We start from the raw sequence: 57,671 nt of genomic DNA on the forward strand, positions 1-57,671 counted from the left end.
TGATAATCTAGCGACCATCAGACCAACTCACAAGCACCCACACGAATTGCTTGATTCAGTTGTTAAAGAGCGGTTGGTTGATTCTTTCGTTTCAACCGAGGCGCGCATTCTACGCTGTCCTCATTTCCTGTCAAGCGTTTATTTTCAGAAGCTTTCGTTAAACTCTTGAAACATCAACCACTTGACTCGCTTCGCTGCCTCTTGAAGCGGGAGGCGAATTCTACAGCGTTACAACCTGCTGTCAACCACCTTTTTCACCGCGTTCAATCCGGAGACTGAAGCACTTCCAGCATCTTCAAAATCGCTAACTCGTTGAATCTCAAGGAGTTTCGCGTTCCGTTGTCGCTGGAAGTGGGGCGCATTATAAGGGGCTCAGAACAGGCGTCAACCTTTATTTTAAACAATCGCAATATTGCGGCCATAAGGCGGTAAGCCCATGATGTCGCCCCCGCGCAACAAGATCCGTCGTTTTCTAATATAGAAGCCCCCCCGTATGCTCAAGCCCTCCGCGTTCCATACCACGTTAGCTAGCGTCGGCCTGCTGGTGACTGCCATGGTTTCCATTCAGTCCGGAGCCTCGCTGGCCAAGTCTCTATTCCCGTTGATTGGCCCTCAGGGCACTACCACCCTAAGGCTTGTACTGGCCTCCATCCTGATGCTGGCCATCCTCCGCCCGTGGCGAATGAGGCTGGATCGCCAGGCGCTGCGTAATGTAGTCATCTACGGCATTGCGTTGGGAGGAATGAACCTTCTCTTCTATATGGCGGTGCGCAGCATCCCCCTAGGCATCGCAGTCGCGCTCGAATTTACCGGGCCATTGGCCGTAGCTTTAGTCTCGTCGAGGCGGCGCGTAGACTTTCTCTGGATCGCCCTCGCCTCTTTAGGCCTGTACATGCTTGTCCCCCTGCAGGCAGGGGGGTCGTCGCTGGACATGACCGGCGCTGCCTGCGCACTGGGAGCCGGCGCGTGCTGGGCGTTATACATCCTGTTTGGGCAACGAGCTGGCCAGTCTCATGGCGTGCAAATGGCCGGCCTGGGGGTGGTGGTAGCAGCTCTGTTCATCGCCCCGATCGGTGTTGCCCACGCAGGAACGGCATTGCTTGACTGGGCCTTGATACCTACCGCCCTGGCGGTCGCCGTATTATCCACTGCCCTGCCCTATAGTCTCGAAATGATCGCCTTGGCTCGGCTTCCAGCACGCACCTTTGGCACATTGATGAGCCTGGAGCCGGCTATTGCGGCCTTGAGTGGATTGGTATTTCTCCACGAATACCTCAGCGGCCTGCAATGGTTGGCAATTGTTGCAATCATCGGCGCAAGCCTGGGAGCAACTCTGACCGCATCCGCCGTGGCCGCTGCGCCTGCGGCGGACTGAACGCCGCTTGCCGAGGTGCAATACGCACTGGTAATTCTTTGATTTTTAAGCGAAGGTAAACGCTCACCCGAGGGCAGGATAAGCCCTCGGCATTGCTCAGCAACCGGGCGTAGACCCGGCCCCCGATGCAAGGAACGACATGAAAACGCTTTGGTGTTTCGTTGCGCTGGCGCTGCTTTCAGGTTGCGCCGCCCACTCTCGCAGCGAAATAAAGCATGGCCGTAAGGGCCTGCACATCAGTTGCTCAGGGCTAAGTTCTTCTTGGGAGCAATGTTATAAAACAGCCAACGACGCCTGCCCCAATGGCTATAAAACAATCGCCAAATCAGGGCAGGACAGCGAAGGCGAGGATAGCCAGTTTCTCTTCGGGATCAACCCGGCCGGCTATACCAGCCGAAGCATGATCGTCATCTGCCGCTAGACAGCGGCCAATGGCTTGGTGCGCCGCTCCAACCATTGCGCCGCCGGCCCTTGGAGCAAGGGAGCCAGGCGCTCACGTACCAACGCATGGTAGCGGTCCAGCCACTGCCGCTCTTCGAGGCTCAGCAATTCGGGCAAAAGGCAGCGCGTATCAATCGGGCAAAGCGTGAGCGTTTCAAACTCCAGAAAAGCTCCGAACGTTTCAGGGCATTCGCTGGGCACTGCCACCACAAGATTTTCGATCCGTACGCCCCATTTTCCCGGGCGATAGGTACCAGGCTCGATCGAGGTGACCATACCAGCGCGCATGGCCGTAGTCGGCGCTGGATTGGCCTGGTAGGCGATCACTTGCGGGCCCTCATGCACATTCATGAAATAGCCCACACCATGCCCCGTACCATGGCCATAGTTGACGCCATCGGCCCACAACGGTGCGCGGGCGATGGCGTCGAGCATGGGTGACGGAATGCCTTCGGGAAAACGGGCCCGTGACAGCGCAATAGTGCCCTTGAGTACCCGGGTGCAATCCTGCATTTGCTCCATGGACAGCTGCCCGACCGGCACCATGCGCGTGATATCTGTGGTACCTCCGAAATACTGCGCACCCGAGTCGATCAATAACAGCCCGTCGCCAGTGATGCGGGCGTGAGCACTGGTGGTGGCTCGATAATGAGGCAACGCCCCATTGGCACTGAAGGCGGCGATGGTCGCGAAACTAGGGCTCACATAATGGGGCCGACGTGACCGAGCAGCAGTCAGTTGCTCGTCCACGGAAAGCTCCGTGACTTCATCGCCCCGCTCCAACGCCTCTTCCAGCCAAGCGAAAAACTCGCACAAAGCAGCGCCGTCCTGGACCATGGCATTGCGCACATGGGCAATATCGGCTGCCTGCTTGCAAGCTTTGAAAAGCGTAGAAGGATTAATTGCCTCGATTCGCACCACAGAGGCTGGCACGTTTTGCATGACGCCTAACGTGACTCGTGCAGGATCAATCAGCAACCTGCCCGCAGGCTCAATGGATGCAAGTGCATGGTCGATCTGAGAATAATCCCTTACCTGCACGCCCACAGCAGCCAGACGCTCGACCAGTGCCGGCGCAAGCTTGCCGCCGCCTACGAACAGTGTCGCGCAGGCAGGCTCGATCAGCGCGTAGGCCAGAAAGACCGGGTTGTAGGGTACGTCGCTGCCACGCAAATTGAACAACCAGCCAATGTCGTCGAGGCTGGCGAGAAAATGGTGATCTGCACGATGGGTGGCCATCGCCTCGCGTACACGTGCCAGCTTCTGGCTGACCGGCTCACTGACGAAGTCGGCAGGGTGCTCTACTACGGGCTCACTCGGCAGTGCCGGGCGCCCTTCCCATAGCTGATCGAAGATATCTATGTCCGTACGTAACACGCGCCCCTGCAGTTGCTCGTCCAACTGCCTGGAAGCCGCCAACCCCAGCACTGCGCCATCCACAACGACAGTTGCGGTTGGGTGCAGTTGCGTGCCCAGCCACTCATAGGGCCCCGGGGTGCCGGGGCCCGCTTTCACGGTCTCGATACCGGTGCCTGCGAGCTCACGTTCGGCATGTTCCCAATAGCGGCTATCGATCCAAAGGCCCGCGAAAGCCTCGGTAACCACCAGCGTGCCGACCGAACCTGTGAAACCGCTCAGCCACTGCCTCGCCTGCCAATGCGCTGGCAGGTATTCGGACAGATGAGGATCGGCCGACGGTACCAATAGCGCGTCACCGCCCAAGGCTCGAAGGGTCTGGCGCGCACGATCAAGTCGCTGGGCTACTGCAGTGGCACTCATCCTGGTAGATCCTGATCATTGATAACGCAGCGACTATGGCTGAGGGCTTCCCGCCTGGCAACTGCCAGGAACCCCAGAGCCATGCAAGGCTCGGATGCATACAAAACCACCGCAACAGGATCAAACACATGGCCCGGGGCAGCAAGGCGAGCTACACCGCCGCTCAAAAACGCAAAGCTGAGCAAATTGAACAGAGCTATCGTGAGAAAGGCGTGGCGGAAGACACCGCGCAGGCCCGAGCGTGGGCAACGGTGAATAAGCAATCTGGCGGAGGCGAAAAAAGTGGCGGCGGCGCCAACAAACCGGCTGCGGCCAAAGCACAGGCCAGGCGCAGTTCAGCTAAGCGCGCCGCCAGCTCACGTCAAGGGTTGGCACGTAACAGCCGCCAGGCGCTGTCGCAGCAAACCAAAGCTTCGCTGCTCCTGGAGGCTCGCCAACGAAACATAGCTGGCCGCTCTACCATGAACAAACAAGCTTTGGTGGAGGCCTTGCATGAAGACTGACCTAGCCCTCGCGGGCTCTGGCTGGGGGCGGCAGCTGAACCCACCGCCCTGCCTGCTCACTCTGAGCACGCAGCAGCTGGGCTTTTTCTCGCATGTAATCATCATAGGGCAGGCCCTGACGATTAAGCGACTCCATTGACAGCTGGTAGCGCTCTTGCTCGGTGAAAGCGCGCGTCTCCGGATGGCTCGCGCACCCCTGCAGCCATAATGCAGCGGCTGCGGCGATGAACAGTGGAAGGTGTCTCATAAGTAATGTCCGATGAGCCGATTGCCTATTGCTCAGGCTAGACACATTGGAACCTGCGGAAAAATCGACCCTCCTGATAGTGACTATCGGAGTTCCGAAAGCACTCACCGGCTGCCGAAGCTATTTCGCTAGGGTTTGAAACAGCCTGTCGATACCGAAAAATCCTGTCATACATTGCGTGGTCGCCATAGCTACCCTAGGGCCGAGCCACCCGTATGATGCCCAACTGATCCATTGGGTGAGCTGTTATGTCCTTGATTGCACTCTTGTTGCTCCCATTCACAGGCGCAGTCCTGGCCGCACTGCTCCCGCACAATGCTCGCAACACCCAGGCCCTGCTGGCTGGCTCGATCGCCCTGGCAGGCACGCTTCAGCTCGTCTGGTGGTTCCCCACCATTGCACGCGGAGAGATCATTCAGCAAACATGGGCCTGGTTGCCTTCGCTGGGCCTGAACATCACACTCCGGCTCGACGGTTTCGCCTGGCTGTTCGCCACCCTGGTCATGGGCATGGGTTCGCTGGTGTCGCTTTATGCCCGCTACTACATGTCACCCCAAGACCCGGTGCCTCGTTTCTTCTCGTTCTTCCTAGCGTTCATGGGCAGCATGCTGGGGGTAGTCATCTCCGGCAATCTATTGCAGATAGTGTTCTTCTGGGAACTGACCAGCCTGTTTTCATTCCTGCTGATCGGTTATTGGCACCACCGCAGCGATGCTCGACGGGGCGCCTACATGGCATTGGTGACCACAGGGGTAGGTGGTCTCTGCCTGCTTGTCGGCATACTGGTGCTGGGGCAGATGGCGGGTAGCTACGAGTTGAGTGAACTACTCGCCCGTGGGCAGGCGGTGCGCGAGCACCCGTGGTACCCACTGGCGCTGGTGCTGATATTGCTGGGTGCCCTGACCAAGAGCGCGCAATTTCCCTTTCACTTCTGGCTGCCCCGCGCGATGGCTGCACCCACGCCTGTGTCTGCCTATCTGCATTCAGCCACTATGGTAAAGGCAGGTGTATTTCTGCTGGCACGGCTTTGGCCGGTGCTGTCTGGCAGCGATGCGTGGTTCTGGATTGTCGGTGGGGCCGGCGCCTGCACGCTGCTGCTCGGTGCCTGGTGCGCCATTTTCCAGCACGACCTGAAGAGCCTGCTTGCCTACTCGACCCTGAGTCACCTGGGCCTGATCACCTTGTTGCTCGGGCTCAACAGCGACCTGGCCGCAGTGGCTGCGGTCTTCCATATTCTCAACCACGCCACATTCAAGGCCTCGCTGTTCATGGCAGCCGGGATCATAGACCACGAAAGCGGCACCCGTGACCTGCGTCGGCTCAGCGGATTGCGCCGGGCCTTGCCCTATACCTGTACTCTGGCAATGGTCGCCAGCGCGGCCATGGCCGGCGTGCCATTGCTCAACGGCTTCCTTTCCAAAGAAATGTTCTTCGCCGAAACCGTGTTCATCCAGTCCAGCCCCTGGGTCGAATACGCCCTGCCCGTCATCGCAACGCTTGCCGGCACCTTCAGCGTTGCCTATTCGTTGCGCCTGGTATGCCAGGTATTCTTTGGGGAGCAGGCAGCAAATCTGCCTCGCACCCCTCACGAACCGCCGCGCTGGATGCGCGTACCTGTGGAGCTGTTGGTTCTTGGTTGCCTTGTGGTCGGCATCTTCCCGGCATGGTCGGTCGGCCCGGTATTGGCCGTGGCCGCAACCCCGGTGGTGGGTGGGTCGCTGCCAGCCTACAGCCTCGCAATATGGCACGGCGTGAATGCGCCCCTGGTGATGAGCCTCATCGCAATGGTGGCAGGGGTGGGCATCTATTTGCTGATGCAGCGCAGGATCACGGCAGGCCAAACTACCGTGCCGCCACTGCTAGGGGCGCTAGACGGGCAACGGGCGTTCGACAAATGCTCGGCGTGGGTCACGCTGTACGCCCGGCGGGTCTCCAGCCGGTTGACTACCCGCCGCCTGCAGCCTCAACTTTTCACCTTGTTGGGCGTGGTTTTGATAGCCGCTGCCTTGCCGTTCGGCGAGCAAGGGCTGAGTTGGGGAGACCGCCCCAAGATCGCCGGTTCCGGAATTTTCGTAGTGCTGTGGCTGATCGCTATCGCCTGTGCACTGGGCGCGGCATGGCAGGCAAAATACCACCGCCTGGCTGCCCTGATCATGGTCGGCGTCTGTGGGCTGATGACCTGCATCACGTTCATCTGGTTCTCAGCCCCTGACCTGGCGCTGACTCAGCTGGTGGTCGAGGTCGTGACAACCTTGCTGATCCTGCTGGGGTTGCGCTGGCTGCCGCGCCGCTTGCCTGAAGCCGTAGCCGCCCCTGAACGAGGTGCTCGCAACCGGCGCTTGCGGGATGCATGCCTGGCAGTTTTGGTCGGTAGTGGTATGGCTGCGCTTTCGTATGCCATGTTAACTCGCCCGACCCCTAACGAGATATCCGGTTATTACCTCACTCACGCGGTGCCACAGGGTGGTGGCTCGAATGTGGTCAATGTGATGCTGGTTGATTTTCGAGGCTTCGATACTTTAGGTGAAATCACGGTGCTGGCCGTGGTCTCCTTGACGATCTTCGCGCTGCTACGCCGCTTTCGCCCTGCACGCGAGTCCATCACCCTACCCCGCCAGCAACAATCAGCTGGCGACGACCTGAGCCTGGATCTCCAGAACTCACGCGGCGCCAAGGATGCCGCGAAGGGGGTGATGCTGGTACCGGCGGTGCTGGTGCGCCTGCTGCTGCCCATCGCGATTGTCGTGGCGTGTTCTTTGTTCATGCGTGGGCATAACGAGCCCGGCGGCGGTTTCGTGGCCGGGCTCGTAGTCGCAGTTGCGTTCATCCTGCAATACATGGTGGCCGGTACCCAATGGGTAGAAGCGCGCCTGAGCTTGCGCCCGCTACGCTGGCTCGGCGCTGGCATCGCCTGTGCGACCCTGACGGGCGCCGGTGCCCTGCTGTGGGGTTTCCCTTTCCTGACCACCCATACAGCACACCTTGAACTGCCTTTGCTTGGCGAAATGCACATTGCCAGCGCGCTGTTCTTTGACATAGGGGTATTCACAGTGGTCGTCGGCTCGACATTGCTCATCCTGACTGCGTTGGCGCACCAGTCCGTACGTGCTCACCGCCAGGCCCCTCTTCCACGCGCCGTCGCGCCCGAAGGAGTCGCTTGATGGAAGAAGTCATCGCAATCGCTATCGGCGCCCTCTGCGCCTCGGGCGTCTGGCTGGTGCTCCGGCCGCGCACCTACCAAGTCATCATGGGGTTGTGCCTGTTGTCATATGCGGTCAATTTATTCATCTTCAGCATGGGTAGCCTGTTCATAGGCAAAGAGCCGATCATCCGCCCAGGTGTTCCTCCAGACCTCCTCCACTATACCGACCCGCTGCCTCAGGCACTGGTCTTGACCGCTATCGTCATCGGCTTCGCGATGACGGCACTGTTTCTGGTGGTGATGCTCGCCTCGCGCGGGCTGACGGGCACCGACCACGTCGATGGCCAGGAGCACCCCTCATGAACCTGGCACAACATGGGCTGATCGCCGCTATCGTGCTGCCGCTGCTCACTGCGGCGCTGCTGTTGCTGATCAGCGAAAAACGCCGCCGCCTCAAGGGCTGGCTCAACCTTGCCGCGACCTTTGCCGGAGCGGTACTCGCCTTTGGCCTTGTCCAGCAGGCCGATACCGCCAATGGCGTATACCTTGCTGGGAACTGGCCAGCGCCATTCGGCATCGTGCTAGTGCTCGATCGTTTGAGTGCGATGATGGTGTTGCTTACCGCCGTACTGGGCTGTGCGACGCTGTTGTTCGCACTGGCGCGCTGGGACCGCGCCGGCGCCCATTTCCACGCCCTGTTTCAGGTGCAACTGCTGGGTCTGAACGGCGCATTCCTCACGGGCGACCTCTTCAACCTATTCGTGTTCTTCGAAGTGATGCTGGCCGCATCGTACGGGCTGTTGCTACATGGCTCTGGCCGTGCGCGCGTACTGGCAGGCATGCACTACCTGGCGATCAACCTGGTCGCGTCGTCCTTGTTCCTGGTAGGCGCGGCCCTCGTCTATGGCGTAACCGGCACGCTCAATATGGCGGACATCGCGGTGAAGGTGTCCCAGGTCACGCCCCACGACATCGGGCTACTGCATGCTGGCGTGGCCATCCTGGCGATTGCCTTTCTGACCAAAGCTGGCATGTGGCCGCTGAATGCATGGCTGGTACCTGCCTACGGCGCCGCAAGTGCCCCGGTAGCAGCGCTGTTCAGCTTGATGACCAAGGTCGGTGTATACGCGGTCCTGCGGCTCTGGGCGCTGGCATTTCCAGACGGTTTCGGCCAGGCCTGGCTGGTAGGTGGTGGCCTCGCAACCTTGACGTGTGCCGTCCTGGGGCTGCTTGCCGCGCGCCGGCTTGAGCGCTTGGCCGCGCTCAATATCCTTGTGTCGGCCGGCACCTTGCTGGCAGCTATCGGCCTGGGCGGCGAACGACTGCTCGGCGCTGCGCTGTTTTACCTGGTAGGTTCCACACTGGCGGTTGCCGCTCTGTTCCTGATCGCCGAACTGATCGAGAGGGCACGCGCTGCCAACGACGTACCGCTCGACGATGAGGACTGCCCGCTGCCCGCACCTCTCGAAACGTTGCACCCTCCCCAAGATGTGAACCTGGACGATGAACAACGGGCCTTGGTCGGGCGCGTCATCCCCTGGAACACCGCTTTCCTCGGCCTGGCGTTCATCCTGTGCGCCCTGATGGTCATAGGCATGCCGCCGCTTGCAGGCTTTATAGGCAAGATCAACCTGATCGCGGCAATCCTGGAGGCGCAACCGCCTGGGGCAACGGGTTGGGCGTTGGTACTACTGCTTGTTCTGGCAGGTATAGCCGCACTGATGGCATTGAGCCGAGTAGGCATGTTGCGCCTCTGGAGCCCGGCGCAACCCCATCGGCCGGCACTGCGCCCCCTAGAATGCTGTGCCGTGGTGGCGTTGCTCAGCCTGTGCGTGGTGCTGACCTTACGTGCCGAGCCGTTATTGCAATACACCCGGGCGAGCGCACAGGCGCTGCTCGACCCGGGCCAGTACATCCACCCGGTATTGGCCGCAGCAGCAACCGAAAGGGAGGCTCCATGAAGCGCGTGCTTCCTCATCCAGGCCTGTCCCTGAGCCTTTCAGCCTTGTGGTTGTTGCTCAACGGGTCACTGAGTGCCGGTCATCTATTGCTGGCAGCGTTATTAGGGTTGGCAGTGCCCTTGCTGGTTGCCGACCTGCGCCCTGGTAGTGGCCGGGCAGCCAGGCCCGCTGTAACCGTACGGCTCGTCGCCCGGGTGATGACCGACCTGCTGCATTCCAATCTGCAGGTCGCAGTGCAGGTATTGCGCCGCCGGCCACCGGCCAGCGCATGGGTCGAGGTTCCCTTGCAATTGCGCAGCCCCCAAGGGCTGGCGGTACTGGCCGTCATCAGCTGCGCCGTGCCCGGAACCGTGTGGTGCAAGCTGTCGAGAGAGCGCGACCATCTACTGATACACGTGCTGTCGCTCGACGACGAAAAGCGCTTCATCACTGATTTCAAGGCTCACTATGAGCAACCTCTGCTGGAGATCTTCCCATGACCGGCCTGCTGGCCAATGCCATCCTTGCCAGCCTTGGTATTCTCGGGCTGGCAATGATCATCACAGTGATCCGCCTGTTTGTGGGGCCATCGGCTCAAGACCGCGTGCTTGCACTGGATTACCTGTACCTGTTAGGTATGCTCAGCATGTTGGTACTCGGTATTCGCTATGCCAGTGACACTTACTTCGAAGCCGCACTGTTGATTGCGCTGCTGGGCTTTACCAGCAGCTTTGCACTGGCGCGTTTCCTATTACGGGGTGAGGTGATCGAATGAGTGTGTTCGCCGAGGTGGCGATGGCGCTGCTTGTGCTGGCAGGCGCAACATTGGCATTGCTGGGCGCAGTGGGGTTGCTGCGTTTCAAAGACTTTTTCCAGAGGTTGCATGCGCCGGCACTTGGCTACACGTTGGCAGCGTGGTGCATCAGCACTGCCTGCGTACTGGCCTTCAGCATGGCATCTGGGCACCCGCGGCCCCAAGGCTGGCTGATTCCCCTGCTGCTGGCTATCACCACGCCGATCAGCACCCTGTTACTGGCACGCACGGCGCTATTTCGCCAAGCAAAACAGCACAATGCCGAAACCCGCTAGCTCAGGCGGTATTAGCTTTGAAGGTGATAGTACCGGCGCGCCATTTCGCGACCTTAGCCACCGCCGCCTTCAGCGGCCGGCCGAGGCCGCCCTGCAACTGCTCATGAGCTGCGAACACCATCAGCACGCTCTGCCCATCCCTTAGCACAACGCCGTGACCTGCGGACGTGGCGACCGTAGCGAAGTCCCGCTCATCGAGCACCACGGCCTTGTGCTCGCGAAACCGCACCTCAAACTTGCCGCCCTCACGGCTGGGCAATACGGCAGCACGAAAATGATCCCCCACTTTCAACTCCAGCCCAGGCTTGTCATCGACCACCAAGGCCTGCTGGGTGTCGATTTCCGCCATGTAAAGGCCGTCAGCAGACTGCTCGACGATGTAAACGAACCGAGATTGAAACAGCTTGACCAATTGAACCCGCAAATCACCCAGAACGAACAGGGCATGCATCTCAAGACTACCGACGGCCAATGATGGATCCTCTAACATGAAAAACCGATAGCGCGTGCCATAAAGACAAGTGCCAAACCTTATAACTCGAACACTAACCGGCCCGTGGAAGGATAATCAAAGAAACTTCCCTGCCACTGGCCCTTCAAACCTTCAGTGTCTGGAAACCCTGATTGCCCTGGAGGCTCGATATGGAACTGGAAAACCACACCCTTAGCACGCTCTTTCAACAGCTGGGGCTGGACAACTCAGCCAGTAACATTGATGCGTTCATCGAAAAGCACCAATTGCCCAACGACCAGAAGGTGTCCGATGCCGACTTCTGGAACGAAGCGCAGGCCGCTTTACTCAAGGAGGCCATCCTGGCGGACGGGCCGGAAGCGTTGTGGGTGGATGAATTGAACGTACGTCTGCACTCGGACGCCAATGCCGCTTAGGCATTGACTGCCGACCCACTGGCCGCTCAGGCGGGCTCACGGCCCTTGAGCGCGACCCGGAGCCGGCAAAGGAGAGCGATCGAGCGGTCGCTTTTCTTCGCCCCACCTACAGCAAATCGGCTGGCCGTGCATTGTCGAGCGCAGGCGAGCGCGCCTTTATACCATCGCCAACATGCCCCCAAAAGTGGGCCGATTTTGCCACCATTGGCTGGCCAATACACCATTATTTGCTTGTCGCGGGCTTGTAACCCAGCCTCAGGCCACCCCAATGTCGGCCTCCCACCATGATGGGGACTGACAAGTCGTGCATGAGCTCGCCCGTATCGCGCGTGTAGGTCTGAAGCAACATGGGTTTTTGGTGGCTGCCGCAACGTATACCAGTGGCATCATCAAAGCGCCGCTTGCTGCGCGACCAGGCACGGTCATGAGCCAAATCCCCCGTAGGCGCGCGATTGAACGCCTGATTGTGGGTGGGCACATAGCCCTGGGGTGTACAAGCAATGGCGAAGACCAATCCTTCATGGCGCTTCAGAAGCGGTTCTTGTATCGCAGGCAGCACCTGATCGGTATAGCGGTCAAAGCGAGTGCTGTACTTGGCGGGGTCAGTACCGGCCTGGAGCACGTAATGGCGGTCAAACAGATCGTCCAATCCGATCCGCCCCGCTGCCAAGTCGGCTTCGAATCGCATCGCTATGGCCTGCGCGCCTTCCCTTGCGAGGTCGAATACCCGCTGGTGATAGTCATCCAGGCCTACCTCAGCCAGCCGCTCGCTAAGGCCTTCGGCCTGCGCTTGTAGCTCGACAGCAGCACGGTCAAGCTGGTGAGTGCGCTCGTCACTGACGGCAAGGTCCCCGCGCATGCGCTCGATCGCTTCGAACAAAGTGGCGAGCTGTTCACGATTGGCGCGGGCCCCCTGATCAATACTTCCCATCCGGCTTTCGACCCCCGCGGCAAGGCTCGCTATTTGCGCAAGCTGCTCGCCTGTGCCGTGCACCTGCTCCACGCCCGCTTGCAGCTCATCGGTCAATTGATGGATCTGCCCGACCACCTCCCCGGTACGCTGCTGGATTTCACCGACCATCTGGCCGACTTCCTCAGTGGCCGAAGCAGTACGGGCGGCAAGGCCACGAACTTCGTCCGCGACTACCGCGAAACCGCGACCATGCTCACCCGCCCGAGCGGCTTCGATCGCCGCATTGAGCGCAAGCAGGTTGGTTTGGCTGGCGATCGACTGAATGGTTGCAGCCACACGCTGAATGCTTTCGCCGAGTTGGGCCAGTACCTCTATGGTCTGCCGGCTGTGACTGGCCCGTTGGCTGAGCTGATGCATCCGTTGAATGGATTCATTCAGCGCCGCTTGGCCGGCGCCGGCGCACGCATGAACGCTGCTGGCCGCTTCCAGCGCCTGGCCACCCTGCGCCGCAGTGCTGTCGACCGTCTGGATCATCGCCTGGGCGCTCTCGACGATTTGGGCGGCAGAGGCCAGCTGTGACTCCAGGCGCTGCGCCAACTGCTTTACGGCCCAGGCCACACCTGCGGCCGATAGAGCGTTCTGGCTGGTGTGCTGAGCCAGGTCAGCAGCCAGTTCACCAACACCGCCGGCGGCCCGCCCTGCCATGGGTAATTCTGGTCGCATGCGGCCAGGGATCCAGTGAGCCACGAGCGCCAGCACCACACACGCCCAGATCGGCAAGCCCATCACCTGTGCCGCCCAGAACAGCCCGCCCAGTATCAGCGCTTGGAGAGCGAACCAGCATAACAAGGCCACGCGCGACCGGGGCCGAAGGGTGGGCGCGGGCCCCTGCAGGGCGGTTGGCTGGCCGATGCTCATGATCGCGACTCCTGCGGGCATTCTATTTTTATGCCCGCAGCATGCGCTATCAGTTAGCCAGTGGCCATGCTGCCTTGGTAGGGGCCGACGACTGGCAGGTCTTCAGGCCTGACGCTGGTGCTTGTCGATCTGCTCGTGGCGTTCTTGAGCTTCGATGCAGTATTTGGTGATCGGGCTGATCAGCAGGCGCTTCAGGCCGATAGGCTCACCGCTGTCGTCGCACCAGCCAAAGGTATCTTCGGCAATACGGCCGAGTGCCATTTCCAGTTGGGGCAGGAGCCGCTGATCACGCTCGATCGCATTGACCAGCCAGTGCCGCTCCTCTTCGACCGACGCCACGTCGGCCGGGTCGGCAGGCGATTCCAGGCTCTCGATGGCCTGGCGGCTCAGCTCGATACGCTCCTGGGTTTCGATTTTCAGGGCCTGGATCATTCCCTGGAAATAGGCCAGTTGCGCGGCGTTCATGTAGTCGTCGGCCGGCATCGCCAGCAGCTCATCCTTCGTCATGGATCTCTCGATTAAAACCTGCGTGCGAACACGATAAGGGCACAGTGGGCGCCCGGCATTGCGTATGAGGGGCGGCAGTCTAAGGGCGCAGGCCGCGCGCAGCAATAGCCAAGCGAAGGGATTTGACGCAAGGCATCAGCAGGGGCCGGCTTGCAAAGGTGCGGCGATACGAAGCTTGACCCAGCGCACGAAAAAGCTAGCAGGGTATTCAGTAATGGTTCTCATTATGTTACAACTGCGCACTTTCATTAGCAGGCGGTTTGCAGTAAATGCTCGTTCCTTTTTTGATCATGCTGCGCGAAGGGATTGAAGCCGCGCTCATTGTTGGCATCATTGCCAGCTACCTCAAGCAAACCGGCCGCGGCCAGTGGATGCCGGCTGTTTGGATCGGCGTGTTGCTGGCCGGCGCATTGGCGCTGCTGGTGGGTGGCGGCCTTGAGCTGGTGGCTGCCGAGTTTCCGCAAAAACAGCAGGAGCTATTCGAGTCGCTCATCGGCTTCATGGCCGTGATCATCCTTAGCTCCATGGTGGTATGGATGCGCAAGGTGGCCCGTTCGCTCAAAACCGAGTTGCACGGTTCGCTGGAACAGGCCCTGGCAGGGTCGCGCAACCAGACGCTTGCGTTGATCGCCATGGTGTTTTTCGCCGTCGCCCGGGAGGGCCTGGAGACAGTCTTCTTCTTGCTGGCGATCTTTCAGCAAAGCGAAGGCCTGGGCGCACCGCTCGGCGCGTTGCTTGGCCTGCTAGGTGCCGTTGCGATCGGGCTAGCACTCTATCGAGGCAGCCTCAAGCTCAACTTGTCCCAGTTCTTCCGCTGGACAGGCCTGTTCATCCTGGTGGTCGCGGCCGGGATTCTGGCCAACTCGGTACGCTCGCTGCATGAAGCCGGTGTCTGGAACAGCCTTCAGGAAGTGGTGTTCGACGTCAGCGCAACGCTGCCAATGGACGGCCCCGTCGGCTCTGTTCTGGCAGGCATGTTCGGCTATCAGGATGCTCCCACCGTGAGTGTTCTCGGCGCATGGGCCCTGTACATGGCCTTCGCCCTGATCCTGTTTTTCCTTCCGGGCAAGCCGGCGCCTGCCCGATCAACCTCTCCCGTTACCCAGCCTTAAGGGGCACCATGTCCAACCCAACTCAACAGCCGCCCCGCCTGCTGCGTGCGGCGGTGGCAGGCTCGGTGGTCGTTCTGATCGCCGCAGGCGGCCTGTTCTACTATGCCTCTAAGGTCGCTGGCGAAAAGCGTAAGGCCAACGCCGGCAGTGAGATCACCGTCACCATCCACCCCAAACAGTGCGAGCCGAATGCATTGACCGTGCCGGCAGGCAAGACGAGCTTTCGTATCGTCAACGCCAGCGACCGCGCAGTCGAATGGGAAATACTCGACGGCGTGTTGGTGGTCGAGGAGCGTGAGAACATCACGCCCGGCCTGAGCCAGGTGATCAATGCCAACCTCGAGCCAGGCGAATACGCCATCACCTGCGGCCTGCTGTCCAACCCGCGCGGCACGCTGAAAGTGACCGCTACGGCTGAATCCGAAGCTCGCGCCAAAGCGCGCCCGGAGATGACCGCCTTTCTCGGCCCGCTGTCGGAGTACCGCGTTTACCTGAGCATCCAGGGCACCGGCTTGATCCAAGGCGTCGACGCACTGGCCCAGGCTATCGATGCCGGCGACCTGGCGGGCGCACGCGCAGCCTACGCCCCTGCCCGAGCTTCCTACCAGCGCATCGCACCGGCCGCGCAACGGTTTGCCGAGCTCAACAATGCCATCGACGCGCGCGCCGACTATTACGAAAAGCGCGAGCAAGACCCGGCCTTTACTGGTTTCCACCGCCTTGAGTACGGCCTGTTCGAGCAAAACAGCATCGAGGGCCTGGCCCCGATAGCCCACCGCTTGCAGGCCGATGTGACCGCCCTTAAGGCCCAGCTGCTGGCGACCCCCATCCCGCCGGACCAGCTGGTCAGCATCGTTTCGCGCAACCTGCGCACCCTGGGCGAGAACCGCTTCAATGGCCAGGAAGAGCGCTATAGCCATCTGGACTTGAACGGTTTCGCGGCCAACCTGGAGGGTGCCGGCAAGGTCATCGACCTGATGCATCCGCTCCTGGAGAAGCGAGCCGCTTCGCTGGTCTCGCAACTCGACAGCAATCGGCAGGCGCTCAAGGCCCAACTCGATGCCCTGCGTGAAGGCCAAGGTTATCGCCCGTACGACAAAGTAGGCGACGACCAGCGCAAGGCGCTGGCGAGCGCTGCCAAAGCCCTGGCCGACAGCCTTGACGGTATCGACCAGGCCCTGGGCCTGTCGGCCCTGTAACACCGTGGAACAGAACCGATGAGCGATAAAGACTGTAACGCCCACTCCCCCGACCGCCGCCGCGTACTGCTGGGTCTTGGTGCCGCCGGGGCCGCGCTGGCCGGCGGTGCCCTGACCTGCCCGATGGGGGCTCACGCTGCCAGCGCGCACGCCGAGCACCAGGTCACAGACGCGCCCAAGAGTGACAAGACCCAGGATCATCAGCCCTATGAAGGCGTGCACCAGGCCGGCATCGTTACGCCCCGCCCGGCTGCAGGCATGCTGGTGGCCTTCGATGTACTCGCCAACGACCGTGACGATCTGGAGCGGATGTTCCGGACGCTGGACGAGCGCATCCGCTTCCTGACCAAAGGCGGCCCGGTCGCCGACGTCGACCCTAAGCTGCCGCCGCTGGATTCGGGCATTCTTGGCCCCAACGTCACCCCGGACAATCTGACCATCACGGTGGCGGTGGGGGCCTCGTTGTTCGATGATCGCTATGGCCTGGCGCACGCCAAGCCCAAGCGGTTGATCCGGATGGTGGGCTTTCCCAATGACGCGCTGGAAGAAGAAAACTGCCATGGTGACCTGACCCTGCAGTTCTGCTCCAACACGCCCGACACAAACATTCACGCCCTGCGCGACATCGTCAAGAACCTACCGGACCTGCTTTACGTACGCTGGAAACAGGAAGGCACCGTGCCACCGCAAGCGCCCACCAAGCCTGGCGAGCCCGAGCAGAGCGCGCGCAACTTTCTGGGCTTTCGCGATGGGTCGGCCAACCCTGATTCGGCCGATGCCAAGGCAATGGACCAGATCGTGTGGGTGCAGCCGGGCAGCGATGAGCCGGCCTGGGCCGCCCACGGTAGCTACCAAGCCGTGCGCATCATCCGTAACTTCGTCGAACGCTGGGACCGCACCCCGTTGCAGGAGCAGGAAGCCATATTCGGCCGCAAGAAGGCGACCGGTGCGCCCATGGATGGCAAACACGAAACCGACGTGCCCGACTACAGCAAGGACCCGGCTGGCAAAGTCACCGCGCTGAACTCGCACATCCGCATGGCCAACCCGCGCACAGCCGCCTCGCAGGCCAACCTGATCCTGCGTCGCCCCTTCAACTATTCCAATGGCGTGATGAAAAACGGCCAGCTTGACATGGGCTTGCTGTTCATCTGCTACCAGGCCGACCTGCTCAAAGGCTTCATCACCGTGCAGACGCGCTTGAACGGCGAGCCGTTGGAGGAATACCTCAAGCCCACCGGGGGCGGCTACTTCTTCGCCTTGCCCGGCGTGATCGGCAAAGACGATTTCATGGGCCGCTCGCTGCTGCAGGCAGCCGACAACAGCAAGACCGCTTGATCACCAAAGACGCATGACAACTGGGGAGCCCCGCATGAAAAAAACGCCTCTGGCTTTGCTGTTCACCCTCGGTGTGCTGAGCGCACCGAGCTACGCTGCCAGTGCCTCGTCGCTGGACCTGGTGCAACCGATCTCCGACTACAAGATCTACGTCACTGAAGAAGTCGGCAAGCTGGTCACCGAAACTCAGGCTTTCACTGATGCCGTGAAAAAAGGCGACATCGCCACCGCGAAGAAGCTCTACCCCACTACCCGCGTGCACTATGAAGCCATCGAGCCGATCGCCGAACTGTTCGACGACTTGGACAAGTCGATCGACTCGCGCGAGGACGACCATGAGCAGGGTGTGAAAGCAGACGACTTCACCGGCTTCCATCGGCTGGAATATGGCCTGTACGCCAAAAACACTACCCAAGGCTACGAAGGCTTCGCCGACGGCCTGATCAAGGACGTCAAGGACCTGCAACAACGCATCGCCGAGCTGACCTTCCCGCCCGAGAAAGTGGTCGGCGGCGCAGCTGCGCTGATGGAAGAAGTGGCTGCAACCAAGGTCTCCGGCGAAGAGGATCGATACAGCCACACTGACCTGTACGACTTCGACGGCAACGTGACCGGCGCCAAGAAGATCTTCGAGCTGTTCAAGCCACAGATCCTCAAGCAGGACAAGGCGTTCGCCGACAAGGTCGAGAAGAACTTCGCCACCGTCGACAAGATTCTGGCCAAGTACAAGACCAAGGACGGTGGGTTCGAAACCTATGACAAGGTCTCAGAGCGGGACCGCAAGGCGCTTGTGGGCCCGGTCAACACCCTGGCTGAAGACCTCTCGACCCTGCGCGGCAAGTTGGGTCTGAACTAAGTTGCACGAAGCAATCTGCAAGCGCAATCAGGCCTCGGCATAGCCCGTAGCTCGTCGCTGGATGCTAGGCTCCTTGAAACCCAAAAGGAGCCCAGCATGCCCTCTTCACCCTTCGACCTTTCCGCAAAGATCGCCTTGGTCACCGGCGCCAGCCGTGGCATCGGCGAAGCTATCGCCCGCCTGCTGGCACAACACGGCGCTCATGTCATCGTCGCCAGCCGTAAAGCCCCAGCTTGCGAAGCAGTCGCCCAGCGTATCCGCGACGATGGCGGCAAAGCCACCGCACTGGCCTGCCACATGGGTGATTTGGCTCAAATAGAGACAGCCTTTACACGCATTCGCGAGGAATTCGGCCGGCTCGATATTCTCGTCAACAATGCGGCCACCAACCCGCAGTTCGGCCATGTGCTGGACACCACCGCTGAAGCTTTTCAGAAAACGGTGGACGTCAACCTGCGCGGCTATTTCTTCGCCTGCGTGGCGGCAGGCAAGCTGATGCGCGAGCATGGCGGCGGCAGCATCATCAATGTGGCGTCGGTCAATGGCGTGCAGCCGGCACCGATGCAAGGGGTGTATTCGATCACAAAGGCGGCAGTGATCAACATGACCCAGGTTTTCGCCAAAGAGTGTGCGGCGCTGGGGATTCGTTGCAACGCCCTGCTCCCCGGCCTGACCGATACACAGTTCGCGTCGGCACTCACTCAAAACCCGCAGGTCCTCAAGCAATGGCTGCCGCGTATTCCGCTCGGCCGGATGGCAAGGCCCGAGGAAATGGCCGGTGCCGTGCTGTACCTGGCGAGCGATGCCGCGAGCTATACCACCGGCACTGCACTGGAAGTAGATGGCGGGCTGCTGGCATGAGCGGCGTGCTGGCGTAGAATGGCGGCCTTCGGCGCGCGCGGTTGCGCGCCCCCTGGTTGTGACCTGCCCATGATTCTCGAACTGTCCGTCGCCCCTGCCGTTTTGGCGGTGCTATCTGCCGTCGCCTTCGTGGCCGGGTTTATCGACGCCATTGCAGGGGGCGGCGGGCTGTTGACCACACCCGCACTGCTCACCGCGGGGTTCCCGCCGCACCTGGTGCTAGGCACCAACAAGCTCAGCTCCACATTCGGTTCAGCCATCGCCAGCCTCACCTTCTACCGCCGCAAGCTGTTCCACCCCCGGCGCTGGAAGCGCGCGCTCTGGAGCACGCTGGGCGGTGCCCTGCTCGGTGCGGGTGTAGCGCATTACCTGCCGGCTGAGTGGCTCAACCGCATGTTGCCTCTGATTGTTTTCGCCTGTGCCCTGTACGTCCTGTTCGGCCGCACACCCAATGCGCCGTTGGACAGCGACTTGCCCATTGCCAAGCGCCGGCAGATTCCGCAGGGCCTGGCGCTGGGCTTCTATGATGGGGTCGCCGGGCCGGGCACCGGTGCATTCTGGACGGTCAGTTCGCTGCTGATGTACCCGCTCGACATGGTCCGCGCCAGCGGGGTCGCCCGCACCATGAACTTCGTCAGCAATGGCGCTGCGCTGGCAGTGTTCGCGACTTCAGGCAGCGTGGATTGGCTGGTAGGCCTGTGCATGGGTGGGTGCGTAATGCTGGGCGCCTTTTTCGGGGCCCGCAGTGCGATCGGTGGAGGGGCGAAGTTCATTCGCCCGGTGTTCATTTGCGTGGTGCTGGCGCTGACCGCCCGGTTAGCTTGGCAGCACTGGTTCGGGCAGGCCTAGCCGTCGTGCGACGTAGAGGTCGATCAGGTAGCGGGCAATCGAGCGCGATGCCGGAAGCGGCGGCAGGTCGTCAACGTGAAACCAGCGCGCATCCTCGATTTCGTCAGGCTGAGGCACGATGTCGCCACCGGCATAGTCGGCATGAAAGCCCAGCATCATCGAATGCGGGAACGGCCAGCATTGGCTGCCGACGTACCGGATGTTGCTCACCTCCAGGCTGACCTCCTCACGAACCTCACGCACCAGGCACTCTTCGGCAGACTCCCCCGGCTCGGCAAAACCGGCCAGGGTGCTGTAGACCCCGGATACGAAACGCGGTGAGCGTGCCAGAAGGATTTCATCGCCGCGGGTAACCAACACGATCATGCTGGGCGAAATGCGCGGATACGCCCGCAGCTCGCACTGAGCGCAAGCCATCGCTCGCTCACCCGCAACCTGTGTGGTCGGCTGGCCACAGCGCCCACAGAACTGGTGCTCCAGCGCCCATGTTCCGATCTGCGCGGCGTAGGCCAGTACCCGGTAGTGCTCGAAACCCGGCTCGAGCATGAATTGGCGCAGCCCCTGCCACTGGCAGCCGTCCAGAGCCACTGCATCTGCGAGCTCGATCAGGTAGACAGGCTCCCCGTCGAAGCGACCAATACCATGTTCGAACAGGATCGGCAGGCCTTTTTGCTTGAGCCAGTCGCGGGAGAACAGTACACCCTGGCTGCCTTGGAGGAACCCTTTCGGCGAGCGTGCGACTGCCCAGCCGCCGGTGGAAGTAGTGTCCAGTACCGCAGTGATCCAGCGTTCAGGCATCGGGTGTATCCTTTATGGGTCAATCGTCGAAAATAGCGGGCTGCCGAGCCAGCGCTGCGGCCATGGCCACCTTCAAGTCTGCAGACTGCAGCATGGCGGCATTCCAGGTGGCTACGTAATCAAGGCCGTCATCGATACGATGGTCGCGCATGTAATCGATCATGCGCTTGGTGCCTTGCACGGCCAGCGGGGATTTTGCGGCAATCTCTCGGGCGATGGCAAAAATGCCTTCATGCAACGCGGCTTCATCGGCATAAGCACGGTTCACCAGCCCCGCAGCCTGGGCCTGCGAAGCGCTGATGGAGCAGCCGGTATAAGCCCATTCGCGCAGCGTGGCCTCGCCAACGATCCGCGGCAAACGTTGCAACGTGCCGACATCGGCTGCCATGCCCATGTCGATCTCCTTGAGGCAGAAGCTGGCCTGGTCAGTGCAATAACGCAGATCGCAGGCGGCGATCAGGTCTACCCCGGCCCCCACACAATGCCCCGAAACAGCTGCCAGAACGGGCTTGCGCACCTGAGCGACTGCGTTCAACCCGGCCTGCAACCGCAGAACGGTGTTGCGCAACAGCCGAGCGTTCCGGCCCGCATCTGCGCCCATTTGGCCGGCCAGGCTCGCCAACAGTGCCAAGTCGATACCGGCACAAAAGTGCCCACCTGCGCCGCTGAGCACAATCACTCGCACCGCGTCGTCATCGTCCAGTGCTTGGAACAGCGGCCCGATCTGCTCCCAAAAAGCTTGGCTGAGCGCATTGCGCTTGGCCGGGCGGTTTAATTGCACATGGGCGATGGGGCCATGGTGCTCCAGGCTGAGGAAGCTGTCTTCGGGCATGAGGTTCTCCTGTCTGCAAGCGGGCCCCATCATAGCGTCCTTGCGCAACTGCCCGGCGCGACATTGTGGCCATTCAGGGCGTGGCTTGCGCCGTGGGTTGTTCGGCAGGCGCCGGCTCACCCCCATGAGCTCGAGCTTGGGCCGGGCACTCGGCCCGGTGCAAGTTCAATGCGGTATTGATGATGCCGATATGGCTGAAAGCCTGTGGGAAGTTGCCCAGCATTCGTTGGCCTTCGTGGTCATATTGCTCGGCAAGCAGGCCTACGTCGTTGCACAGGCCGCTCAAGCGCTCGTACATCGCCTCTGCATCAGCCTTGCGCCCCAGCAACGCGTAAACATCAGCCAGCCAGAACGAGCACACCAGGAACGTCCCCTCGCCTGGGGTCAGGCCGTCATCCATGCGGTGGGTCAGGTAGCGCAGCACCAGCCCGTCACGCACCAATTGCGCCTCTATCGCCTCGACCGTGGCGACGAAACGCGGATCGTCGGCTGGCAGGAATCCTGTGAGGCCGATCTGGAGCAGGCTGGCGTCCACTTCCGTGGCACCGTAACTCTGCACAAAGTATCCCAACTCCTTATTGAAGCCCTGCTCGCAGACCTGCGCATGAATCTGGTCGGCCATAGCACGGTAGCGCTTACCCATACCCAACTCTTGCTCATTGGCATCGGCCAGGTGCGCCGCACGATCGAATGCGACCCAAGCCATGACCTTGGAGTGCACGAAATGCTTGGCCTCACCGCGAATTTCCCAGATGCCCTCATCAGGCTGGCGCCAGGCCTTCTCCAGAAACCTCATCACCAAGCGAAAAATCGAAGCGCTGCGGGGGTGCCGGGGCATACCGGCCCGAATGGCCTGGCTCAATGCATCGACGACCTCACCGTAGACATCCAGCTGCCGTTGGGTGGCTGCCGCGTTGCCGATACGCACCGGGCGCGAGCCTTCATAGCCAGGCAGCCAGTCCAATGTGTACTCCGGCAGGCGCCGCTCTCCTCCCAAGCCATACATGATCTGCATCTGCTCGGGGCTACCTGCCACTGAACGCATCAGCCATTCACGCCAGGCATTGGCCTCCTCGACATAGCCCAAGTTGATGAATGCCAACAAGGTCATGGTTGCATCGCGCAGCCAGCAGAAGCGGTAATCCCAATTTCGTTCGCCACCCAGGCGTTCTGGCAGGGAAGTAGTTGCCGCAGCGACGATACCGCCGCTGGGCTCGTAGGTAAGCGCCTTGAGCGTGATCAACGAACGGCGTACCTGTTCGCTGAAACGACCCAGGTCCGGGCAGCGGCCGGCGAATTCGAGCCAATACGCCTCAGTGCATTGAAGGGCAAGCTCGGCATCGAAACGCTCAGCCAGTGGCTGAACGGAGCCCTGGTGGGTGAGCGTAAACACCAGGCGGTCACCGGGGCGCACGGTGAACTGGCTACCGGTATGATGATCACGAGCCTTGAGCGGCTTGTCGCTGAACAGCACCAGCCGCTCGGGGCCCGCGACGGCAGTGAGTACTTGGTCACGGGGTTGTTCAACCCAAGGGATGCTGCTGCCGTAATCGAAGCGAATCGACAAGTCCATGTCGAACGGTACTTCGCCCTCCAGCCCTTCCACGATTCGGATCACGCTATGGTGCTCGGCCATCGGCATGCAGTCGATCAGCCGCGCGGTTCCGGAGCGGGTAGTGAACGTGGTTTCCAGAATGAGGGTGTTCTCACGGTAGCGCCGGCTGACCTGTACCGAATCGTCTGCCGGGCCGATGCGCCAGTGGCCATTCTCCTCGTTGCCCAACAATGCTGCGAAGCACGCAGGGCCGTCGAAGCGGGGGAAGCATAGCCAGTCCAGCGAACCGGTTTTGTCGATCAGTGCAGCGGTACGGCAGTTGCCGATCAGGGCATAGTCTTCGATCAATGCAGGCATGCGGTAGGCAACCTCGTTTGCGGTAGAAGGCCGGCAGCGCCAGGCGCTGCCTTGCTAGTGTGACCACCTTTGATCGAAACGGTTTGCACGGCGGGGGCATGAAATAAATCGGCAGGTCAGCCCAGCGAATGCCAGCGGCGGCCATCGCGTGCCAGCAGTTCATCTGCCTCGGCAGGCCCGTCACTGCCTGCTGCATAGCCGCTGACGTTACCGCCTTGAGCCCAGGCATCGAGGAACGGCTGCACCGCGCGCCATCCGTTCTCGATATTGTCGGCCCGCTGGAAGAGCGTCTGATCGCCGGTCAGGCAGTCGTAGATCAGCGTCTCGTAACCCGTAGAGGGCCCCATCTGGAAGTAGTCCTTGTAGGCAAAACCGAGTTTGACGTTTTCCATCACCAGTGCTTGCCCCGGGCGCTTGGCCTGCAGGTCGAACCACATGCCCTCGTTGGGCTGGATCTGAATGGTCAGGTAGTTGGGCTTGAGCTGGTCGACTTCGGTATCGCGGAACTGGGCGTAGGGTGCTTGCTTGAAGCAGATGGCGATTTCAGTGTCGCGCACGGTGAGGCGCTTGCCTGTGCGCAGGTAGAACGGCACCCCCACCCACCGCCAGTTGTCGACCATGACCTTGAGCGCGACATAGGTTTCGGTACGGCTGGCGGGGTCGACCTTGGGTTCTTCAAGGTAGCCTGCCTGGCCGTTGCCGGCCTGGTATTGCGCCCGTACCGAGTTGGCCAAGGCCTCCTGGGGGCTCCAGGGGCGAATCGAGCCGATCACTTTGGCTTTTTCGCCACGCACAGCATCGGCACCGAATGCCGCCGGCGGCTCCATCGCCACCATCGCCAGCAGTTGGAACAGGTGATTGGGGACCATGTCGCGCAACGCGCCGATGCTGTCGTAGAAGTTGCCACGGCTCTCCACCCCAACGGTTTCTGCGGCGGTGATCTGCACGTGGTCGATATAGTGGTTGTTCCAGAAAGCCTCGAAAATGCCGTTGGAAAACCGGCTGGTCATTATGTTCTGGACAGTTTCCTTGCCCAGGTAATGATCGATGCGGTAGATCTGGGTTTCAGCCATGTCCTGAAGCAGGTCGTGGTTCAGCGCCTGCGCCGACGCCAGGTCATGCCCGAAAGGCTTTTCCACGACCACGCGACGGTAGGCGTCTGGCTGTTCATACAGCAGCCCGGCCCGGCCCAGGCGGCTGGATACCTCACGAAAAAACCGGGGCGAGGTTGCCAGGTAAAACACCGCATTGCCGGTGCCGTTCTCTTGGATGCGCCGGCCGAGAGCCTGGTAAGTGTCGTCGTTGGTGAAGTCGCCAGTGATGTAGCTGATGCGCTGGGCGAGCCGCTCCCACACTGCCGGGTCAATGGCCTTGTCGCCATTGATGGGGTCTTTGGCCTTGGCCTGTTCGAGAATGAACGCCTTAAGACGTTCGGCGAATGTGTGGTCGTCGACTTCGTTATGGTCAACGCCGATGATGTGCAGGTTTTCGTCGAGCAATCCATCGCGTGCCAGGTTGTAAACTGCCGGCATCAGAAGCCGCTTGACCAGATCGCCATGGGCGCCGAACAGGAAAAGATTGCAGGCTGGAGCCGGTTCGACCTTTGATGTGCCTCGCTTCATTGCGTTACCTCGATCAGGGCGCGGACGACGCGCCCCGGGGCGGCAGGGCGCCAGCCCGGGGCGCCCTTGGAGTTACTTCTTGATTTCGATGTGGCCGCCGAAGCCGAAGCGCATGGCCGAGAGCATCTTGTCACCGTAAGTCGCTTGCTGGCGAGAACGGAACCGCGCGAAGAGCGAAGCAGCCAGTACAGGCGCCGGCACTGCCTGCTCTACCGCCGCGTCAATGGTCCAACGCCCTTCACCGCTGTCGGAAACAGACCCCGAATACTGCGCCAACTCAGGGTCGCCCACCAACGCGTCGGCGGTGAGGTCCAGCAGCCAAGACGAGACCACGCTGCCGCGGCGCCAAACTTCAGCGATGTCACCCATATTGAGCGCCAGGCGCTGATCTTCCGGCAGTTGCTCGGAATTCTTGGTTTTAAGAATGTCGAAGCCCTCGGCAAAGGCCTGCATCATTCCGTACTCGATGCCATTGTGAATCATCTTGACGAAGTGCCCCGAGCCAACGGGGCCAGCATGGATATAACCATGCTCGGCACGGGTAGGCTCACCCTCGCGGCCCTTAGTGCGGGGAATATCACCCACACCCGGAGCGAGGGTGGCGAACAAGGGGTCGAGCCGTTCGAATACGGCGTCTTCGGCGCCGATCATCATGCAGAAGCCGCGGTCCAGGCCCCATACGCCGCCCGAGGTGCCCACATCCACGTAGTGAAGCTGCTGCTCGGCCAACGCCTTGGCGCGGCGGATGTCATCTTTGTACATGGTGTTACCACCGTCGATGATCACATCATCCGGCTCCAACAGCCCCGCCAGTTCATTGATCGTGCTCTCGGTCGGGGCGCCTGCCGGCAGCATGACCCATACCGCGCGGGGGCGCTCCAGTTTGGCGACGAGGTCTGCCAAGCCGCTGGCAGGCTGCGCGCCATCCCCGGCCAATGCCTGCACCGCTTGCTCGTTACGGTCATACACAACGGTCGTGTGGCCACCGCGCATCAGGCGCCTTGAAATGTTGCCACCCATGCGACCCAGTCCCACGATTCCCAATTGCATGCCGGTTTACTCCAGAAAATAAGAAAAAGCCCTGCAAGCTTAACGCAGCGGCGGTTTCAGGAGTTAGTCCGGGTGCGCATCTGGAAGGTTTCGTGAAATCGCCAAAAGCCAGGCGACGAACGGTTGACGCCATGAAACCCGCACCGCGCGGCCTCTTGCAGGTAATCACGCTCAGGGCACGGGGACCATGAAAAATAAAAAAGTTCCCAAATCACGCTCAAGAAATCAAAATCCGTCCCGACAACGGTAGCAGCCAGGTTCATGAAAAGTCCCGGCCAAGGCCGTTTAAATCAGTGTTTAGCCATGTGAGGTACGCCATGGGAACCGTAGTAGCTGCGAATATTCCGCAAACCCTTTATGTCACCATCCGCCGGGACGAACTCAACGAACTCAAAGACCAGCGCCTGCAGCTGGAGCACGAAGTGGCTCGCCTGACCGCGCTGTTGGTCCAAGCCCAGCGCGCCATGCTGAGCTACGAGGGCCAAGCGCGCATCGCTTGACCATTCGCGCCTCTGAACGCCCCTGGCACCTTCAGGTGCCAGGGGCGTTTTTCGTGGGCAAGAGCTCAGGACCGAAGCGCTTGCGGGAACATCGCCCTGACCTGCACTTCACTCAGCCGGCCGCGCCAAATAGCGACCACCGATTTTCCGGCCTGCGCTTGCTGAAGCTGTTTTCCCAACCCGTCGAAACGTTGAGCGGCGGTTTTCAGATGGCTAGCAACCAATTCACCGGAATGGGTGTAGTGGAAGTGCGCATACCACAGCGGTGTGCCATCTCGTTTATTGATCAGCGCTTCACGTAGCCGGTCCCCCTCACCCTGGCCGGTCTTGAGCGGCTGCTCAGGGCCCAAGGGGCCAATGCTCGCCTCATTTTGCTGCAATAACCAGCTTAAGTTGTCACCGGTGGGCGGCCGGATCAATATGGTCTCGATACGTACCTGCCTGCCCTCCCCCCGCAGCTCATCGGCGGTGCTGCGCAGCCGCTGAACCAACTGCCGCAATTCAAGGCCGCCCGCAGGGGGGTTCTCAACTGCTTGCCGCGATGCTTGCTCCAGCATATCGGCGAGCTTGTCCAGTTCTCTGGCTGGCTCGGTCAGCAATTCTTCCATCTCTACGGGTATGCGCTGGTCGCTGACCCATCCACGCACCCGCTGCACGAGCTTGGCCGTTCCATCAAGGCGTGTGCGGGCTTGCTTCATGAGGTTCTTGACCCCGGTAGCAGGCGGGCTTATGGCCAGGTGGCGAAGCATCTGCTCCACGGGTTCTTCAGGCAACAAGGGCAAGGGCTCGGCTACCGGTTTGCGGAGAGTAACCACCCTGCTGGGCGCTCGATGCTGGCTTTTATCCAGTTTGCGCTGGGCTTTGCGGCTCGCCTTGCGCTCGTAGCGGCGCAGGCGCAGCTCACGCTCCAACACCTGCTGCAAGCTGGCCTCTACCTGATCACCAAGCGCCACCACGGCATGGAGCAGTGCGGTGAAATCCTGCCCCAGCAGCCCCAGCGGGGCCCCATCACGGGCGAAGGCCAGCCCGTCAGCGGCCGCCCGGAAGCCCTGGAGCACCTGCTCCAGCGTACCAGCGCTGGAATTGGCAGCCGCCAATCGCTCTGCTATCGGTGTGGTTTCTGGCAACTGCTGGCGCACCGCGTCCTCATCCAGCACCTGCTCATAGCGGTGCGCCATTTCAAGCGCCGACTCCAGCCAGTTGCTCGCCGCCTGCGCGACTTCGGGTGCTTGAACCCCCGCCACATGCAACCCCAGCACGCCCATCAATGACAATCTGGTACGGTGCCATAGCAATGGGCTGGGCAGCTTTTCGAGCCGAGGTTGCAACTCCTCACGATACTGTTTGCCGATCCTGGGTATCCGCACAAGATCGTCGAGCAGTTGATCCACAAGCCGGTTTCCCATCAGCATTTCGTCCAACCAGCCGATGCGGCTGCGCAATGACTCTATATAGGCGGGCTGCTGCAACAACGCGCTTGCGGCCTGCTTCTTGGCCTCCCAATCCTTGGTCAGGCCGGCCAATTGATTACGACGGTTGGCGATCCTGCGAAGCTGCAATGAGATACGTATCTTCATTAGCCTGCCTTGACGTTCCCAATAATTCCGTAACGCGTAATGCCGATTGGCTTCCTCCAGCTGGCTGGCCAAGGTGTCGGCTCTGTCGATCAGGGTGCTCAAGCGCACATGAAAATTGTCGTGCAGTTGCTGGGCCTCTTGCTCGCGAGACGGGCGCTCAGAGGCGCGAGTGCTGGCAATCAGGTTGACAGTGAAATCCAAGGCCTTGAGGTCATTGGCGAACGTGCTAATCCAGCTTTCGTAATTGGCCATGGCGCGCAGGCTCTCGACCTGGCGATCCAGTGCCTGGGCGCTGTCGCCACCGCCTAGCAAACGCAGACGGGTATCGAGCCGCCAGCGCCCTGCTTCATCTCGGGCCAGCCAAGGGCCCGGCACTGTAGGTCGCACGGGGTTCACTACCCGCAGCTGGGCGTGTTCATCGAACGCAACTTGGAAGTCACCCTCAGCCAGGCGCACGTAAAGGGCATTATCTGCCACATACAAACCTGCCATCTGCCCATAGGGTGCAGGGCTGCCATGGCCGGCCGGTAGCGCCTGCCGCATTGCCCGAAGGGCCTGGAGCCGCTCGGGCGGCAGCTGGGCACGGGCGCTGGCCCAACTGAACGATAACAGGGGTGCCGATGGCGGTACCGGCTCTTGAATCTCTGCATGCTCTATGAGGACCCTGGCACGCTCTGTCGCCGGCCGGGTCAGATTTCCCTTGGTCGACTTCCTAGCGTTCAGTGCAGCGGGCAAATGAAGCGCCTCGGCAAACAGAAACAGCGACACATTGAATAACAGGCCGGTCAGCGCCTGCGGGCTATTGGGCTGCTGCGCACCGTTGCTCTCTTGTTCAAGCAGCTCGCCGACCTGCTCCAGCAACCCAAACACCCACCCGGCAACGCCGAAAGGGCCCGGCACAAAAGGCAGCACTGCTTCAAAGAGCGCCGACGCCAATGCGCCAAAGGAGATCCAGCGACTTTCAGCGTTGGAAACGGTACGCCGGTCGGCCAGATCGATCATCGCTTCGACCAGCGCAGCGTGCACTGCATCACCGGGCGATATCAAAGCGCTGCCTTCACGGATCGCGGCCGGGGCGGGAACGCTCAAAGGCGCGAACTCATCGCCTTGCCCGAATCGCACAATGTGGGGTTGCGCAAGCCCGCCATTAGCGTAGACATTGCGTACCTCTGGCTTGAGCCAATCGATCACAAACCGTTGCAACTCTCCTTCTTCACGAAGGCCGTCTTCCAGGGCGGCCATGGAAGTGAACGCCTGCAAGGTTGGGTTGCGCAGGGGCGTGTAGAGTACTCGGGGGCCCTCGCCGCAATCACCAGGCCCGATCACAAACACTGCTGTTGGGCAGGCCTTCTGGCTCGCCGACGCCTCAAGCACCAAGGGGCGCATGATCGCATGCAGGCGCATTTCGCCTGTCCCGCCGACGGCGACAGCTACCATCTGCGCCGTCTCCGAGCTAAAGCCGTGCGCATCTCGCAACGAATGCTCCAGAGCCTGCTGGGCCAGTTGAATGGACCACTGCCGCAGAAATACTTGCCGGCGCCTCTCAGGCTCAAGCCCAGGCCCCTGCAACTGCGCTCTGAGAAGGCTGAGGTAATTCCCGCCAATGTCCACTTCGTGCACTAATTGCTCGACGTAGTCACGATCAAAGCCTGGCGGCAGTTTTTGGCCAGGGCGTACGTGCAATGTCAGCTCGCCCCGGGGTCGTCCGGCGCGATTAAGCTGAGCCAGCCGTACAAGGCTGATGCTGTGCTCCTCCAGAAGGCCTTCACCACTGCTGACCACCGAGGCCATGGCGCTTTCGTTGGTCAACAATCTCAGGTCAAGTTCGTCGATATCCGGCAACGGGTCTTCGGGCCAGTCGACACGCATTTGAGCCAGCAAGCGCTTGCGGGTCCATTCGTCCAACGAGGGGACCCCTTCCAGCCAATCAAAATCGCCCACCTGGCGGCTCAGTGCAAGGCGCCCGAGCCCTTCGGCGTATCGCTGTCGGTCCTGGTCGCTGGCCTTGACCAACCAGCCCGGCAAGCCTTTGGCTATCTGCTTGCCCAAGGCCTGTCGGTCCAGCCGGTCGAAAGTCAGCAGTCCTGTCAACTGATCTACCAGCATGGCCACCGTCGGGGCGGTCAAGCGATGGTCGCGCGCAAGCTCCAGCAAGGGCGGCCAGCAAATCATCTGGATCTCCAGCACCCGGCCAGCCATGGCCTCAAACGCATCACCCTCGAAGCGTCGACATTCGAGCGTGACCTGCGGCTGCCCAATATCGAGTGACATCGCTTGGCTGATGTAATGCGCCATGGACGGCCAGTCACGGAATACCACCGCTCCGACCTTGGGCGCCCACAGTATCAACCGCTCCCAACCCGGTTGAACATGGGGTTGGCGAATCAGCAGCGCGGGCTCCAGGTTGCCTGGCAACGGTAAGTAACCCTGATCGCCGACGATGTTCAGCAACCCTGCGTCCGTCCCTGCGCCACGGCGGTCGGCGAGCGCCCGCAATGCTGCAGCATCGGCAGGGTCAAGGCCCGAAGACGCCTCTCGCAGCATCGCACCGCGCAGATGGTCAGCCAGCCAGGCCCAGGGTGTCTGGTGAGATTGGGTGTCAGGCGCGCCCCACCACCCGACCAAGCTTTGCGCGAACCCGCCCTGCATATGACGCGCCCCTTCGTCCAGCCAAAGCGTCAATTCGTCCATATCAATTGGTAACTGACGAGGGTTTTCGTTACCCGCCTGGTCGGTAACGAAATGCCATCCTTGAATCAAATTCAACGGATCACCGCGCAAGTTGCTGTCGATCAATACCCAAGGCAAGGGATTGAGGTCATAACCCTGAAAACCTTCTTGTGTTTCGTCGTCCAAATAAACGGGGGTGGCCAACCATAGCTCTCCAGAGGCAGGCAAGGCGCTGTGAAGCTCTGCGATGTAGTCATCCAGAAACGAAGCGGCCCACCCACACAGTGACGGCCGTGGGCAAAACCGCGTGGCAACTTCGCTGAGCAGGCTGGCCTGATCGAGCACTTGATTGAGTAACGAAAGTGGTGGGCGCATGGCGCATGTCCTCAGGGCAGAAAACTGCCATTGGGCGCGATGCTCGGTAATGAAACGCGGTAGATAGCTCTACGCACTTTTAACGTGCGGCTGGAGGCGCTTTTGCTCCCCGTACCTACACTCACAGTGCGTTAAACGACCGCCTGAGAGTTTCGCTAAATAAAGTCGAAACTTATGAGAGCTCGCGAAGGTCATCTGTCGGGTACGTCGTGGCTGCTCTGCCACGGCCGTTACCCTCCCGTGGCGGTACCGCAACACCTAGCCTTGGCGCTCAACGGCATGAAATCTGTGCCCGGCTTTTGCAAGGTGACACCAGGGAAAGGACCAGAACGATAAACAGAGTGTATTGCCAGATGTAACTTAATGAATTGGGAGAGTGTAATGATCAGTGCCGCAGTCGAAACCCACGCAGAGCGCTTCAACCAGCAGGCAGCCGAGGTCATACCGGTGCCCGCCATTACTTCGACCGGCAAGATGTCCCAGCCCACTACCGCGCCGAACCCTGACCGTAAGCGCGTTTTGTTTGTCACCTCGGAAATGGCAGACCTGGTCAAGAGCGGTGGCCTTGGCGATGTGTCGGCAGCGCTGCCCCGCGCCATGGCTCACCTTCATGACGTGCGGATTTTGATACCCGGTTACCCCCAAGTGGTCAACAGCGGCCACCCAATTCATACCGTTGGGGAGCTGGGTGGGCATGCTGCACTTCCGCCTTGCAAGATCGGCCGGATGGACATGCCCGATGGCCTGGTGATTTATGTACTGCTTTGCCCCGAACTGTATGAGCGCGATGGCACCCCCTACGGTGCCAACAATGGCCGCGACTGGCCAGATAACCACATCCGCTTCGCTCGCCTGGGTATGGCGGCGTGCGAAATAGCCGCCGGCCAAGGGATGGTGCACTGGAAGCCCGACCTGGTTCACGCCCACGACTGGCCCGCAGGCCTGGCACCGGCTTACATGCACTGGCGAGGTGTGAATGTGCCCACACTCTTCACCATCCACAATCTTGCCTACCAGGGTACCGTGAGCCTGGCGTGCTGCCCCGAACTGGCCATTCCGGAACACGCACTGCAGCAGGAAGGCATGGAGTTCTACGGCAAACTGTCGTTTCTCAAGGCCGGCCTCGCCTACTCCAGCCACATCACGACTGTCAGTGCGACCTACGCTCGTGAAATCACCACCCCCGAATTCGGCTGCGGCCTGGACGGCTTCCTGAGCAGCAAAGCCCACCAGGGCCAGCTCAGTGGTATTCCCAATGGCATCGACGAGAGCTGGGAGGCCGCAACTGATTCCCACCTGGTCTGCCCTTTCAGCCTCAATGACTGGGACGGCAAGCGCACCAATGCCCAGCATGTTCGCGAGCTGTTCGAGCTCGACGATAGCGAGGGGCCTCTGTTCGCCGTGGTGTCGCGACTGGTCTATCAAAAAGGCCTGGACCTCACCATTGGTGTTGCCGACGCCATCGTTGAGCGAGGCGGCCAAATGGTCATCATCGGCCGCGGCGAACCGGAAGAAGAACAAGCAATGCGTGAGCTCGCCTTGCGCCACCCCGGTCGCATTGGCGTCCGCATTGGCTTCAATGAGACCGACGCACGCCGGATGTTCGCGGGCAGTGACTTCCTGTTGATGCCATCGCGTTACGAGCCGTGCGGGCTGAGCCAGATGTATGCCCAGCGCTTTGGTTCCCTGCCCATCGCGCGCAACACCGGTGGCTTGGCCGACACGATCGAAGACGGCGTGACCGGTTTTCTGTTCGATGGCGCATCTGTTGACGAATACCTCAATGCAGTCAACCGCGCCTTCTATGCCTTTGGCAAGCCAGAACTGCTCAGCGCCATGCGCTGCCGTGCAATGACCCAACCCTTCAACTGGAGCCAGGCGGTCGCACCCTATGCCGACCTGTACGTAAAACTGGTGCAACGCGCAGTTGCGCGCAATGGACGTTACTGAACCCGGGAGAAGGCTTCGATGGCTGTAGAGCAACATGAACCGTGGAGCCACGGCGCCCAACGCCTGCCCAGCGGCTTGGTCCGTTTCGCTTTGTGGGCCCCTGACGCCGATAATGTCAGTGTCATATTCGATGAGGGGGCGTCAGTTCCCATGCAGCCCCAGGAAGGCGGCTGGTTCAGTGTTGAAACCCCCTGCCCTGAGCGCAGCGCCTATCGCTACCATGTGAAGGCCGCCGATGGCCAGGCAGTGACCGTGCCTGACCCGGCCGCCCGCGCGCAGGCCGGCGATGTTCAGGGCCCCAGCCTCGTGGTGGAGCCTGACAACTACGTCTGGCGCCACAATCATTGGCATGGCCGGCCTTGGCACGAAGCCGTGATTTACGAGCTGCACGTAGGCGCGCTCGGCGGCTTCGACGGTGTGCGCGAGCACCTGCCACGCCTTGCAGCTATGGGCATCACAGCCATCGAGCTGATGCCAATCGCCGAATTCAGTGGTGCGCGCAACTGGGGCTACGATGGCGTGCTCCCTTACGCCGCCGAGGCCTCCTACGGGACGCCCGAACAACTCAAGCAACTGATCGACACGGCGCACGGCCACGGCTTGATGGTGCTGCTGGATGTGGTCTACAACCACTTCGGCCCTGACGGCAACTACCTGCACGCCTATGCATCGTCTTTTTTCCGTGAAGACCAACATACCCCCTGGGGTGCGGCCATCGATTTTCGCAAGCGCCCGGTTCGAGACTTCTTCATCGATAACGCGCTGATGTGGTTATTCGAATACCGCTTCGACGGCCTTCGTTTCGACGCGGTGCATGCCATCGAGGACAATACCTTCTTGCAAGAGCTGGCTCAGCGCATTCGCCAACATACCCCGCACGGCCGGCATATCTGGTTGAATCTGGAAAACGAGCACAATCAGGCCCAGCTCCTGCGCCAGGGCTATGACGCGCAGTGGAACGATGACGGCCACAATGTCCTGCATGTGTTGTTGACCGGCGAAACCGAGCACTATTACGCCGACTACGAAGATCAGACTGTCGAGAAGCTCGCACGCTGCCTGAGCGAGGGCTTTGTGTTCCAAGGGCACCAGAACCGGCACGGCAAGGCACGAGGCGAGCCCAGCGGCCATCTCAGCCCGCAGGCATTCGTGTTGTTCCTGCAGAATCACGACCAGATCGGCAACCGCGCATTCGGTGAACGGCTTGCCCGGTTGTGCCCGGCGCCGGCGTTGCGTGCAGCCACTACCCTCTTGCTCACCAGCCCCATGATACCCCTGATGTTCATGGGTGATGAGTGGGCGGCTGAACAGCCCTTTCAATTCTTCACCGATTTCCACGGTGAGCTGGCCGAAGCAGTGCGCAATGGGCGCCGCTCGGAATTCAAGGACTTCAGCGCATTCCAGGACCCGGAGCAGCGCGCCAAGATTCCTGATCCCAATGCCGAAGCGACTTTCGAAGCGTCGCGCCCTCGCCTGGCCCAGTTCGAGTCGCAACAGAACGGCCCTTGGGTCAGCCTTTATCGTGAGCTGCTTACCCTGCGCAGGCGCGAGCTGTTCCACCGCCTGCCCGGTAGCCGCTCACTGGGGTGCAAGGTAATAGGCTCCAAAGCCGTCAGCGCACGCTGGCGTCTGGGCGACGGCAGCGGCCTTCAGATCGATCTGAACCTTGGCGAGGAAGCCGTCAAGTGCGAATTGCCCTTCCCTACCTGCCGCATGTTCGACAGCCGTGAGGGCGCTACAGACACTGCCGCGCTCGACAAGCTACCGGCGTACTGCGCCCTGGTGAGCCTGTTGCCTCGCGAAGCTGCGGAGGCTTATTGAATGGATGCAGTAGAGAAACTGGCTAAGGCCGCGGGTATCGCCATCGACTGGGTCGATGCCAATGGCCAGCCTCAGCGGGTGGCGCCGGACGTACTGCGCAAGGTGCTCAGTGGGCTCGGGCACCCGGCTGACAACGATGAGCAGGCGCAGGCGAGCTTGCAGGCCTTGAACGATGCCCATGACTCCAGAAGCCTGCCGCCGCTGCTGACAGCTGACTACGCCCAGCCTTTGGCACTGGGCCGCTGGTTCGCCCCGCATGCGCTGTGCAACGTGCAGCAGGAAGACGGTGCGAGCCTTGAATTGAAACTGGATATCGAAGCTCGGCTGCCCGGCCTATTGCCCGTCGGCTACCACGAGCTCACTGTCGAAGGGCGCCATTTCACCGTGGCGGTCGCTCCGCAACATTGCTACAGCGCGCAGGATGTAGCCAGCTCGCCCACCCCCCGGTTATGGGGGCTGGGTGTGCAGTTGTATTCGCTGCGCCGCGAGGGTGATGGTGGTTTCGGTGACATGCTTGCGCTCGAACAATTTGCCAAAGCGGCCGGTGAACGTGGCGCCGACGCCGTGGCAATCAGCCCCATGCACGCGATGTTCTCCAGCGATACCCATCGCTACAGCCCCTACTCACCCTCCAGCCGGCTGTTCTTCAACGGCCTGTATGCATCGCCCGGCTTGATTCTGGGAGACAACGCAGTGGCCAGTGCGCTCTCGCGCAGCGGCCTGGGCCCGGAGTTCCACGCCCTTGAGCAGCTTGACCTGGTGGACTGGCCTGCGGCGTCCCAGGCCAAGCTGAAGTTGCTTCGCGTATTGTACGAAGACTTCCAGCACGGCGCTCATCCACTGCGGGAAGACTTTGCCAGCTTCCGCCATCGCGGCGGTGAGGCCCTTGAGAGCCACTGCCGTTTCGAGGCGTTGCAAGCCGAGTGTGTGCGTACCGGCCAGTCACAGGATTGGCGCCAGTGGCCCGACCACTGGCGTAATCCCGCGCACGCAGAGGTGGCCCGTTTTGCCCACGAGCATGCTGACGAGGTCGGTTTCCACGCTTTCTGCCAATGGCTGATCGCACGGGGGCTGGCGCGGGCTCAAGAAGCGGCTCGAACCAGCGGGATGGGCGTAGGCCTGATCGCGGACCTGGCCGTCGGCGCAGATGGCGGTGGGAGCCAGGCGTGGAGCCGGCAAGATGAGCTGCTTGCCTCCCTCACTGTCGGTGCACCGCCTGACATCCTTAACCGCTCGGGCCAAAGCTGGGGGATTTCTGCTTTCTCGCCTGAGGGTCTGCAACGCCACGGCTACCGCGCCTTCATCGAGATGTTGCGCGCTAACCTCGCGCACGCGGGCGGCCTGCGCATCGACCACGTTCTGGGGCTGAATCGCCTTTGGGTGATCCCTCAGGGTGAATCACCCAAAAACGGTGCCTATCTGCACTTCCCGCTGGACGACTTGCTTCGCCTGCTGACGCTGGAATCCCATCGTCATCAGGCGATTGTCCTCGGGGAAGATTTGGGCACGGTCCCGGATGGCCTTCAAGAGAAGCTCGCCGCTCGCCGTATTCTCGGCATGCGGGTACTGCTGTTCGAGCAGCACCATACCGGTCACTTCAAGCGCCTCAGCCAATGGCCGGACAACGCCTTGGCTACCACCAGCACCCATGACTTGGCCCCCCTCAAGGGGTGGTGGCAGAGCAACGATATCCAGTGGTCGCATAGGCTGGAACTGATCGATGAACAGGTCGAACGCAACTGGCGTGAAGACCGCCGCAAGGAGCGCGACGGCCTGCGCCAAGTGCTCGACCAGGATGCCCCGGCGTTTCGCGAGGAACATGCCGGCGTCGATGAAGCTGACCAGCTCATCGATGCCAGCGTCCGGTTCCTGGGCCATACGCGCGCCCCGCTGGTGTTATTGCCAGTAGAGGACGCCCTAGGCCTTGTCGAAGCCCCAAACCTGCCCGGTACTGTCGACAGCCACCCCAACTGGCGTCGGCGCTTACCGGGCGCAAGCACCACCCTGCTGGATACCCCAGACACTGCGCGGCGCCTTGAACTTTTGGCCGCCGCTCGGCAACAAGCCTGTGAGCGCGATAGATGAAAGCACTGACCAGCAGCCTCCGGCTGCAGTTTCACAAAGGCTTTACCTTGGAAGATGCGGTACCGCTGGTTCCGTACTTTGCCAAACTGGGCATCAGCCACCTCTATGCCTCACCCATCCTCAAGGCTCGCCCTGGCTCGATGCACGGCTACGATGTAGTCGACCCTACTCGCATAAACCCCGAACTGGGCGGCGAACCTGCGCTGCGTAAACTAGTTGTCGCGCTGCGCGAGCATGGCATGGGGATGATCCTGGACATCGTGTCCAACCACATGGCCGTCGGGGGGCCTCACAACCCCTGGTGGCTGGACCTGCTGGAGTGGGGGCAGCGCAGCCGATATGCCAACTTCTTCGACATCCAGTGGCAATCGCCTGACCCCATGATGGAGGGCCAGCTGCTGTTGCCCTTCTTGGGCAGTGATTACGGCCAGGCGTTGCAAAACGGAGAGCTGCCGCTGCGCTATGAGCCCGCCACTGGCAGCCTCCATGTGGAACACTACGAGCACCGCTTTCCCATTTGCCCGCCCGATTACGCCGAGCTGCTGTCGGCCAGCGAGGCGCCAGCGCTCAAGCTGCTGGCCGAGCGTTTCGCTGCCCTTGCCGATGACCCCAATGCTTGCGTCAACGCCCGCCCCTTGCAAGCGTCGCTCGCCACACTGAGCGAGGCCGAACACGCCCTCGCACCGGTGCTGGCCGCGTATGACGCGACCACCGAGGCTGGCCTGCAGCGCCTGCACGCCTTGCTTGAAAAGCAACACTATCGCCTCGCCAGTTGGCGCACCGCAGCCGATGACATCAACTGGCGGCGTTTTTTCGATATCAACGAACTGGGTGGCCTGCGGGTCGAGCGGGCTGAAGTGCTCGAAGCGACCCATGCCAAGATCTTCGAGCTGGTGGCCGAGGGGCTGGTAGATGGTCTGCGAATCGACCATATCGATGGGCTGGCCGACCCTCGCGGCTACTGCCGACAGTTGCGCCGCCGAGTCAACGGCCTGCTCGACTTGCGCCCCGCTGGCACTGAGGTCGACTTCTTCCCCATCTATGTGGAGAAGATTCTCGGCCCGGAAGAGCATCTGCACGATGACTGGAGTGTGGACGGCACCACCGGTTATGAATTCATGAACCAAGTCTCTCTGCTGCAGACCGACCCAGCCGGTGAAGCTCAGCTCAAGGCCTGCTGGGAGGAAGCCAGCGGTCGCACCAGCGACTTCATGGAGGAAGCTCGCGCTGCTCGCGAGCTGGTGCTCAATGGTACGCTGGCGGGTGACTTTGAGACGGTGGCTCAGGCGCTGCTCAAGGTCGCCCGCAATGACCTCATGAGCCGTGACCTAACCCTGGGGGCCATCCGCCGCGCCTTGCAGGCGCTGATCGTGCATTTCCCGGTTTACCGCACTTACCTCACCCCTTGCGGGCGCTCTGCCGCCGACGAGCCGTTCTTTCAGCAGGCGTATGAGGGGGCTCGCACTGAGCTGGCGGAAGGCGACTGGCCGGTGCTGGACTTTCTCAACCGCTGGCTGGGGGGCGAGCCTTGGCGCAAACTGCCGCCCGGCCGTGCGCGACGTGACCTGCGTTATGCCGGCATTCGCTTCCAGCAACTTACCTCTCCAGCTGCAGCCAAGGCGGTCGAAGACACGGCTTTTTACCGGAGCGCTGTTCTGCTCTCGCGCAACGATGTCGGCTTCGACCCGCAGCTGTTCAGCGCGCCGGCCGAGGCGTTCCACGCCGCCGCACTTGAGCGCCAGCGGCACTTCCCCCGCAATGTGCTGACTACGGCCACCCACGATCACAAACGCGGGGAAGACAGCCGTGCCCGGCTGGCGGTACTCAGCGAGCGGGCCCACTGGTACAGCGCCCTGCTTGGCCATTGGCGCGCCATGGCTGCTTCGCTGCGTACGGAGCTGCCGGGGGGCTACGCGCCCAGCGGTGGGGACGAGGCATTGTTGTACCAAAGCGTGCTGGGCAGCTGGCCGCTGGACCTGGCTGCCGACGATGCGCAGGCCTTGAATAGCTACTGCGAACGCCTGCTGGAGTGGCAGCGTAAAGCCTTGCGCGAAGCCAAGCTGGTCAGTAGCTGGAGTGCGCCCAATGAAGCCTATGAGCAGGCGTGTGCCGAGTATCTAAAGGCGTTGCTGACGACCGACAAGGGCCGCGATTGGCGAGAATCGGTAGTTGCTGCTGTCAACCTGATCGCCCCTGGCGGCGCCGTCAACAGCCTGAGCCAATGCCTGCTTCGTATGACCACCCCTGGCATACCGGACCTCTACCAAGGTGACGAGTACTGGGATTGGAGCCTGGTCGATCCGGATAACCGCCGGCCAGTGGACTACACTGCCCGAGCGCAGGCACTGCAGCAGATGCCCATGCGGCCAGCCGAGCTGGTTGCACAATGGCGCGACGGCAAGGTAAAGCACGCACTGATCGCGGCAGTGCTCAACGCTCGCCAGAAGTACCCGCAGCTGTTCACTGAGGGCCAATACCAGCCTCTAGAGGTGCGTGGCCAACGCGCAGGCAATGTGCTCGCCTTTGCGCGCCGCCATGGCGAACACTGCGCCTTGGTTATTGTGCCGCGCTTGTGCAGCGACCTGGCCGGCGGCGCAGGCCAGTTGCTGATCGATGCCGACCAGTGGGGAGACACCCACGTCGTATTACCCAAAAGCCTTGCCTTGCCTGCCACTTTGAAGGGACTTTTTTGCCACGGCACAGTCAGAACCGATGACACCGTTGCGATTGCCGAGGCCCTGAAGGCATTTCCCGTCAATCTATTCTTACCCGCGATTTGAGATCAGGAGCGTTGAAATGAGTGCCAACGACAAGCGTATCGAAGAATTCGCCTACTACTTGTGGGAAGCCGAGGGCCGGCCCGAGGGCAAGCACCTCGATCACTGGACCAAGGCGCGCAAGCTGGCTGAAGCCGAAGCGATGGCTCCGGCCAAGCTTCCGCGCAATGCGCCAAAAAAACCGAAGGACGAGGCCGCTAATGAGGCGCCTGCCGCCAAGGCCAAGCCTGCGGCCAAGACCGCTGCTGCTAAGCCTGCGGCCAAGCCCAAAGCCGCCGGTGCCAAGCCTGCTGCCGAGAAAAAACCCAAGCCTGCGGCCAAGAAGCCAACAGCAAGCTGACACCCCCTCTTTCCCAATGACGTTTGTCCCCGGCCGCCCCACGGCGGCCGCGGGTTTCTGCGCCCTGAAAACGCTCGACGCCACTGCCCTAATCGAATATGCCACCCAAGGATCCATCCATGTCCAGGTCTCGGAAAACTTCACCACAGCCCACCGTAACACCCACGCGTATCCGTGAAGGCCAGCCGTTTCCACTCGGCGCCACCTGGGACGGTCTGGGGGTCAACTTCGCACTGTTCTCCGCCAATGCGACTAAAGTAGAGCTCTGCCTGTTCGACGAAGAAGGAAAAGTGGAGCTCGAGCGCATCGAGTTGCCCGAGTACACCGACGAGATTTTTCACGGCTATTTGCCCGATGCACACCCGGGGATGGTGTATGGCTACCGCGTGTATGGGCCTTACGACCCTAAAAACGGTCATCGTTTCAACCACAATAAGCTGCTCATCGACCCCTATGCCAAACAGCTGGTAGGCGAGCTTAAGTGGTCAGAAGCCCTGTTTGGCTACACCATCGGGCACCCCGACGAAGATCTGAGTTTCGACGAGCGCGACAGCGCCCCTTTTGTGCCGAAAAGCAAAGTCATCGACCCTGCTTTCACCTGGGGCCGCGACCAGCAGGTTAATACCCCTTGGGACAAGACCGTCATCTACGAAGCTCACACCCGGGGCATGACCATGCTTCACCCCGATGTGCCGGACGCGGAAAAAGGCACGTTTACCGGCCTCGCTCACCCCTCTGTGATCCGCCACCTCAAGCAATTGGGCATTTCGGCGATCGAGCTGTTGCCGATTCATGGCTTTGTCAACGACCAGCATTTGCTGGAGAAGGACTTAGGCAACTACTGGGGCTACAACACGATTGCCTTCTTCGCCCCGCACGCGAAATACCTCGCCAACGGCAAGATCGCCGAATTCAAAGAGATGGTAGCGCGCCTGCATGATGCTGGCCTTGAGGTGATCCTGGACGTGGTCTACAACCACACCGCCGAAGGTAACGAGCGCGGCCCAACACTGTCGATGCGGGGTATCGACAACGCCTCCTATTACCGGCTCATGCCCGATGACAAGCGTTATTACATCAACGACTCCGGCACGGGTAACACGCTAGACCTGAGCCACCCCTGCGTCCTGCAGATGGTCACCGACTCGTTGCGCTACTGGGCGACGGAGATGCACGTCGATGGCTTCCGCTTCGACCTGGCGACGATTCTTGGGCGCTACCGTGACGGCTTTACCGAACGCCACAGCTTCCTCACTGCCTGCCGCCAGGATCCGGTACTGCGCAGCGTCAAGCTGATTGCCGAGCCTTGGGACTGCGGCCCCGGTGGCTACCAGGTAGGTGGCTTCGCCCCTGGGTGGGCGGAGTGGAACGACCGTTTCCGCGATACTGTTCGATCGTTCTGGAAGGGCGACGACGGCAAGCTGGCCGATTTCGCAGCGCGCTTGACCGGCTCGGGTGAGATGTTCAACCAGCGTGGGCGTCGCCCGCACAGCTCAGTGAATTTCATTACCGCCCATGACGGCTTCACCCTCAAAGACCTGGTGTCTTATAACGAGAAACACAACGAAGCCAACGATGAGAACAATCAGGACGGCAGTAACAACAATTTGTCGTGGAACCATGGCCACGAAGGCCCAACCGACAACCGCGAGATCATCGACCTGCGCCTGCGGCAGATGCGTAATTTCTTCTGCACCCTGCTCTTCTCTCAAGGCACTCCAATGCTGGTCGCAGGTGACGAGTTCGCCCGTACCCAGAACGGCAACAATAACGCCTACTGCCAGGACAGCGAGCTGGGCTGGATCAACTGGAACATGGACGATGATGGCAAGGCGTTGATGCACTTCGTGCAGCGCTTGATCAAGTTGCGCATGACCTACCCCATCCTGCGCCGGAACCGTTTCCTGGTCGGCGATTACAACGAGGAATTGGGCATCAAGGATGTGACCTGGCTCGACCCTGCGGGCAACGAGATGTCCACCGAACAATGGGAGGATGCGCATGGCCGTGCGCTGGCGATGGTGCTAGATGGTCGCGCACAGCCCAGCGGCATTCGCAAACGCGGCGATGATGCAACGCTGATGGTGATCGTCAATGCTCACCACGACGTTGTGAATTTCACTTTGCCGGAGGTGCCGGATGGGGAGTACTGGACCTGCCTGATCGATACCAATTGCGAAGAAGTGGACCAAACCGAGCGGCTGGAACCGGATCAGCAGTATATGGTCACCGGGCGTTCGTTCCTGCTGTTCGAGCTGCACCGCGCCTAAACCCTTCCTGTACGCCGGGCCGCCCCCCCACACCTTGTGGGAGGGCGGCAGCCGGCCCTCTTGTGACGTACTCACTCAAACGGCTGAACTGGCGTCTTGCCCCCAAGTCACATAGGGTATGGCAAGACCGAAACCGTTGGAGTGACCGTGCACACTGAAACCACGCCCCCCGAACCTGAAGCTCAGCCTGTGGACGGCCAGCGTGACGTTCACGTCATGCGCGTATTGACCGTCAACACGCACAAGGGCTTCACGGTATTCAACCGGCGCTTCATCCTGCCAGAGCTGCGTGAGGCGGTTCGCAGCACCCAAGCTGACGTGGTATTTCTGCAGGAGGTGCTCGGCGGCCACGACCGCCACGCCGCGCGCCACGCCAACTGGCCGGCGATGTCACAGTACGAATTCCTGGCCGACAGCATGTGGAGCGATTTTGCCTACGGCCGCAATGCGGTGTACCCCGATGGCCATCATGGCAACGCGTTGCTCTCCAAATACCCGATCCTGCATTACCGCAACCTAGACGTATCGATCACCGGCCCCGAGCGACGCGGCCTGCTGCATTGCACCTTGCAGGTGCCTGGCCATCCCGATGGCGTACATGCCATCTGCGTGCATCTGTCCTTGTTAGAAAGCCATCGGCAGCAACAGCTTCAGTTGCTTCGCAAATTGCTCGATTCGCTGCCTGAACACGCGCCGGTCATCATCGCCGGAGATTTCAATGACTGGAAATCCCGCGGCAACGTCACCCTTTCGCGCTACGGCGACCTGCACGAGGTTTTCGAGCGTCATCACGGCCGGCTGGCCAAGACCTACCCTGCCCGCATGCCGATGCTGCGGCTAGACCGCATCTACCTGCGCAACGCCACCAGCCATGCCCCCAAGGTCTTGGGCACGCGCCCGTGGAGCCATCTGTCGGACCATCTGCCCCTTGCGGTGGAGGTGCATCTCTAGGGCGCCCTCGGTGCAATGAGCGTCTGCCCACCTGACAGGTCTACGAGTTATGCCCTGCCAAGGCAGGGGTTAGAGTCAGACCTCTGACACCAGCCGGGGCTGTTCATGAATCCGCTACAAGTACTCGCCACGCGAGCCGTGACTGGAGTCACTGCGATAGAGATATCCCCTACGATCTTCCAAGCAGCGAGTTGGGCGGCTCGCTACCCGATGGTTGCGCAGGGAACGACGTTGGTATCAATGACGGGAGGTGCGCTTTGGGCTGTCCCGGCCATCTTTCAGATGCTCGACCGGGCGCCTACCATAGCCTTCAATTACGTTGTGAATTCCTTTCGAACCGTATAGCCCCCTGCGCATGACATTGGGTAGCCCGACAAGCGCGCGGGGGCCTTATTTAAAACAAGGGGCTCAGGCAGGCTTGAGCACCAGCACTGCCAGCGGAGGAAGCGTAAGGCTCAGGGAGTAAGCCTGCCCGTGGCTGGCTTGCTCTTGCGTCGCAACTGCTCCACCGTTGCCCACGTTTCCACCTGCATAAACCAGGGCATCACTGTTGATCAGCTCGCTCCATTGCCCAGCAAACGGTACGCCGATCTGGTAACTCTCACGCACTTCAGGTGTGAAGTTCGCCACCACTAGCAAGGGCTCACCTTCCTTGCTCCAGCGCAGGAAGGCATAGACGCTGTTGGCCGCGTCGTCGCCGATCAGCCATTGGAAGCCCTGGGGCTTGCAATCTTGATCGTGCAAGGCCGGTTGGTCGCGGTAGAGCCGGTTGAGGTCGGCCACCAGCGTTTGCACACCTTGGTGCTCGGTGTACTGGGTCAGGTACCAGTCGATCTGGCTGTCATGGTTCCATTCGCGCCACTGGCCGATCTCGCAACCCATGAACAGCAGCTTTTTGCCCGGGTGCGCCCACATGAACGTCAGGTAAGCCCGCAGGTTGGCGAATTTCTGCCACCGGTCACCTGGCATCTTGTCGATCAAGGCTTTTTTGCCGTGCACTACCTCATCATGCGAAATCGGCAGCACAAAGTGCTCCGAATAGGCATACACCAAGCCGAAGCTCAGCTCATTGTGGTGATGCTTGCGGTGGATGGGGTCATTCTGAATGTAGTGCAAGGTGTCATGCATCCACCCCATGTTCCACTTGTAGGAGAAGCCCAGCCCCCCCTGCTCGGTGGGTTGGCTTACGCCTGGCCAGGCAGTGGACTCTTCAGCGATCACCAAAGCACCCGGCGCCTCATGTCGCACCACTTCGTTGAGGTGACGAAGGAAATCGATCGACTCGATATTTTCTCGCCCCCCATAGCGGTTCGGGATCCACTCACCGGCTTTGCGCGAATAGTCCCGATAGAGCATTGACGCCACCGCATCCACGCGCAGCCCATCGACATGAAAGTGGCGCAGCCAATGCAGCGCCGAGGCAATCATGAAGCCATGCACTTCCGTGCGGCCCAGGTTGTAGATCAGTGTGTCCCAATCCTGATGAAAGCCCTCGAGCGGGTTGTCGTACTCGTAGAGCGCAGTGCCATCGAAACGGGCCAGGCCATGTTCATCGGTCGGGAAGTGCGCAGGCACCCAATCCAGGATCACCCCGATCCCAGCCTGGTGGCAGCGGTCGACGAACCCCGCAAAGTCCTGAGGAGAGCCGTAGCGCGCAGAGGGGGCGAATTGAGAGAGCAGCTGGTAGCCCCAGGAGCCACCGAACGGGTGCTCCATGATCGGCAACAATTCAATATGGGTGAAACCCATCTTCTGGATGTAGGGGATCAGCCGGTCAGCCAGCTCATGCCAGTTGTACAGCCTGGCAACCTCACCGGCCTCGTTGAGTTCGACCTCCCACGAGCCTGCATGCAATTCATAGATGGACAAAGGCTTGCTGGTATCGGTGGTGTTGCGCTGTTCCATCCACGCATGGTCGTTCCAGGCGTAATCCAGAGGCGGAGCAACCTTGGAAGCGGTTGAAGGTGGTAACTCCGTGGCCAGTGCCATGGGGTCCGCTTTCAGCGGCAAAATGCCATGCTGACCCAGTATTTCGTACTTGTACGCCTCGCCCGCTTCGACACCGGGAATGAAGATCTCCCACACCCCCGACGGCTGGCGCAAACGCATCGGGTGCCGGCGGCCATCCCAGCCGTTGAAGGCGCCTACCACCGAGACGCGGCGCGCGTTCGGTGCCCAAACGCTGAAACGAACACCCTTGACCCCACCCACCTCCATCAACTGCGCCCCCAGGGCGCTGCTGAGGTTTCGGTGATTGCCTTCGGCGAACAGGTACAGGTCCATTTCGCCCAGTTGTTCACCAAAGCTGTACGGGTCAGCGGTCACCTGAACGCCACCGGCCCAGTGGATGCGCAGGCGGTAACCCTCCTCGCCTGCTACCTGTGCCGCGAAAAACCCTGGCACGCGGTGCTGCTCGAGCTCGGCACGCACATTGTCGTCTTCCCAGCCCAGAGCCTCGACTCGCAGTGCGTTCGGAAGGTAGGCCCGGATGAAGCGACCGCCCTGGCCGTCACCATGGGCGCCGAGGACGGCAAAAGGGTTACCGTGCTCGGCGCGCACCAGCGCCTCGATTTCAGCCTGCTCCGGAAAGAGTCCGGGGCGTGAGTCATGTGGCGCGTGTTGCATCGTACATCTCCCTGTCAGGCTTCGAGCAGGCCGGCGAGCCCTTGCAGGGGCACGGCCAACCATCCCGGCCGATTTTCGGCTTCATAGGCAATTTCGTAAGCGGCTTTTTCAAGGCTGAACAAGGTGCAGGCCGCCTGCGCGCCTTGGGCATCAACCCAGGCGTGCGGTACCGCGGCGGTAGCCTCTTCATAAGCGGCCAGGAAAGCCTCCGTGGAGCGGGTGTAGTAATCTGCTGCAACGCGCTGGCGCGCCTCGCGCACACCGTCTGTGGCGTGCACCGAAGGGGCATTGCGTACCGCCATGGCCGCGGCATAGTCGAAGGAGCGAAGCACGCCGCTCACATCTTTGTAGGGGCTGTATTTGCCGCGCCGCTCTTCAAGTGGCCGGGCCGGCTCGCCCTCGAAGTCGATCAGGTAGGCGTCGCCTTGAACCACTAGAATCTGGCCCAGGTGCAGGTCCCCGTGAACGCGCATGATCAACCCACCCTGGGCTTTTTCGGCCAACAGGCGCACGCGGTCGAGCAATGCGTCACGCTGGGCAAGCACTGTGGCCACGAGAGGGCGAACGTCATCAGCGAGAGCATCCTTGTTCTGGTCTATAAGCTTTAGCGCACGTTCGACCTGCGCGCATACGCTTTGGGTCCATTGTTCAGCATCTTTTTTCGTACTGGCGCGCGCGGCGAAGGCGGCGTCGTCTGTGGACGCTGCCAGCGCCACGTGCATTTCGCCCAGCCGCCGGCCCAGCAAGCCGGCGAATGCCTCCAACTCTGCCAGCGCATCGTAATGGGCGTCCTGGCCGGATTGTGCCTGCTCCAGCGCGTCGCGAGCGGCACGCTCAAGGTTGTTCTGGGTCCATTGCCAGGCGTCGCCCTGATTGTCGAGATAGCCTTGGGCAATCATCAGCAGGTGCGGCGTGCCGTCCTCGGCGACCCGGCTGACCGACCCCAGCAATGGTGAGATATTCGCATAACCCGCTGCGGTCAGAAATGCGCCCATTTCAAGCTCCGGGTGAACGCCGGCGCTGACCTTGCGGATCATCTTCAACACCATAGCCGCGCCGATGACCACTGAGCTGTTGGATTGTTCGGCACTGAGGTAGCGGACTTCCGGCGCCTCGCCCAGCGCTAGGCTGGAGAGGTGCTCAGTGCCGCTGAAATGCAGCTGGCCTTCTTCGCAAGGCAGCACGGTACCTTGCGCCAGCCCCTGCACAACGGCGTGAATGAAGCTCTCCAGCACAAACCCGTCGGTGATCAAACCCACCTGGCGGCCCCGCCGTACTCGCGCCAAGGCCAGCTGCTGAGGTAAGGCCGTATTGATGTGCTCTTCCGGCAATAGGCCGAAGGGAAATTGGTAGCGGCTAACCTGCTCGCCCTGAACCACTTCGATCTCACTGAGCAGCGCCGGGTATGGCAAGGCAGAGAAGCGGGCGCCATAGACGATTCGCACCTGATCGACGGGCAGGTCCTTGCCACCAAACCACCGCCGCTTGGGCAGGTACTGGCGCAAGGCGATATCTTCCAGCGTCTGGCGGCTGGGCGCCTCAAGTAGCTCCTCAAGCCGCTTCTTGAGTACCAATGTCGCAAATTCAGGGAGCGGCTCAGCCGCTTCGACGTGCCAACTGGGCATTTGATTCTCCGGGGCGAGCAGAAACCAGTAGAAAGCGTAAGGGGGCAAAGTCAATAGAAAGGGCAACTGGCCGATCGGCGGGAAGGCGCTGCCGCCAAGCATCTCTACCGGTACGCGGCCGGAGAAAGCGCTGAGTTCCAGCTCTGCGGCCTGCGCCGCTCGCGACAGGTTGGCAACGCAGAGGATCGTCTCGGCATGGCCCTGTTCGTCGATGTACTCGCGGGTATAAGCCAGAATCCGCCGATTGCTCGGCGCCAGCATCCGCAGGGTTCCACGCCCGAACGCCTTCTGCTGCCTGCGCACTGCCAGCATGCGCCGGGTCCAGTTGAGCAGCGAATGGGGGTCGCGGTCCTGGCTCTCGACATTGACAGAAGCGTAGCCATACAACGAGTCCTGTATAGGTGGAAGCACCAACTGGGCGGGGTCCGCCCGAGAGAACCCGCCATTGCGGTCAATGGACCACTGCATGGGCGTACGCACGCCATCGCGGTCACCCAGAAAAATATTGTCGCCCATGCCGATCTCGTCACCGTAGTACAAGGTCGGCGTGCCGGGCATCGACAACAACAGGCTGTTGAGTAGCTCAACGCGCCGGCGATCACGCTCCAGCAAGGGCGCCAGGCGCCTGCGGATCCCCAGATTGATGCGCGCACGCCGATCGGCGGCGTAGTAATCCCAGAGGTAGTCGCGTTCCCGGTCCGTGACCATCTCCAACGTCAACTCATCATGGTTGCGCAGGAAGATTGCCCACTGGCACTTGGGTGGAATGTCAGGGGTCTGGCGCAGAATATCGGTAATCGGAAAACGGTCCTCCTGAGCGATGGCCATGTACATGCGCGGCATCAGCGGAAAATGAAACGCCATGTGGCATTCGTCCCCCTCGCCATCGCCGAAATACTGCTGGGTATCCTCCGGCCACTGATTGGCTTCGGCCAGCAGCATGCGATCAGGATAATTGGCATCGATTTCCGCACGGATCTGCTTGAGCACCGCGTGGGTTTCCGGCAGGTTTTCGTTGTTGGTCCCGTCACGCTCGACCAGATACGGAATCGCATCCAGGCGCAGGCCATCGACGCCCATGTCCAGCCAGTAGCGCATCACCCCGATCACCGCTTTCATCACCTGCGGGTTGTCGAAGTTCAGGTCAGGCTGGTGGGAATAAAACCTGTGCCAGAAGTACTGCCCCGCCACCGGGTCCCAGGTCCAGTTGGACTTTTCGGTGTCCAAGAAAATGATACGGGTGCCGTCGTATTTGTGATCGTCGTCGGACCACACATAGAAATCCCGCGCCTTGCTACCTTTTTTCGCCCGGCGTGCACGCTGGAACCACGGGTGCTGGTCGGAGGTGTGGTTGATGACCAGCTCGCAGATCACCCGCAGCCCCCGCTTATGCGCCTCGGCGATGAGCCGCCGGGCATCGGCCAGCGTGCCGTAGTCCGGGTGTACGGCTTTGTATTCAGCGATGTCGTAACCGTCGTCGCGCCGTGGCGACGGGAAGAATGGCAGTAGCCACAGGGTGTTGACGCCGAGGCCGGCAATGTAGTCCAGCTTGGCGATCAGCCCGGGAAAGTCGCCGATGCCGTCGTTGTTGGCATCGAAAAACGACTTGACGTGCACTTGGTAGATCACCGCGTCCTTGTACCAGAGCGGGTCGTTCAAAAACGCAGTCGTGCGGGGCTTCTTCGCCATCTCAGCGGCCTATCTCGGGGGCTGCAGTAATGCGCCAGATGCCGAACGGCAGGTGCCAGGGCTCGATGCGCATGAATTGGGTTTTGCCGTACCAGGTCCAGGTGTGGCCGTTCATCAGGTCCTCGCCATGGGTGGCTGCGTCGTCAGCCAGGCCCAGCTCCCACAGCGGCAGCTCGAAGTGAGCTTCCTGAGCGTTGTGAGGGTCGAGGCTGACTGCTACCAGAATGTAGTTACTGCGGTCAGGTGTGCGCTTGGCGAAATACAGGATCTGGTCGTTCCAGCACGGTAGCGCGGTGAACCCGAGATGCGTCTGCAATGCCGGGTTTTGCCGGCGAATGCGGTTGAGTTGTGCGATCTCGGCGATGATATTGCCGGGCTGGGTGAAATCGCGCGGGCGGATTTCGTATTTCTCCGAATCCAGGTATTCCTCTTTGCCTGGCACTGCGGCCGACTCGCAGAGTTCGAAGCCTGAATACATACCCCAGAGCCCTGAGCCCATGGTCGCCAGCGCTGCACGCAGCAGAAAGCCCGGGCGCCCGGATTCGTGCAGGAAGTAGGGGTTGATGTCCGGCGTGTTGACGAAGAAATTCGGTCGGTAACAGTGAGCCAGCGGCGGCTCGTTCAGCTCGGCGAAATACTGGCTGAGCTCGGCCTTGGTATTGCGCCAAGTGAAGTAAGTGTAGCTCTGGCTATAACCCACCTTGCCCAGGCGCGCCATCATTGCAGGCTTGGTGAACGCCTCTGCGAGAAACATCACCTCAGGCGCCTGCGTGCGAATGTCGTCGATCAGCCACTGCCAGAACGGCAAGGGCTTGGTATGAGGGTTGTCGACGCGGAAGATCTTCACGCCTTCCTGTACCCAGCCCCAGACTACGTCGCGCAAGGCCAGCCACAGGCTTGGCACCGCATCGGCGGCGTAGAAGTCGACGTTGACGATGTCCTGGTATTTCTTCGGCGGGTTTTCGGCGTAGCGGATGGTGCCGTCCGGGCGCCAGGAGAACCAACCCGGATGCTCCTTGAGCCAGAGGTGGTCCTGCGAACATTGGATGGCAAAATCCAGGGCAATCTCCAAACCATGCTCAGCCGCCGCCTTGACCAGCCGCCGGAAATCCTCGCGAGTGCCCAACTGCGGATGAATCGCTTCATGGCCGCCGTCGGCACTGCCAATGGCATATGGGCTGCCCACATCGTCGGGCCCGGCGGTGAGGGAGTTGTTCGGCCCCTTGCGGTGAGCACGGCCAATGGGATGGATGGGTGGGAAATACAGCACATCGAAGCCCATGTCACGGATCATCGGCAACCGTGCATGCACGTCATTGAAGGTGCCGTGACGGGCCTTGTCGTCAGTGATCGATCGCGGAAACAGCTCATACCAACTGGCGAACTCGGCCAGCGAGCGCTCGACCTCCAACGGGTACTCAGGGCTCTTGGATAAAAACGGGCGATGGTCGGCCAACGCCATGAGCGCGCGCGTGTCGCTACCCAGCAGAAGCGCAACTTTCTCATCCACGCCAAGGGACGCCAGCCTGTCGTGCAGTTCGCGTAATTGCTGGCGCAGGTTGCCTTCGCCGCGCTCTTGCGCCCCCTGAAGCATGAGCCGCCCTTCTTCGAGCTCCAGCTCCACGTTCACGCCGGCAGCGTACTTTTTCTCCAACTCATAGCGGTAGGTGGCGAACTCGTCTTTCCAAGCCTCTACACAGAACAGATAGCGGCCTACCTCTTCAGGCGTGAAGCGGGCTTGCCAACTGTCGTTACCCAACTCCTGCATCGATACGCTGTGCCAAGCCTCGCTGCCCGCGCGCCGCCAACGCAGGACCACCGCCAGCTTGTCATGGCCGTCGGCAAAGACCTTGGCATCGACCGTCTCGGTCCGCCCAGCCAAGCCTTTGACTGCAAAAGCGCCAGCTTCCAATACCGGGCTCACCGCCTCGATGGCGATGCGCGGCAGCAACAGCGCCTGTGACAGGCTCAGGGGGCTGTCATGGCCGTGGCTGTGCGCGGCTACCGGGCCTTGCTCAAAGGGCTGATCTGCTGCCATGGGTTTGGGCTCCTTGCGCCGGCGGGCGCGCTATTGAAGGGTCTCTGGGTTCGAAGGCGGGGTTGCAATGAAAGTTCAGCGGGATCGTTGCGCACTGAGTGTGGTCCACCGTCAGGCAACTTGCCGCCTTAACCGAACGAGGAGCCTGTAGCCATGACTCTCCCCACCCCCGCCAAGACCCCCGACCCGAATATCGACGACCCGAATCTTCCGCCGCCGGCTCCCGAACAGGACCCAGACCCGGTAGCGCCGCCACCGGTCAGCCCACCGGTGGGCGACCCGCCGAGCGCGGAGCCCCCCTACCAGGACCCCACAAGCCGGAACTGACCGGATCAGCTACGCTCTGGGCATGGCAAAAATGCAGCCCAAGCCTGCGCGAGTGCCCGTTGCCCGCGCAGGGATGCGCTGGCAGCATGCCCCCGCTGGTTGGCATGAACCGCACCTGGAGTGGCGCTCACGATGACTGTAAACGCAATGAATGCACTGCCCACGTGTACCGGTCTCGATCCGCATGTGGTGGCACAGGTCAGCAATCACATCGGTTTCCTGACACTGAACCGCCCTGCCGGGCTGAACGCCCTGACCCTGGACATGGTACGTCGGCTCACCACTGCCCTTCAGCGCTGGGCTCAGGACGACGCTGTATACGCAGTGGTCCTGCGCGGCAGCGGCGAAAAGGCATTTTGCGCAGGCGGCGACGTTCGTGCGCTGTACGACAGCTACCTCGGCGGCCACGGCCTGCACGAGGCGTTCTTTACCGAAGAATATGCATTGGACTTGTTGCTGCACCAGTATCGCAAACCCTTGTTGGCCGTGATCGACGGCTATTGCTTGGGCGGCGGAATGGGCCTGGCGCAGGCCTGTGAATTACGCGTAGTGACCGAGCACGGCCAATTGGGCATGCCGGAAACCGCCATCGGCTTTTTCCCCGACGTGGGAGGTAGTTATTTTCTGTCACGTATACCAGGCGAGCTGGGCACCTACCTGGGCCTGACCGGCCAGCGTGTCGGTGCTGCCGATGCGTTGTACTGCGGGCTTGCCGACTGGCATGTGCCACGTGTGCGCCTGGCAGAGCTTACTCAACGCCTGGCCGACATTCGCTGGACCGACACCCCCCTCAAGGATTTGCAGAACCTGCTCGCTCGGCTTGGAACCCAGGCCCTGCCCCAGCCGCCGTTGGCCGAGCTACGCCCAGCCATCGATCATTTCTTCGCCCAGCCCGATGTTGCGGCGATTCAGCAGCAGTTGCGGCAAGTCAACCTGGGGGCTAGCCGCGACTGGGCATTGGCGACCGCCAACCTGCTTGAGCAGCGTTCGCCGCTAGCCCTGGCGGTGACCTTGCAGATGCTGCGGCGTGGGCGCCATGCAAGCCTTGAGGCCTGTTTCGCCCAAGAAACCCATGTAGGCAAGCTGTGGCTAGAGCATGGTGACTTTCTTGAGGGAGTGCGTGCGCAACTGGTCGACAAAGACAAGCAACCGCATTGGCGCCATTCAAGCCTGGATGAGCTAGCGCCCGCTGATTGGGAAACATTCTTCGAAGGCCTGTGAACAGGCACGCCACTAGGAGCCGGTGATGCACGATCTTGAACTGTCTGAAGAGCAAGTGATGTTCCGCGACATGGCGCGCGAGTTCGCCCTGCATGAAGTCGCACCTCGCGCCCGCGCTTGTGAAGCTGCAGGGTGGATAGAGGATGGCCTTGTGCGGCAGATGGGCGAACTGGGACTGTTAGGTATGGTGGTGCCCGAGCAATGGGGTGGCAGCTACCTCGACTATGTCGCCTATGCCCTGGCAGTGGAAGAAATCTCGGCAGCCGATGGTGCGGTCGGCACCCTGATGAGCGTTCACAATTCCGTAGGCTGCGGGCCGATCCTGCAATTTGGCACCCCGGCCCAGCAGGACACCTGGCTGCCGCGCCTGGCCAGCGGCGAAGTGATCGGTTGCTTTTGCCTGACCGAACCACAAGCGGGGTCCGAAGCGCACAACCTGCGCACTCGTGCCGTGCTCGACGGTGAACACTGGGTGCTCGATGGGGCCAAGCAGTTCGTCACCAACGGCCAGCGTGCAGGCCTGGCGATCGTGTTCGCCGTCACTGACCCTGCCTTGGGCAAGAAAGGGCTTTCGGCCTTTTTGGTGCCCACTGACACCGCCGGTTTCGTGGTCGAACGCTGCGAGCACAAAATGGGCATCCGAGCCTCAGACACGTGCGCAATCAGCCTGCAGGCCTGTCGCATTCCGGCAGGCAACCTGCTCGGCGAGCGCGGTAAAGGCCTCGCCATTGCACTGGCGAACCTGGAAGGCGGGCGCATTGGCATCGCAGCCCAGGCTGTAGGCATAGCCCGCGCAGCGATGGAAGCAGCGCGCACGTATGCCCTTGAGCGCGAGCAGTTCGGCAAGCCAATCGCCGAACATCAAAGCGTGGCCAATCACCTTGCCGACATGCACACCCGCATCAATGCAGCGCGGCTGCTCACCCTGCACGCTGCCCGCCTTCGAACCGCCGGCCTGCCCTGCCTGAGCGAGGCCTCACAGGCGAAGCTGTTCGCTTCGGAGGCGGCCGAATGGGTCTGTTCCAAAGCCCTTCAGGTTCACGGCGGGTATGGATATCTGGAGGATTACCCGGTCGAGAAGTATTACAGGGATGCGCGAATCACCCAGATCTATGAAGGCTCAAGCGAGATCCAGCGGATGGTCATCGCCCGAGAGTTAGCAAAGGGATAATCGCAGCAGGGCCCAGGCTGACCCCGCTGCCCGGCTTGCATGTGCTCTGCCGGGCGGCCGCTATTTCGCAGTTGTCGCCAAGGCCCTGGCAGGCCGGGCGTCACGTTCACATGGGCGCAAGGGGCCCTTCGCTTCGAAGCAATCCGCCAGCCCCGCGTGCGCCGCCCTCGATCCGAAGAGCACACGCCTCCAGCAATGCCCGCAACCGCGCCCTTCCACCGTCGATCCTGGCTGCAGGCCCGACGACACTCAGTGCATACAGCCCCTGAGCCGTATCCACCCCCACCGACATCGCACCGACACCGGGCAAGTGCTCTTCCATATCGCAGGAGAAATTCTCAGCTCGAATAGCCACCAGCTCCACCAACAGTTGCGCCAGGGTGCGGGTATTGGGAGTCAGGCGCTGCATCTTCCCTTCCAATAACGCGGTCACTGCCGCATCGCTCATACGCGACAAAAGCACCTTGCCCGCAGAAGTGGCATAGATCGACAGGTAGCTGCCGTCCCCTGGCGCCACACGCAGTGTCTGGCGCGACACTACCGATTGCAGAATCAGGATCTCCAGCCCGGCCGCCTGCACCAGCACCACGGTTTCGCCTGTGTCCTGGGCCAACGCCTCCAGGTGCGGGCGAGTCAGGCTGAGGATGTCCACATGGCTATGGCTTGCCAACCGCATCAGTGCCGGCCCGAGGCGCACCCCTGCCGCGCCTTGCACTTCCAGCAGTTGTTCCAGGGCCAATGCATCGACCAAGCGCTGCACAGTCGAGCGCGGCAAGTCGATGCGCTTGGCAATCGCCCCAAGGCTCAGGCCTTCGGGTTGATCCTGCAGGCACCGCAGGATCGCAGCCGCCCTGGAAATCACCTGGATGCCGCCTTTGTGTTGATCGGTCATGGCTTGCTCGTCTGTACCATCTGGCAATACACTGTATCGAATTTAGATTTTTGTGGCTACGCAGTGCAAATGACGCTCACCCCTCCTGCGCCGACGCCTTTCACCCCCCGCCTGACGCTGGGGCTGGTAGGCGTACTGATCGCAGCATTGGCCTCCGGTATCAATGACCGAGTGACCGACATTGCCTTGGCCGACCTGCTCGGCAACTTTGGCCTGGGCCACGACGAGGGCAGTTGGATCAGCTCGGCGTACGCGGCGTCGGAAGTCTCGGCGATGTTGATCGCCCCGTGGCTGGCCGTGACCTTTTCGCTGCGCCGTTTCGCCCTGGTCGCTACCTTTGCTTTTGCACTGTTGGGCGTACTCAGCCCGCTGGCGCCGAACTATGCCAGCCTATTGCTGCTGCGGATACTGCAAGGCTTGGCCGGGGGCTTCCTGCCGCCTTTGCTGATGACCGTAGCGCTGCGCTTTTTGCCTTGGCACTACAAGCTCTATGGGCTTTCTGCCTACGCCATGACTGCCACCTTCGGCCCGAACCTGGCACTGCCGTTGGCCGCCATATGGGCCGAGGGCAGCGATTGGCGGCTGTTGTTCTGGCAGATCGTGCCTGCCTGCGGCATTGGGGGCGCGCTGATCGCCTATGGCCTGCCCCAGGACCCTTTGCGCCTGGAACGCTTCAGGCAGCTCGACTGGCGCGGCGCTCTGCTCGGCGTGGGCGGCCTGGCGTTGCTGGTGGTGGGGTTGACCCAGGGCGATCGCCTCGATTGGCTGGCCTCGCCACTGGTTGTGCTGTGCCTGCTGGGGGCAACGGTGTGCCTGCCGTTGTTCGTACTCAACGAGTGGTATCACCCGCTGCCGTTATTTCGCGTGCAACTGCTGGCGCGGCGCAACTTCAGCTACGGCATCCTCACCCTGATGCTGTTCGTATTCATCGCATTGGCCGGCAGCGCGTTGCCGGCAGCATACCTTGGCCATGTGCAGGGCTACCGCCCGATACAGACGATGCCATTGGCGCTCACTATCGCTCTGCCACAGCTACTGATCGCCCCCCTGGTGGCCTGGGCAATCAACCGCAACAGCGTGGACGCGCGCTACGTCATCGCTTTGGGCCTTGGCTTGATTGCGATCGCCTGTTTAGGCAATGCGCACCTCACCAGCGCCTGGGTACGCGATGACTTCTACCTTTGGCAGATACTGCAGATGTTCGGCCAGCCGATGGTGGTGGTGCCGCTGCTGATGGCCGCTACCGGCGTGATCGCACCCCATGAGGGGCCATTCGCCTCGGCGATGGTCAACAGCCTGCGCGGCCTGGGCGCCAGCCTGGCAGGGGTGGGGCTGGAAAACTTCGTCACCTGGCGGGAGCACTTTCATAGCAACCACCTGCTGGACCAGGCCATGAACAACCGCCTGGCACTGCCCGCCCAGGCCAACCTGAACCTGGCGGCCCGTGCCCGCGAACAAGCCTTCGTGCTGACCTACGCCGATGCCTACCTGGCATTGCTGGCAATCATCGCCCTGGCCTTGGTAGTGCTGCTGACGCTACCCGCCCGCCCCTACCCACCGCAACCTCCGGTCCCCTCATGAAACACAGAAGTGCTATAACCCTGCTGTGCCTGGCGTTGGTGGCCTGTGCCGGCTACACCGCCTGGCACCTGCTGACCAGCAACGGCCACGAGCGCACCGATGATGCCTATATCCGCGCCGACTCGGTGCTAGTGGCGCCGCGCGTGTCGGGCCAGATCGCCGAAGTGGCCGTTGAAGACAACCAGCGCGTCCACCGTGGCGAATTGCTCGCACGGCTGGATGATGCCGATTTTCAGGCAGCGCTTGCGGCAGCCCAGGCCAATGTGGCGGGCGCCAGTGCCGAACTGGCCAACCTGCAAGCCAGCATTGACCGCCAAGGGGCGTTGATCCGCCAGGCGCGCGCCACCGTGCATGCCACCGAAGCCAATCTCGGCTTCGCCCAGGCCAACGCCCAGCGTTACCGCAACCTTTCCGATTCAGGCGCAGGTACCCAGCAGGACCGGCAGCGGTCCCATGCCGAGTTGCTGGCAGCGCAGGCAGCGCGTGAGCGTGATGCAGCGGCACAAGTGGCGACCGAGCGAGCATTGGATGTACTCAAAGCCCAACGCCAGGTGGCTCAAGCCACCCTGGCCCGTGCCCAGGCCGCAGAACGCCAGGCTCAACTGAATCTGGGTTACACCCGCATCACCGCGCCGTTCGACGGCATGGTCGGCCAGCGCGGCGCGCGGGTAGGCGCCTGGGTGCAGCCCGGCACCCCCCTAATGGCCGTAGTACCGCTGGATGACCTCTACGTGATCGCCAATTTTCGTGAAACGCAACTGGCTCAGATGCAAGCGAACCAGAGCGTGGAGTTGCGAGTAGACAGCCATCCCGACAGGGTCTTCCACGGCCACCTGGAGAGCCTGGCGCCCGCGACCGGCCTGAGTTTCTCGGCCATCAGCGCCGACAATGCGACGGGCAATTTCACCAAAGTCGTGCAGCGCGTTCCGGTTAAGGTTCGCTTCGACGACCCCGCACAGGCGCTGAAGGCATTGCGAGTCGGAATGTCGGTGGTGGTGGATGTGAACGTAGCGCG

44 protein-coding genes (1 of these 44 running past the window's edge) are annotated in these 57,671 nt (G+C 61.4%); 29 read left to right on the forward strand and 15 right to left on the reverse strand.

Annotated features, from left to right (window positions below):
- Positions 1 to 493 precede the first annotated feature (493 nt).
- Positions 494 to 1,375: a threonine/homoserine exporter RhtA gene (rhtA, locus tag F474_RS12765; protein WP_097085240.1), complete on the forward strand. Its 882-nt coding sequence runs from the start codon at positions 494 to 496 to the stop codon at positions 1,373 to 1,375.
- 139 nt (positions 1,376 to 1,514) lie between these two features.
- Entirely contained in the window at positions 1,515 to 1,796 is a 282-nt protein-coding gene (locus tag F474_RS12770) for a hypothetical protein (protein ID WP_097085239.1), read from the forward strand.
- Here the strand turns inward: F474_RS12770 and F474_RS12775 are convergent.
- The gene (locus tag F474_RS12775) at positions 1,793 to 3,595 is read right to left on the reverse strand and encodes an aminopeptidase P family protein (protein WP_097085238.1); all 1,803 of its coding nucleotides are present in this window, start codon (positions 3,593 to 3,595) and stop codon (positions 1,793 to 1,795) included. The genes F474_RS12770 and F474_RS12775 overlap by 4 nt on opposite strands.
- Positions 3,596 to 3,723: 128 nt before the next feature.
- Here F474_RS12775 and F474_RS12780 point away from each other — a divergent pair, with 128 nt between their 5' ends.
- Positions 3,724 to 4,098, forward strand: a complete 375-nt coding sequence (locus F474_RS12780; RefSeq protein ID WP_097085237.1) for a termination factor Rho — start codon at positions 3,724 to 3,726, stop codon at positions 4,096 to 4,098.
- A gap of 1 nt (position 4,099) precedes the next feature.
- Here F474_RS12780 and F474_RS12785 read toward each other — a convergent pair whose 3' ends face one another.
- Positions 4,100 to 4,345: a hypothetical protein gene (locus F474_RS12785; protein ID WP_097085236.1), complete on the reverse strand. Its 246-nt coding sequence runs from the start codon at positions 4,343 to 4,345 to the stop codon at positions 4,100 to 4,102.
- 248 nt (positions 4,346 to 4,593) lie between these two features.
- Here F474_RS12785 and F474_RS12790 point away from each other — a divergent pair, with 248 nt between their 5' ends.
- Genes F474_RS12790 through mnhG form a run of 6 tightly spaced genes read left to right on the forward strand, consistent with a single transcriptional unit; the run spans position 4,594 to position 10,516 of the window.
- Entirely contained in the window at positions 4,594 to 7,506 is a 2,913-nt protein-coding gene (locus tag F474_RS12790; RefSeq protein WP_097085235.1) for a monovalent cation/H+ antiporter subunit A, read from the forward strand.
- Positions 7,506 to 7,850 (forward strand): Na+/H+ antiporter subunit C, encoded by a 345-nt coding sequence (locus F474_RS12795; protein ID WP_097085234.1) that lies wholly within the window; start codon positions 7,506 to 7,508, stop codon positions 7,848 to 7,850. The genes F474_RS12790 and F474_RS12795 overlap by 1 nt, the downstream gene beginning before the upstream one ends.
- The gene (locus F474_RS12800; RefSeq protein WP_097085233.1) at positions 7,847 to 9,448 is read left to right on the forward strand and encodes a monovalent cation/H+ antiporter subunit D; all 1,602 of its coding nucleotides are present in this window, start codon (positions 7,847 to 7,849) and stop codon (positions 9,446 to 9,448) included. The genes F474_RS12795 and F474_RS12800 overlap by 4 nt, the downstream gene beginning before the upstream one ends.
- Positions 9,445 to 9,927 (forward strand): Na+/H+ antiporter subunit E, encoded by a 483-nt coding sequence (locus F474_RS12805; RefSeq protein WP_097085232.1) that lies wholly within the window; start codon positions 9,445 to 9,447, stop codon positions 9,925 to 9,927. Before F474_RS12800 ends, F474_RS12805 begins: the two co-directional genes overlap by 4 nt.
- Entirely contained in the window at positions 9,924 to 10,202 is a 279-nt protein-coding gene (locus tag F474_RS12810; RefSeq protein WP_097085231.1) for a K+/H+ antiporter subunit F, read from the forward strand. Before F474_RS12805 ends, F474_RS12810 begins: the two co-directional genes overlap by 4 nt.
- The gene (mnhG, locus tag F474_RS12815; RefSeq protein WP_097085230.1) at positions 10,199 to 10,516 is read left to right on the forward strand and encodes a monovalent cation/H(+) antiporter subunit G; all 318 of its coding nucleotides are present in this window, start codon (positions 10,199 to 10,201) and stop codon (positions 10,514 to 10,516) included. Before F474_RS12810 ends, mnhG begins: the two co-directional genes overlap by 4 nt.
- 1 nt (position 10,517) lies before the next feature.
- Here mnhG and F474_RS12820 read toward each other — a convergent pair whose 3' ends face one another.
- On the reverse strand, positions 10,518 to 10,988 hold the full coding sequence (locus tag F474_RS12820) for a hypothetical protein (protein WP_097085229.1): 471 nt from the start codon (positions 10,986 to 10,988) through the stop codon (positions 10,518 to 10,520).
- A 170-nt stretch (positions 10,989 to 11,158) separates the two neighbouring features.
- Between F474_RS12820 and F474_RS12825 the strand changes: the two genes are divergently transcribed.
- Entirely contained in the window at positions 11,159 to 11,404 is a 246-nt protein-coding gene (locus tag F474_RS12825) for a DUF2789 family protein (protein ID WP_097085228.1), read from the forward strand.
- 223 nt (positions 11,405 to 11,627) lie between these two features.
- Here the strand turns inward: F474_RS12825 and F474_RS12830 are convergent, their stop codons facing one another.
- Together F474_RS12830 and F474_RS12835 are read right to left on the reverse strand one after the other, a co-directional pair.
- Complete coding sequence (locus F474_RS12830) at positions 11,628 to 13,256, reverse strand: methyl-accepting chemotaxis protein (RefSeq protein WP_141400652.1); 1,629 nt, start codon at positions 13,254 to 13,256, stop codon at positions 11,628 to 11,630.
- An 81-nt stretch (positions 13,257 to 13,337) separates the two neighbouring features.
- Complete coding sequence (locus tag F474_RS12835; protein WP_097085226.1) at positions 13,338 to 13,742, reverse strand: TraR/DksA C4-type zinc finger protein; 405 nt, start codon at positions 13,740 to 13,742, stop codon at positions 13,338 to 13,340.
- A gap of 269 nt (positions 13,743 to 14,011) precedes the next feature.
- On the opposite strand from F474_RS12835, the gene efeU reads away from it, so the two are divergent.
- From efeU to F474_RS12865, 6 genes are all read left to right on the forward strand, one after another.
- Positions 14,012 to 14,854: an iron uptake transporter permease EfeU gene (efeU, locus tag F474_RS12840; RefSeq protein ID WP_097085225.1), complete on the forward strand. Its 843-nt coding sequence runs from the start codon at positions 14,012 to 14,014 to the stop codon at positions 14,852 to 14,854.
- A gap of 8 nt (positions 14,855 to 14,862) precedes the next feature.
- Positions 14,863 to 16,053, forward strand: a complete 1,191-nt coding sequence (gene efeO, locus F474_RS12845) for an iron uptake system protein EfeO (protein WP_097085224.1) — start codon at positions 14,863 to 14,865, stop codon at positions 16,051 to 16,053.
- A gap of 18 nt (positions 16,054 to 16,071) precedes the next feature.
- The gene (gene efeB / locus F474_RS12850; RefSeq protein WP_097085223.1) at positions 16,072 to 17,391 is read left to right on the forward strand and encodes an iron uptake transporter deferrochelatase/peroxidase subunit; all 1,320 of its coding nucleotides are present in this window, start codon (positions 16,072 to 16,074) and stop codon (positions 17,389 to 17,391) included.
- Positions 17,392 to 17,425: 34 nt separating this feature from the next.
- The gene (gene efeO / locus F474_RS12855; protein ID WP_097085222.1) at positions 17,426 to 18,247 is read left to right on the forward strand and encodes an iron uptake system protein EfeO; all 822 of its coding nucleotides are present in this window, start codon (positions 17,426 to 17,428) and stop codon (positions 18,245 to 18,247) included.
- Between the two features lie 96 nt (positions 18,248 to 18,343).
- Entirely contained in the window at positions 18,344 to 19,108 is a 765-nt protein-coding gene (locus F474_RS12860; RefSeq protein WP_097085221.1) for an SDR family oxidoreductase, read from the forward strand.
- A 69-nt stretch (positions 19,109 to 19,177) separates the two neighbouring features.
- Entirely contained in the window at positions 19,178 to 19,957 is a 780-nt protein-coding gene (locus tag F474_RS12865) for a TSUP family transporter (protein WP_097085271.1), read from the forward strand.
- Here F474_RS12865 and nudC read toward each other — a convergent pair.
- The 5 genes from nudC to gnd all read right to left on the reverse strand — a co-directional run bounded on the left by nudC (position 19,925) and on the right by gnd (position 26,171).
- On the reverse strand, positions 19,925 to 20,755 hold the full coding sequence (gene nudC, locus F474_RS12870; protein WP_097085220.1) for an NAD(+) diphosphatase: 831 nt from the start codon (positions 20,753 to 20,755) through the stop codon (positions 19,925 to 19,927). The genes F474_RS12865 and nudC overlap by 33 nt on opposite strands.
- A 19-nt stretch (positions 20,756 to 20,774) precedes the next feature.
- Entirely contained in the window at positions 20,775 to 21,587 is an 813-nt protein-coding gene (locus F474_RS12875) for a crotonase/enoyl-CoA hydratase family protein (RefSeq protein WP_097085219.1), read from the reverse strand.
- Positions 21,588 to 21,660: 73 nt separating this feature from the next.
- Entirely contained in the window at positions 21,661 to 23,499 is a 1,839-nt protein-coding gene (locus F474_RS12880; protein WP_097085218.1) for a glycoside hydrolase family 15 protein, read from the reverse strand.
- Positions 23,500 to 23,615: 116 nt separating this feature from the next.
- Positions 23,616 to 25,121: a glucose-6-phosphate dehydrogenase gene (zwf, locus tag F474_RS12885; RefSeq protein WP_097085217.1), complete on the reverse strand. Its 1,506-nt coding sequence runs from the start codon at positions 25,119 to 25,121 to the stop codon at positions 23,616 to 23,618.
- A 72-nt stretch (positions 25,122 to 25,193) separates the two neighbouring features.
- Complete coding sequence (gene gnd / locus F474_RS12890) at positions 25,194 to 26,171, reverse strand: phosphogluconate dehydrogenase (NAD(+)-dependent, decarboxylating) (RefSeq protein WP_097085216.1); 978 nt, start codon at positions 26,169 to 26,171, stop codon at positions 25,194 to 25,196.
- A gap of 317 nt (positions 26,172 to 26,488) precedes the next feature.
- Here gnd and F474_RS12895 point away from each other — a divergent pair, with 317 nt between their 5' ends.
- The gene (locus tag F474_RS12895) at positions 26,489 to 26,671 is read left to right on the forward strand and encodes a DUF6026 family protein (RefSeq protein ID WP_097085215.1); all 183 of its coding nucleotides are present in this window, start codon (positions 26,489 to 26,491) and stop codon (positions 26,669 to 26,671) included.
- Between the two features lie 65 nt (positions 26,672 to 26,736).
- On the opposite strand, the gene F474_RS12900 is transcribed toward F474_RS12895, so the two are convergent.
- Positions 26,737 to 31,293 (reverse strand): hypothetical protein, encoded by a 4,557-nt coding sequence (locus tag F474_RS12900; protein ID WP_097085214.1) that lies wholly within the window; start codon positions 31,291 to 31,293, stop codon positions 26,737 to 26,739.
- A 381-nt stretch (positions 31,294 to 31,674) separates the two neighbouring features.
- On the opposite strand from F474_RS12900, the gene glgA reads away from it, so the two are divergent.
- The 7 genes from glgA to F474_RS12935 all read left to right on the forward strand — a co-directional run bounded on the left by glgA (position 31,675) and on the right by F474_RS12935 (position 43,487).
- The gene (gene glgA, locus F474_RS12905) at positions 31,675 to 33,243 is read left to right on the forward strand and encodes a glycogen synthase GlgA (protein WP_097085213.1); all 1,569 of its coding nucleotides are present in this window, start codon (positions 31,675 to 31,677) and stop codon (positions 33,241 to 33,243) included.
- Between the two features lie 18 nt (positions 33,244 to 33,261).
- The gene (treZ, locus tag F474_RS12910) at positions 33,262 to 35,064 is read left to right on the forward strand and encodes a malto-oligosyltrehalose trehalohydrolase (RefSeq protein ID WP_097085212.1); all 1,803 of its coding nucleotides are present in this window, start codon (positions 33,262 to 33,264) and stop codon (positions 35,062 to 35,064) included.
- Positions 35,065 to 37,149 (forward strand): 4-alpha-glucanotransferase, encoded by a 2,085-nt coding sequence (malQ, locus tag F474_RS12915; RefSeq protein WP_097085211.1) that lies wholly within the window; start codon positions 35,065 to 35,067, stop codon positions 37,147 to 37,149. It abuts the gene before it with no gap.
- The gene (locus F474_RS12920; protein ID WP_097085210.1) at positions 37,146 to 39,929 is read left to right on the forward strand and encodes a malto-oligosyltrehalose synthase; all 2,784 of its coding nucleotides are present in this window, start codon (positions 37,146 to 37,148) and stop codon (positions 39,927 to 39,929) included. The genes malQ and F474_RS12920 overlap by 4 nt, the downstream gene beginning before the upstream one ends.
- 16 nt (positions 39,930 to 39,945) lie before the next feature.
- Positions 39,946 to 40,266, forward strand: coding sequence for a DUF2934 domain-containing protein (locus tag F474_RS12925; protein ID WP_097085209.1), 321 nt, complete (start codon positions 39,946 to 39,948; stop codon positions 40,264 to 40,266).
- A gap of 119 nt (positions 40,267 to 40,385) precedes the next feature.
- Complete coding sequence (gene glgX / locus F474_RS12930) at positions 40,386 to 42,536, forward strand: glycogen debranching protein GlgX (RefSeq protein WP_097085208.1); 2,151 nt, start codon at positions 40,386 to 40,388, stop codon at positions 42,534 to 42,536.
- Positions 42,537 to 42,752: 216 nt separating this feature from the next.
- Positions 42,753 to 43,487 carry an endonuclease/exonuclease/phosphatase family protein gene (locus tag F474_RS12935; RefSeq protein WP_097085270.1) on the forward strand — a complete coding sequence of 245 codons (735 nt, stop codon included), beginning with the start codon at positions 42,753 to 42,755 and terminating at the stop codon, positions 43,485 to 43,487.
- A gap of 408 nt (positions 43,488 to 43,895) precedes the next feature.
- On the opposite strand, the gene glgB is transcribed toward F474_RS12935, so the two are convergent.
- The 3 genes from glgB to F474_RS12950 are packed head-to-tail and all read right to left on the reverse strand — an operon-like array spanning position 43,896 to position 51,464.
- Positions 43,896 to 46,112 (reverse strand): 1,4-alpha-glucan branching protein GlgB, encoded by a 2,217-nt coding sequence (glgB, locus tag F474_RS12940; protein WP_097085207.1) that lies wholly within the window; start codon positions 46,110 to 46,112, stop codon positions 43,896 to 43,898.
- 14 nt (positions 46,113 to 46,126) lie between these two features.
- Positions 46,127 to 49,426 (reverse strand): maltose alpha-D-glucosyltransferase, encoded by a 3,300-nt coding sequence (gene treS / locus F474_RS12945; protein WP_097085206.1) that lies wholly within the window; start codon positions 49,424 to 49,426, stop codon positions 46,127 to 46,129.
- Position 49,427: 1 nt separating this feature from the next.
- A complete protein-coding gene (locus F474_RS12950) occupies positions 49,428 to 51,464 on the reverse strand; it encodes an alpha-1,4-glucan--maltose-1-phosphate maltosyltransferase (RefSeq protein ID WP_097085205.1) in 2,037 nt (678 codons plus the stop codon).
- A 153-nt stretch (positions 51,465 to 51,617) separates the two neighbouring features.
- Between F474_RS12950 and F474_RS22670 the strand changes: the two genes are divergently transcribed.
- From F474_RS22670 to F474_RS12960, 3 genes are all read left to right on the forward strand, one after another.
- A complete protein-coding gene (locus tag F474_RS22670) occupies positions 51,618 to 51,791 on the forward strand; it encodes a hypothetical protein (RefSeq protein WP_097085204.1) in 174 nt (57 codons plus the stop codon).
- A 132-nt stretch (positions 51,792 to 51,923) separates the two neighbouring features.
- Positions 51,924 to 53,012 carry an enoyl-CoA hydratase/isomerase family protein gene (locus F474_RS12955; RefSeq protein WP_097085203.1) on the forward strand — a complete coding sequence of 363 codons (1,089 nt, stop codon included), beginning with the start codon at positions 51,924 to 51,926 and terminating at the stop codon, positions 53,010 to 53,012.
- A gap of 25 nt (positions 53,013 to 53,037) precedes the next feature.
- Entirely contained in the window at positions 53,038 to 54,183 is a 1,146-nt protein-coding gene (locus tag F474_RS12960) for an acyl-CoA dehydrogenase family protein (protein ID WP_097085202.1), read from the forward strand.
- Between the two features lie 106 nt (positions 54,184 to 54,289).
- Here the strand turns inward: F474_RS12960 and F474_RS12965 are convergent, their stop codons facing one another.
- Complete coding sequence (locus F474_RS12965; RefSeq protein WP_097085201.1) at positions 54,290 to 55,075, reverse strand: IclR family transcriptional regulator; 786 nt, start codon at positions 55,073 to 55,075, stop codon at positions 54,290 to 54,292.
- Positions 55,076 to 55,144: 69 nt separating this feature from the next.
- Between F474_RS12965 and F474_RS12970 the strand changes: the two genes are divergently transcribed.
- Positions 55,145 to 56,656, forward strand: a complete 1,512-nt coding sequence (locus F474_RS12970; protein WP_097085200.1) for an MFS transporter — start codon at positions 55,145 to 55,147, stop codon at positions 56,654 to 56,656.
- Positions 56,653 to 57,671: the 5' portion of an HlyD family secretion protein gene (locus F474_RS12975; protein ID WP_097085199.1), read on the forward strand. Its footprint extends 10 nt past the window's final position; 1,019 of the gene's 1,029 nt are visible here — the first part of the coding sequence; the start codon lies at positions 56,653 to 56,655; its stop codon lies beyond the right edge, outside the window. The genes F474_RS12970 and F474_RS12975 overlap by 4 nt, the downstream gene beginning before the upstream one ends.

It is taken from the genome of Pseudomonas sp. URIL14HWK12:I12 (assembly GCF_003097135.1).
Lineage (GTDB): Bacteria > Pseudomonadota > Gammaproteobacteria > Pseudomonadales > Pseudomonadaceae > Aquipseudomonas.

Bases quoted from the DNA above. Each gene is read 5' to 3' on its own strand.
- rhtA (WP_097085240.1), top strand. From the start codon at position 494: ATGCTCAAGCCCTCCGCGTTCCATACCACGTTAGCTAGCGTCGGCCTG.
- F474_RS12770 (WP_097085239.1), top strand. From the start codon at position 1,515: ATGAAAACGCTTTGGTGTTTCGTTGCGCTGGCGCTGCTTTCAGGTTGC.
- F474_RS12775 (WP_097085238.1), bottom strand. From the start codon at position 3,595: ATGAGTGCCACTGCAGTAGCCCAGCGACTTGATCGTGCGCGCCAGACC.
- F474_RS12780 (WP_097085237.1), top strand. From the start codon at position 3,724: ATGGCCCGGGGCAGCAAGGCGAGCTACACCGCCGCTCAAAAACGCAAA.
- F474_RS12785 (WP_097085236.1), bottom strand. From the start codon at position 4,345: ATGAGACACCTTCCACTGTTCATCGCCGCAGCCGCTGCATTATGGCTG.
- F474_RS12790 (WP_097085235.1), top strand. From the start codon at position 4,594: ATGTCCTTGATTGCACTCTTGTTGCTCCCATTCACAGGCGCAGTCCTG.
- F474_RS12795 (WP_097085234.1), top strand. From the start codon at position 7,506: ATGGAAGAAGTCATCGCAATCGCTATCGGCGCCCTCTGCGCCTCGGGC.
- F474_RS12800 (WP_097085233.1), top strand. From the start codon at position 7,847: ATGAACCTGGCACAACATGGGCTGATCGCCGCTATCGTGCTGCCGCTG.
- F474_RS12805 (WP_097085232.1), top strand. From the start codon at position 9,445: ATGAAGCGCGTGCTTCCTCATCCAGGCCTGTCCCTGAGCCTTTCAGCC.
- F474_RS12810 (WP_097085231.1), top strand. From the start codon at position 9,924: ATGACCGGCCTGCTGGCCAATGCCATCCTTGCCAGCCTTGGTATTCTC.
- mnhG (WP_097085230.1), top strand. From the start codon at position 10,199: ATGAGTGTGTTCGCCGAGGTGGCGATGGCGCTGCTTGTGCTGGCAGGC.
- F474_RS12825 (WP_097085228.1), top strand. From the start codon at position 11,159: ATGGAACTGGAAAACCACACCCTTAGCACGCTCTTTCAACAGCTGGGG.
- F474_RS12830 (WP_141400652.1), bottom strand. From the start codon at position 13,256: ATGCCCGCAGGAGTCGCGATCATGAGCATCGGCCAGCCAACCGCCCTG.
- F474_RS12835 (WP_097085226.1), bottom strand. From the start codon at position 13,742: ATGACGAAGGATGAGCTGCTGGCGATGCCGGCCGACGACTACATGAAC.
- efeU (WP_097085225.1), top strand. From the start codon at position 14,012: ATGCTCGTTCCTTTTTTGATCATGCTGCGCGAAGGGATTGAAGCCGCG.
- efeO (WP_097085224.1), top strand. From the start codon at position 14,863: ATGTCCAACCCAACTCAACAGCCGCCCCGCCTGCTGCGTGCGGCGGTG.
- efeB (WP_097085223.1), top strand. From the start codon at position 16,072: ATGAGCGATAAAGACTGTAACGCCCACTCCCCCGACCGCCGCCGCGTA.
- efeO (WP_097085222.1), top strand. From the start codon at position 17,426: ATGAAAAAAACGCCTCTGGCTTTGCTGTTCACCCTCGGTGTGCTGAGC.
- F474_RS12860 (WP_097085221.1), top strand. From the start codon at position 18,344: ATGCCCTCTTCACCCTTCGACCTTTCCGCAAAGATCGCCTTGGTCACC.
- F474_RS12865 (WP_097085271.1), top strand. From the start codon at position 19,178: ATGATTCTCGAACTGTCCGTCGCCCCTGCCGTTTTGGCGGTGCTATCT.
- nudC (WP_097085220.1), bottom strand. From the start codon at position 20,755: ATGCCTGAACGCTGGATCACTGCGGTACTGGACACTACTTCCACCGGC.
- F474_RS12875 (WP_097085219.1), bottom strand. From the start codon at position 21,587: ATGCCCGAAGACAGCTTCCTCAGCCTGGAGCACCATGGCCCCATCGCC.
- F474_RS12880 (WP_097085218.1), bottom strand. From the start codon at position 23,499: ATGCCTGCATTGATCGAAGACTATGCCCTGATCGGCAACTGCCGTACC.
- zwf (WP_097085217.1), bottom strand. From the start codon at position 25,121: ATGAAGCGAGGCACATCAAAGGTCGAACCGGCTCCAGCCTGCAATCTT.
- gnd (WP_097085216.1), bottom strand. From the start codon at position 26,171: ATGCAATTGGGAATCGTGGGACTGGGTCGCATGGGTGGCAACATTTCA.
- F474_RS12895 (WP_097085215.1), top strand. From the start codon at position 26,489: ATGGGAACCGTAGTAGCTGCGAATATTCCGCAAACCCTTTATGTCACC.
- F474_RS12900 (WP_097085214.1), bottom strand. From the start codon at position 31,293: ATGCGCCCACCACTTTCGTTACTCAATCAAGTGCTCGATCAGGCCAGC.
- glgA (WP_097085213.1), top strand. From the start codon at position 31,675: ATGATCAGTGCCGCAGTCGAAACCCACGCAGAGCGCTTCAACCAGCAG.
- treZ (WP_097085212.1), top strand. From the start codon at position 33,262: ATGGCTGTAGAGCAACATGAACCGTGGAGCCACGGCGCCCAACGCCTG.
- malQ (WP_097085211.1), top strand. From the start codon at position 35,065: ATGGATGCAGTAGAGAAACTGGCTAAGGCCGCGGGTATCGCCATCGAC.
- F474_RS12920 (WP_097085210.1), top strand. From the start codon at position 37,146: ATGAAAGCACTGACCAGCAGCCTCCGGCTGCAGTTTCACAAAGGCTTT.
- F474_RS12925 (WP_097085209.1), top strand. From the start codon at position 39,946: ATGAGTGCCAACGACAAGCGTATCGAAGAATTCGCCTACTACTTGTGG.
- glgX (WP_097085208.1), top strand. From the start codon at position 40,386: ATGTCCAGGTCTCGGAAAACTTCACCACAGCCCACCGTAACACCCACG.
- F474_RS12935 (WP_097085270.1), top strand. From the start codon at position 42,753: ATGCGCGTATTGACCGTCAACACGCACAAGGGCTTCACGGTATTCAAC.
- glgB (WP_097085207.1), bottom strand. From the start codon at position 46,112: ATGCAACACGCGCCACATGACTCACGCCCCGGACTCTTTCCGGAGCAG.
- treS (WP_097085206.1), bottom strand. From the start codon at position 49,426: ATGGCGAAGAAGCCCCGCACGACTGCGTTTTTGAACGACCCGCTCTGG.
- F474_RS12950 (WP_097085205.1), bottom strand. From the start codon at position 51,464: ATGGCAGCAGATCAGCCCTTTGAGCAAGGCCCGGTAGCCGCGCACAGC.
- F474_RS22670 (WP_097085204.1), top strand. From the start codon at position 51,618: ATGACTCTCCCCACCCCCGCCAAGACCCCCGACCCGAATATCGACGAC.
- F474_RS12955 (WP_097085203.1), top strand. From the start codon at position 51,924: ATGACTGTAAACGCAATGAATGCACTGCCCACGTGTACCGGTCTCGAT.
- F474_RS12960 (WP_097085202.1), top strand. From the start codon at position 53,038: ATGCACGATCTTGAACTGTCTGAAGAGCAAGTGATGTTCCGCGACATG.
- F474_RS12965 (WP_097085201.1), bottom strand. From the start codon at position 55,075: ATGACCGATCAACACAAAGGCGGCATCCAGGTGATTTCCAGGGCGGCT.
- F474_RS12970 (WP_097085200.1), top strand. From the start codon at position 55,145: ATGACGCTCACCCCTCCTGCGCCGACGCCTTTCACCCCCCGCCTGACG.